Source organism: Streptomyces sp. NPDC026673 (genome assembly GCF_040638135.1).
Taxonomy (GTDB): Bacteria; Actinomycetota; Actinomycetes; order Streptomycetales; family Streptomycetaceae; genus Actinacidiphila.
This window is the reverse complement of record NZ_JBEZXR010000050.1, coordinates 1-55406: the sequence shown is the minus strand read 5'-3', so window position 1 is coordinate 55406 and position 55406 is coordinate 1. Positions and strand designations below refer to the sequence as shown.

58 protein-coding genes (1 of these 58 running past the window's edge) are annotated in these 55406 nt (G+C 72.9%); 38 read left to right on the top strand and 20 right to left on the bottom strand.

Going from position 1 to position 55406, the window contains the following annotated elements:
- On the bottom strand, nt 1-159 hold the beginning of the coding sequence (locus tag AB0F62_RS28605; protein WP_361805247.1) for a DUF3040 domain-containing protein. 180 nt of this gene lie to the left of the window's left edge; the window shows 159 of its 339 coding nt (coding positions 1-159); it begins with the start codon at nt 157-159; its stop codon lies beyond the left edge, outside the window.
- A gap of 119 nt (nt 160-278) precedes the next feature.
- On the opposite strand from AB0F62_RS28605, the gene AB0F62_RS28600 reads away from it, so the two are divergent.
- From AB0F62_RS28600 to AB0F62_RS28580, 5 genes are all read left to right on the top strand, one after another.
- Nucleotides 279-506, top strand: a complete 228-nt coding sequence (locus tag AB0F62_RS28600; RefSeq protein WP_361805244.1) for a DUF5133 domain-containing protein — start codon at nt 279-281, stop codon at nt 504-506.
- A gap of 478 nt (nt 507-984) precedes the next feature.
- Nucleotides 985-1467 (top strand): GNAT family N-acetyltransferase, encoded by a 483-nt coding sequence (locus AB0F62_RS28595; protein ID WP_361805241.1) that lies wholly within the window; start codon nt 985-987, stop codon nt 1465-1467.
- Between the two features lie 283 nt (nt 1468-1750).
- Entirely contained in the window at nt 1751-2950 is a 1200-nt protein-coding gene (locus tag AB0F62_RS28590) for a glycoside hydrolase family 64 protein (RefSeq protein WP_361805238.1), read from the top strand.
- Nucleotides 2951-3048: 98 nt separating this feature from the next.
- On the top strand, nt 3049-3615 hold the full coding sequence (locus AB0F62_RS28585; protein ID WP_361805235.1) for a cysteine hydrolase family protein: 567 nt from the start codon (nt 3049-3051) through the stop codon (nt 3613-3615).
- 138 nt (nt 3616-3753) lie between these two features.
- Nucleotides 3754-4047 carry a hypothetical protein gene (locus AB0F62_RS28580; protein ID WP_361805232.1) on the top strand — a complete coding sequence of 98 codons (294 nt, stop codon included), beginning with the start codon at nt 3754-3756 and terminating at the stop codon, nt 4045-4047.
- Nucleotides 4048-4392: 345 nt separating this feature from the next.
- Here the strand turns inward: AB0F62_RS28580 and AB0F62_RS28575 are convergent, their stop codons facing one another.
- The 3 genes from AB0F62_RS28575 to AB0F62_RS28565 all read right to left on the bottom strand — a co-directional run bounded on the left by AB0F62_RS28575 (nt 4393) and on the right by AB0F62_RS28565 (nt 7464).
- Nucleotides 4393-5511, bottom strand: coding sequence for an XdhC family protein (locus tag AB0F62_RS28575; protein WP_361805229.1), 1119 nt, complete (start codon nt 5509-5511; stop codon nt 4393-4395).
- Between the two features lie 10 nt (nt 5512-5521).
- Complete coding sequence (locus tag AB0F62_RS28570; protein ID WP_361805226.1) at nt 5522-6364, bottom strand: SRPBCC family protein; 843 nt, start codon at nt 6362-6364, stop codon at nt 5522-5524.
- A 140-nt stretch (nt 6365-6504) separates the two neighbouring features.
- On the bottom strand, nt 6505-7464 hold the full coding sequence (locus tag AB0F62_RS28565) for a LysR family transcriptional regulator (RefSeq protein WP_361805223.1): 960 nt from the start codon (nt 7462-7464) through the stop codon (nt 6505-6507).
- Between the two features lie 159 nt (nt 7465-7623).
- Between AB0F62_RS28565 and AB0F62_RS28560 the strand changes: the two genes are divergently transcribed.
- Genes AB0F62_RS28560 through AB0F62_RS28535 form a run of 6 tightly spaced genes read left to right on the top strand, consistent with a single transcriptional unit; the run spans nt 7624 to nt 14476 of the window.
- Nucleotides 7624-8514 carry a xanthine dehydrogenase family protein subunit M gene (locus AB0F62_RS28560; RefSeq protein ID WP_361805220.1) on the top strand — a complete coding sequence of 297 codons (891 nt, stop codon included), beginning with the start codon at nt 7624-7626 and terminating at the stop codon, nt 8512-8514.
- Between the two features lie 5 nt (nt 8515-8519).
- Nucleotides 8520-9011 carry a (2Fe-2S)-binding protein gene (locus tag AB0F62_RS28555; protein ID WP_361805217.1) on the top strand — a complete coding sequence of 164 codons (492 nt, stop codon included), beginning with the start codon at nt 8520-8522 and terminating at the stop codon, nt 9009-9011.
- Nucleotides 9008-11386, top strand: coding sequence for an aerobic carbon-monoxide dehydrogenase large subunit (locus AB0F62_RS28550; protein WP_361805214.1), 2379 nt, complete (start codon nt 9008-9010; stop codon nt 11384-11386). The genes AB0F62_RS28555 and AB0F62_RS28550 overlap by 4 nt, the downstream gene beginning before the upstream one ends.
- Complete coding sequence (locus tag AB0F62_RS28545) at nt 11383-12342, top strand: XdhC family protein (protein WP_361805211.1); 960 nt, start codon at nt 11383-11385, stop codon at nt 12340-12342. Before AB0F62_RS28550 ends, AB0F62_RS28545 begins: the two co-directional genes overlap by 4 nt.
- A complete protein-coding gene (locus AB0F62_RS28540) occupies nt 12339-13235 on the top strand; it encodes a MoxR family ATPase (protein WP_361805208.1) in 897 nt (298 codons plus the stop codon). The genes AB0F62_RS28545 and AB0F62_RS28540 overlap by 4 nt, the downstream gene beginning before the upstream one ends.
- Nucleotides 13232-14476 (top strand): VWA domain-containing protein, encoded by a 1245-nt coding sequence (locus tag AB0F62_RS28535; RefSeq protein WP_361805205.1) that lies wholly within the window; start codon nt 13232-13234, stop codon nt 14474-14476. Before AB0F62_RS28540 ends, AB0F62_RS28535 begins: the two co-directional genes overlap by 4 nt.
- A gap of 35 nt (nt 14477-14511) precedes the next feature.
- Here AB0F62_RS28535 and AB0F62_RS28530 read toward each other — a convergent pair whose 3' ends face one another.
- Both AB0F62_RS28530 and AB0F62_RS28525 read right to left on the bottom strand, forming a co-directional pair.
- On the bottom strand, nt 14512-15459 hold the full coding sequence (locus tag AB0F62_RS28530; RefSeq protein WP_361805202.1) for an MHYT domain-containing protein: 948 nt from the start codon (nt 15457-15459) through the stop codon (nt 14512-14514).
- A 366-nt stretch (nt 15460-15825) separates the two neighbouring features.
- Nucleotides 15826-16728, bottom strand: coding sequence for a squalene/phytoene synthase family protein (locus AB0F62_RS28525; RefSeq protein WP_361805199.1), 903 nt, complete (start codon nt 16726-16728; stop codon nt 15826-15828).
- Between the two features lie 268 nt (nt 16729-16996).
- On the opposite strand from AB0F62_RS28525, the gene AB0F62_RS28520 reads away from it, so the two are divergent.
- From AB0F62_RS28520 to AB0F62_RS28485, 8 genes are all read left to right on the top strand, one after another.
- Entirely contained in the window at nt 16997-17758 is a 762-nt protein-coding gene (locus AB0F62_RS28520; RefSeq protein ID WP_361805196.1) for a DeoR/GlpR family DNA-binding transcription regulator, read from the top strand.
- A gap of 117 nt (nt 17759-17875) precedes the next feature.
- Nucleotides 17876-19270: a sugar ABC transporter substrate-binding protein gene (locus AB0F62_RS28515; RefSeq protein WP_361805193.1), complete on the top strand. Its 1395-nt coding sequence runs from the start codon at nt 17876-17878 to the stop codon at nt 19268-19270.
- Nucleotides 19271-19277: 7 nt separating this feature from the next.
- Nucleotides 19278-20252 carry a sugar ABC transporter permease gene (locus tag AB0F62_RS28510; RefSeq protein ID WP_361805189.1) on the top strand — a complete coding sequence of 325 codons (975 nt, stop codon included), beginning with the start codon at nt 19278-19280 and terminating at the stop codon, nt 20250-20252.
- The gene (locus AB0F62_RS28505; RefSeq protein ID WP_361805186.1) at nt 20249-21100 is read left to right on the top strand and encodes a carbohydrate ABC transporter permease; all 852 of its coding nucleotides are present in this window, start codon (nt 20249-20251) and stop codon (nt 21098-21100) included. Before AB0F62_RS28510 ends, AB0F62_RS28505 begins: the two co-directional genes overlap by 4 nt.
- Nucleotides 21097-22086, top strand: coding sequence for a zinc-dependent alcohol dehydrogenase family protein (locus AB0F62_RS28500; RefSeq protein ID WP_361805183.1), 990 nt, complete (start codon nt 21097-21099; stop codon nt 22084-22086). Before AB0F62_RS28505 ends, AB0F62_RS28500 begins: the two co-directional genes overlap by 4 nt.
- Entirely contained in the window at nt 22083-23027 is a 945-nt protein-coding gene (locus AB0F62_RS28495; protein WP_361805181.1) for a carbohydrate kinase, read from the top strand. The genes AB0F62_RS28500 and AB0F62_RS28495 overlap by 4 nt, the downstream gene beginning before the upstream one ends.
- A 75-nt stretch (nt 23028-23102) precedes the next feature.
- Nucleotides 23103-23474, top strand: coding sequence for an ASCH domain-containing protein (locus AB0F62_RS28490; protein ID WP_361805178.1), 372 nt, complete (start codon nt 23103-23105; stop codon nt 23472-23474).
- 2 nt (nt 23475-23476) lie between these two features.
- A complete protein-coding gene (locus AB0F62_RS28485; protein ID WP_361805175.1) occupies nt 23477-23926 on the top strand; it encodes a DUF5990 family protein in 450 nt (149 codons plus the stop codon).
- Nucleotides 23927-24046: 120 nt separating this feature from the next.
- Here the strand turns inward: AB0F62_RS28485 and AB0F62_RS28480 are convergent, their stop codons facing one another.
- Entirely contained in the window at nt 24047-24205 is a 159-nt protein-coding gene (locus AB0F62_RS28480) for a hypothetical protein (protein WP_361805172.1), read from the bottom strand.
- Nucleotides 24206-24400: 195 nt separating this feature from the next.
- Nucleotides 24401-25603 (bottom strand): PP2C family protein-serine/threonine phosphatase, encoded by a 1203-nt coding sequence (locus AB0F62_RS28475; RefSeq protein ID WP_361805169.1) that lies wholly within the window; start codon nt 25601-25603, stop codon nt 24401-24403.
- 296 nt (nt 25604-25899) lie between these two features.
- Here AB0F62_RS28475 and AB0F62_RS28470 point away from each other — a divergent pair, with 296 nt between their 5' ends.
- Nucleotides 25900-26139 (top strand): hypothetical protein, encoded by a 240-nt coding sequence (locus AB0F62_RS28470; RefSeq protein WP_361805166.1) that lies wholly within the window; start codon nt 25900-25902, stop codon nt 26137-26139.
- An 88-nt stretch (nt 26140-26227) separates the two neighbouring features.
- Here AB0F62_RS28470 and AB0F62_RS28465 read toward each other — a convergent pair whose 3' ends face one another.
- Nucleotides 26228-27994, bottom strand: coding sequence for an ABC transporter ATP-binding protein (locus AB0F62_RS28465; RefSeq protein ID WP_361805163.1), 1767 nt, complete (start codon nt 27992-27994; stop codon nt 26228-26230).
- A gap of 252 nt (nt 27995-28246) precedes the next feature.
- Here AB0F62_RS28465 and AB0F62_RS28460 point away from each other — a divergent pair, with 252 nt between their 5' ends.
- Nucleotides 28247-28438 (top strand): hypothetical protein, encoded by a 192-nt coding sequence (locus tag AB0F62_RS28460; protein WP_361805160.1) that lies wholly within the window; start codon nt 28247-28249, stop codon nt 28436-28438.
- A 23-nt stretch (nt 28439-28461) separates the two neighbouring features.
- Entirely contained in the window at nt 28462-28872 is a 411-nt protein-coding gene (locus AB0F62_RS28455; RefSeq protein WP_361805157.1) for a hypothetical protein, read from the top strand.
- Here the strand turns inward: AB0F62_RS28455 and AB0F62_RS28450 are convergent.
- The gene (locus AB0F62_RS28450) at nt 28867-29385 is read right to left on the bottom strand and encodes a DUF1003 domain-containing protein (RefSeq protein ID WP_361805154.1); all 519 of its coding nucleotides are present in this window, start codon (nt 29383-29385) and stop codon (nt 28867-28869) included. The two genes, AB0F62_RS28455 and AB0F62_RS28450, sit on opposite strands and share 6 nt — an antisense overlap.
- A 179-nt stretch (nt 29386-29564) precedes the next feature.
- Here AB0F62_RS28450 and ykgO point away from each other — a divergent pair, with 179 nt between their 5' ends.
- Nucleotides 29565-29687, top strand: a complete 123-nt coding sequence (gene ykgO / locus AB0F62_RS28445) for a type B 50S ribosomal protein L36 (protein WP_361805151.1) — start codon at nt 29565-29567, stop codon at nt 29685-29687.
- A 35-nt stretch (nt 29688-29722) separates the two neighbouring features.
- Here ykgO and AB0F62_RS28440 read toward each other — a convergent pair whose 3' ends face one another.
- Entirely contained in the window at nt 29723-30142 is a 420-nt protein-coding gene (locus AB0F62_RS28440) for a nuclear transport factor 2 family protein (RefSeq protein WP_361805277.1), read from the bottom strand.
- Between the two features lie 89 nt (nt 30143-30231).
- Between AB0F62_RS28440 and AB0F62_RS28435 the strand changes: the two genes are divergently transcribed.
- Entirely contained in the window at nt 30232-30807 is a 576-nt protein-coding gene (locus tag AB0F62_RS28435; protein ID WP_361805148.1) for a TetR/AcrR family transcriptional regulator, read from the top strand.
- Here the strand turns inward: AB0F62_RS28435 and AB0F62_RS28430 are convergent.
- Nucleotides 30791-32851: a SpoIIE family protein phosphatase gene (locus tag AB0F62_RS28430; RefSeq protein WP_361805274.1), complete on the bottom strand. Its 2061-nt coding sequence runs from the start codon at nt 32849-32851 to the stop codon at nt 30791-30793. The two genes, AB0F62_RS28435 and AB0F62_RS28430, sit on opposite strands and share 17 nt — an antisense overlap.
- 419 nt (nt 32852-33270) lie before the next feature.
- Between AB0F62_RS28430 and AB0F62_RS28425 the strand changes: the two genes are divergently transcribed.
- Entirely contained in the window at nt 33271-34044 is a 774-nt protein-coding gene (locus AB0F62_RS28425; RefSeq protein WP_361805271.1) for a chitosanase, read from the top strand.
- A gap of 62 nt (nt 34045-34106) precedes the next feature.
- On the opposite strand, the gene AB0F62_RS28420 is transcribed toward AB0F62_RS28425, so the two are convergent.
- Nucleotides 34107-34952, bottom strand: coding sequence for a GNAT family N-acetyltransferase (locus AB0F62_RS28420; protein ID WP_361805145.1), 846 nt, complete (start codon nt 34950-34952; stop codon nt 34107-34109).
- Nucleotides 34953-35282: 330 nt separating this feature from the next.
- Nucleotides 35283-36722, bottom strand: a complete 1440-nt coding sequence (locus AB0F62_RS28415) for a GMC family oxidoreductase N-terminal domain-containing protein (protein ID WP_361805142.1) — start codon at nt 36720-36722, stop codon at nt 35283-35285.
- A 374-nt stretch (nt 36723-37096) separates the two neighbouring features.
- Here AB0F62_RS28415 and AB0F62_RS28410 point away from each other — a divergent pair, with 374 nt between their 5' ends.
- The 5 genes from AB0F62_RS28410 to AB0F62_RS28390 all read left to right on the top strand — a co-directional run bounded on the left by AB0F62_RS28410 (nt 37097) and on the right by AB0F62_RS28390 (nt 40727).
- The gene (locus AB0F62_RS28410; protein ID WP_361805139.1) at nt 37097-38488 is read left to right on the top strand and encodes an OFA family MFS transporter; all 1392 of its coding nucleotides are present in this window, start codon (nt 37097-37099) and stop codon (nt 38486-38488) included.
- Complete coding sequence (locus tag AB0F62_RS28405) at nt 38485-38655, top strand: hypothetical protein (protein ID WP_361805136.1); 171 nt, start codon at nt 38485-38487, stop codon at nt 38653-38655. Before AB0F62_RS28410 ends, AB0F62_RS28405 begins: the two co-directional genes overlap by 4 nt.
- 257 nt (nt 38656-38912) lie before the next feature.
- Nucleotides 38913-39179 (top strand): hypothetical protein, encoded by a 267-nt coding sequence (locus AB0F62_RS28400; protein WP_361805133.1) that lies wholly within the window; start codon nt 38913-38915, stop codon nt 39177-39179.
- Between the two features lie 97 nt (nt 39180-39276).
- Nucleotides 39277-40206: an endo alpha-1,4 polygalactosaminidase gene (locus AB0F62_RS28395; RefSeq protein WP_361805132.1), complete on the top strand. Its 930-nt coding sequence runs from the start codon at nt 39277-39279 to the stop codon at nt 40204-40206.
- Nucleotides 40203-40727 carry a GNAT family N-acetyltransferase gene (locus tag AB0F62_RS28390; RefSeq protein ID WP_361805130.1) on the top strand — a complete coding sequence of 175 codons (525 nt, stop codon included), beginning with the start codon at nt 40203-40205 and terminating at the stop codon, nt 40725-40727. Before AB0F62_RS28395 ends, AB0F62_RS28390 begins: the two co-directional genes overlap by 4 nt.
- Here AB0F62_RS28390 and AB0F62_RS28385 read toward each other — a convergent pair.
- A complete protein-coding gene (locus AB0F62_RS28385) occupies nt 40722-41183 on the bottom strand; it encodes a hypothetical protein (protein WP_361805127.1) in 462 nt (153 codons plus the stop codon). The genes AB0F62_RS28390 and AB0F62_RS28385 overlap by 6 nt on opposite strands.
- Nucleotides 41184-41343: 160 nt before the next feature.
- On the opposite strand from AB0F62_RS28385, the gene AB0F62_RS28380 reads away from it, so the two are divergent.
- The 3 genes from AB0F62_RS28380 (at nt 41344) to AB0F62_RS28370 (ending at nt 45046) form a co-directional block, all read left to right on the top strand.
- Nucleotides 41344-41700 (top strand): DUF427 domain-containing protein, encoded by a 357-nt coding sequence (locus tag AB0F62_RS28380; protein WP_361805124.1) that lies wholly within the window; start codon nt 41344-41346, stop codon nt 41698-41700.
- A 233-nt stretch (nt 41701-41933) separates the two neighbouring features.
- Nucleotides 41934-43592 (top strand): FAD-dependent oxidoreductase, encoded by a 1659-nt coding sequence (locus AB0F62_RS28375; protein ID WP_361805121.1) that lies wholly within the window; start codon nt 41934-41936, stop codon nt 43590-43592.
- Nucleotides 43589-45046 carry an ATP-binding protein gene (locus AB0F62_RS28370; protein WP_361805118.1) on the top strand — a complete coding sequence of 486 codons (1458 nt, stop codon included), beginning with the start codon at nt 43589-43591 and terminating at the stop codon, nt 45044-45046. Before AB0F62_RS28375 ends, AB0F62_RS28370 begins: the two co-directional genes overlap by 4 nt.
- Before the next feature lie 136 nt (nt 45047-45182).
- Here AB0F62_RS28370 and AB0F62_RS28365 read toward each other — a convergent pair whose 3' ends face one another.
- Nucleotides 45183-45524 (bottom strand): YkvA family protein, encoded by a 342-nt coding sequence (locus AB0F62_RS28365; protein WP_361805115.1) that lies wholly within the window; start codon nt 45522-45524, stop codon nt 45183-45185.
- Between the two features lie 82 nt (nt 45525-45606).
- Here AB0F62_RS28365 and AB0F62_RS28360 point away from each other — a divergent pair, with 82 nt between their 5' ends.
- Entirely contained in the window at nt 45607-47109 is a 1503-nt protein-coding gene (locus AB0F62_RS28360; protein ID WP_361805112.1) for a hypothetical protein, read from the top strand.
- Here the strand turns inward: AB0F62_RS28360 and AB0F62_RS28355 are convergent.
- Nucleotides 47057-47509, bottom strand: a complete 453-nt coding sequence (locus AB0F62_RS28355) for a hypothetical protein (protein WP_361805109.1) — start codon at nt 47507-47509, stop codon at nt 47057-47059. The two genes, AB0F62_RS28360 and AB0F62_RS28355, sit on opposite strands and share 53 nt — an antisense overlap.
- Before the next feature lie 574 nt (nt 47510-48083).
- On the opposite strand from AB0F62_RS28355, the gene AB0F62_RS28350 reads away from it, so the two are divergent.
- Entirely contained in the window at nt 48084-50255 is a 2172-nt protein-coding gene (locus AB0F62_RS28350; RefSeq protein ID WP_361805106.1) for a discoidin domain-containing protein, read from the top strand.
- 53 nt (nt 50256-50308) lie between these two features.
- On the opposite strand, the gene AB0F62_RS28345 is transcribed toward AB0F62_RS28350, so the two are convergent.
- Entirely contained in the window at nt 50309-51514 is a 1206-nt protein-coding gene (locus tag AB0F62_RS28345) for a low temperature requirement protein A (protein ID WP_361805103.1), read from the bottom strand.
- 76 nt (nt 51515-51590) lie between these two features.
- Nucleotides 51591-52460 carry a SigB/SigF/SigG family RNA polymerase sigma factor gene (locus tag AB0F62_RS28340; RefSeq protein WP_361805100.1) on the bottom strand — a complete coding sequence of 290 codons (870 nt, stop codon included), beginning with the start codon at nt 52458-52460 and terminating at the stop codon, nt 51591-51593.
- Between the two features lie 184 nt (nt 52461-52644).
- Between AB0F62_RS28340 and AB0F62_RS28335 the strand changes: the two genes are divergently transcribed.
- From AB0F62_RS28335 to AB0F62_RS28325, 3 genes are all read left to right on the top strand, one after another.
- Nucleotides 52645-53052 carry an ATP-binding protein gene (locus tag AB0F62_RS28335; RefSeq protein WP_361805097.1) on the top strand — a complete coding sequence of 136 codons (408 nt, stop codon included), beginning with the start codon at nt 52645-52647 and terminating at the stop codon, nt 53050-53052.
- Nucleotides 53053-53185: 133 nt separating this feature from the next.
- Complete coding sequence (locus tag AB0F62_RS28330; protein WP_361805094.1) at nt 53186-53824, top strand: hypothetical protein; 639 nt, start codon at nt 53186-53188, stop codon at nt 53822-53824.
- A complete protein-coding gene (locus AB0F62_RS28325; protein ID WP_361805091.1) occupies nt 53821-54450 on the top strand; it encodes a hypothetical protein in 630 nt (209 codons plus the stop codon). Before AB0F62_RS28330 ends, AB0F62_RS28325 begins: the two co-directional genes overlap by 4 nt.
- Before the next feature lie 99 nt (nt 54451-54549).
- On the opposite strand, the gene AB0F62_RS28320 is transcribed toward AB0F62_RS28325, so the two are convergent.
- Nucleotides 54550-55053 (bottom strand): DUF6328 family protein, encoded by a 504-nt coding sequence (locus AB0F62_RS28320; protein ID WP_361805088.1) that lies wholly within the window; start codon nt 55051-55053, stop codon nt 54550-54552.
- Nucleotides 55054-55406: the final 353 nt, after the last annotated feature.

Sequence of the window (55406 nt, the reverse complement as noted above, 5' to 3'; positions counted from 1 at the left end):
GGTGCGCGGCCGCCGCAGCAACTCTCCCGGGCCCGGGTCCGGCCTCGGTTCCAGCCGCATCGTACGCAACTGCCGATCGAGGGCCCCGTCGCAGCGCAACACATCCTCGATCTCCGCCAGCGCCCGCCGTTCGCGCTCGGAAAGTCCCGAACCGTCCATCACCGCCCCCTCCACCCACCGCCCATGCGTGTCCCTTACCCCGAATGGGCGAAGGGATGAGGGGTACCCGGTCGCAGAGTCGCAGAATGTGCCGGTGTCGTGACGGAGGGATCCCGATCATGTTGATGGCCCATCCCGTGGTTCTGCACATGCTGGTCGAGCGGTACGAGACACTGCGGGCGCTGAACGCCGAGAACGGCGGCCCCGAGGTGCGCCATCGGTTGGAGGACGTGGCGCACACCCTCTGCGTGGCGACGGGGACGCGGGACGTGGGGTCCGCGCTCGCCGCGGCGCGCCGCGGGATGCCGGGCGCGCGGCCGGACGAGCATCGCGTCCGCGGTTCCTGAGACCGGGAGGCGCTGAGAGCCGACGGGGTGGCGTGAGCGGCGGGCGGCCGGGTACGCGCCCCTCAGCGGAAAGGCCCGAACCGGGAGGATCGCATGTCGAGGAACGCCACGCCCCCCAACGATCCGGTGCCGCCGAACCCCACCCCCTCGCCCGGCCCGACAGGACCCGAGCCGGGCCCGGCGCCCGGCCCCGTACCGCCGCCGGTCAGCCCGGATCCGCTGCCGCCGACGCCCCCGCCGGCCGGCCCGGACCCCGTGCCCCCGAACCCCATGCCGCCGGGTCCCGGGCCGGAACCGGGTCCGCTTCCGCCTCCGGGACCCAGCCCGCAGCCCGCGAACTGAGGGACCGGGCCGGGCCCGGGGCGGACGCCCGGGCGGAGTACCGCCGCATGTGCGACTTCGTCCCGCTTCGGCGCTCGCACGGCCGTGACAGGATCCTGCCGACGATCCTGATCCGGCACGGGGACGCGGAGGAACGATGGAACTGCTGCGGGCCGACGGGCTCGACGCCGGCTACGCCCGTACGGTCGCGGGCTGGCCGGACTCCCCGACCGAGGTCGCCCTGTGGTGCGGGCGGAAGGACTTCCCCGTGCCGGTCGACGTCGTCGCGGGCTGGCGGCAGGCGTCCGACGTCGAGGCGTACGTGCTGCACGAGGACGCCGACCCCGTCGCCTACGGCGAACTCTGGGTCGACACCGAGGAGTCCGAGGTCGAGCTGGCCCGCGTGATCGTCGCTCCCGGGGCCCGCGGCCGGGGTGTCGGGCGGCATCTCGTCGCCGAACTGACCGTACGGGCCCGGCGGACCGGACTGCCCGACGTCTACATGCGCGTGCACCCCGACAACGCTCCCGCACTGCGGTGCTACCGGGCGGCGGGGTTCGAGCCGGTCGCCCCCGAGACGGCGGCGCAGTGGAACGTGCGGCAGCCGGTCGCGTACGTCTGGCTGCGGCACGCGGGGTGAGCGGGCGCGCGGCGCCGCCGTGGAGAGCGCTCTCATACCCTAAGAAGATGGCGCGGACACGTCAATAGGTACGGACCAATCCGCGCCGCGGTCAAGGTCGTGGCGACCCACCTCCGCCACCGACCCGACCTGCGGCGTCGCCGGCCCCACACGTCCCGGGCCGACGGAGGGTCACCAACCGCGCCGAGTCAACAAGTTCGGAACGACGGATTGACACCGTCCTCTCCCGGCCGGACTCTGAGAGCGCTCTCACACCTCCGCCCCCCACACCAGGAGGAAGCGCATGCACGCCCGACGAAAGCCCATCGCGGCCCTGTTCGCCGCGCTGCTGACGGCGGTCGGCCTCAGTGTCCTCGGCACCACGTCCCCCCGCGCCGAGGCCGCCGTCCCCTCGACCATCCCGCTGACGATCACCAACAACTCCGGCCGCGGCGAGCCCGTCTACATCTACGACCTCGGCACCGAGCTCTCCACCGGCCGCCAGGGCTGGGCCGACGCCAACGGCACCTTCCACCCCTGGCCGGCCGGCGGCAACCCGCCGACCCCGGCACCCGACGCGTCGATCACGGGCCCGGCCAACGGGAAGTCCGTCACGATCCGGATCCCCAAGTTCTCCGGCCGGGTCTACTTCTCGTACGGCCAGAAGCTGGTCTTCAAGCTGACCACCGGGGGTCTGGTGCAACCCGCGGTGCAGAACCCGTCCGACCCCAACCGGAACATCCTGTTCAACTGGTCCGAGTACACGCTCAACGACGCCGGCCTGTGGATCAACAGTACGCAGGTGGACATGTTCTCGGCCCCCTACGCCGTCGGCGTGAAGCGCTCCGACGGCACGACCAGCAGCACCGGGCGCCTCAAGCCGGGCGGCTACAACGGCTTCTTCAACGCCCTGCGCGGCCAGCCCGGCGGCTGGGCGAACCTGATCCAGACCCGCTCCGACGGCACCGTGCTGCGCGCGCTCGCCCCCGGCCACGGGATCGAGACCGGCGCCCTGCCGCGCACCGTCATGGACGACTACATCAACCGGGTCTGGCAGAAGTACTCCACCTCGACGCTCACCGTGACCCCCTTCGGCGACCAGCCCGGCACGAGGTACTTCGGCCGGGTCTCGGGCAACGTCATGAACTTCACCAACGCCTCCGGCGCCGTCGTCACCTCTTTCCAGAAGCCCGACGCCGACAGCGTCTTCGGCTGCTACAGACTGCTGGACGCGCCGAACGACCTCGTGCGCGGCCCGATCTCGCGCACCCTGTGCGCCGGCTTCAACCGCTCCACGCTGCTGACCAACCCCAACCAGCCGGACACGAGCGCGGCCGGCTTCTACCAGGACGCCGTGACCAACCACTACGCCCGCAAGATCCACGCGCAGATGGCCGACGGCAAGGCGTACGCCTTCGCCTTCGACGACGTCGGCCACCACGAGTCGCTGGTCAACGACGGCAATCCGCAGCAGGCGTACATCACGCTGGACCCGTTCGACTAGGGTCCGCGACCAGGGGCCGGGCCGCTCGGGCCCGATTGTCAGTGGCCCGGCCTACGGTGGGAACGACACAGGAACCGCGACGAGAGACTGGAAGTCCCATGACGACCCTCCCCGACCGTCCGAACACCGCGCTGCTGATCATCGACGTCCAGAACGGAGTGGTGAGCGGCTCCCACAACCGCGACGACGTCATCGCGAACATCAACACCCTGATCGGCAAGGCGCGCGCCGAGGACGTACCGGTGGTCTGGGTGCAGCACTCGGACGACGACCTGCCGAAGGGCAGCGAGAGTTGGCAGTATGTGCCGGAGCTCGTGCGCGAGGAGTCGGAGCCGCTGATCCACAAGCTGTACGGCGACTCGTTCGAGGACACCGAGCTGGAAGCCGTCCTCGCCGACCGCGGGGTGGGCCGGCTCGTCGTCACGGGCGCCCAGACGGACGCCTGCATCCGCTCGACCCTGCACGGGGGCATGGTGCGCGGTTACGACGTGACGCTCGTCGGCGACGCGCACACGACGGAGGACCTCAGCGCCTACGGGGCGCCCGGTCCGGACCTGGTGATCTCCCACACCAACCTCTACTGGAAGTGGCAGAGCGCCCCCGGGCGCCGCGGCGGCACCGTCGACACCGCCGATGTCTCCTTCGCGGCGGCCGAGGAGAGCTGAGCCGTCCGGAGTCACGGACCGATCCGCCCGGCGGTGGAGGCTGCCGCCGGGCGGGACGGCGCCGGCTCCGTGGCCGAGGCCGGCGGACGGCAGACGGCAGACGGCGGGACTCCACGTCGGTAGGCTGATCATCACCGGATGGTGGATCAAGGGCGGGTGGTCACGGTGATCGGCATGTACAGCGCCGCGCAGCAGAGCGGCAACCCTTCACCGGGGCATCTCCTCAATATCGCGGTCCCCTCCCTGCTGACCGGTCTCTTCCTACTCCGCCGACGTCGGCAACTCGCCCAGGAACCTCCCATCATCGGGCGCCCCCCGGAAGCTGTCGCGCGGCTGCGCCTCGGCTATCTGATCTCCGGATGGCTCTGCACGGGCTTCGGGGCGTTCGCCCTGCTGGTCTCCGCGATGGTCGCCCTGACCTCAGGGCGGTGAAGCAACCGCCTCCGGCCGCCGGATGAGCGGCACCCCCGGCTGATCCGGGATCGTGCGGCCGTACCGCGCGCGGCGTGGAACCCCTCCGCCACGGCGACCTGACGCGCCGCCTCCTCGGGTTCGGCGGCACCGTGGGGCAGGACGGCCCCCACCCACCAGGAGCGACCCGGAGCGTGGCGCAGCAGCGCTCCCCGGCGATCTCGACGTGCTCGCCCGGAAGGGCGCGGGCGCTCCGCTCCTCCGGGCCCCGCGGGGCTGCCGGATCGCCCATCACGGACCCGGGCAGAGCCGGCAGGCGCACCCTCCCGATCCGTCGGCCTTGGCGCTCCGGCAGGTGATGGCCCGTCAGATCTCGGTCCCGGGACCTGCCACGAGCGCGGCCGCAGCGTGGATGGGCCCCTCCGTGCCGCTGAGCGGGGTGCCGGTACCGCCGCGGCGTCCGGCGATGATCTCGGCGGCGATGGAGACGGCGGTCTCCTGCGGGGTGAGCGCGCCGATGTCGAGGCCGATCGGCGAGCTGAGCCGGGCGAGTTCGGCACCGGTCAGGCCCGCCCGCCGGAGGCGTTCGAGGCGGTCCTCGTGAGTGCGCCGGGAGCCCATCGCCCCGACGAACGCCAGGGACGGCAGGCGCAGGGCCACATCCAGCAGGGGCACGTCGAACTTCGGGTCGTGGGTGAGGACGGCCACCATCGTGCGGGCGTCGGTGCGGCCCGCGGCCGCCTCCGCGGCGAGGTAGCGGTGCGGCCATTCCACGACCACCTCGTGGGCGTCGGGGAACCGCGCCGCGGTGGTGAAGACGGGGCGCGCGTCGCAGACGGTGACCCGGTGGCCGAGCAGTGCGCCCTGGCGGGCGAGGGCGGCGGCGAAGTCGGTGGCCCCGAAGACCAGCAGGCGGGGCGGCGGGGCGTACGACCGGAGGAAGACGCGCCGTTCGCCGTAGCGGCGCTGTCCGCTCGTACCGCGGGCGAGCATGGCGCGGGCGTCCTCGGCTACGGCGTCGTCGAGTTCCGCGGAGCCGAGGCCGCCGGAGTTCCCTTCGGGGCGCACCACCAGCCGGGTCCCCGTGCCGGGGCCGGCGACCACCGTGGCCACGGCGACCGCCCGGCCCGCCGCCACGTCATCGAGGACACCCGGCAGTTGGGGGTACGTGGCCGGGGAGACGGGCTCGGCGAAGATGTCGATGGTGCCGCCGCAGGTGAGGCCCACGGCGAAGGCGTCGTCGTCGCTGATCCCGTACTGGTGCAGCTGCGGAGTCATCGTCCGGGCGACCTCTCGCGCCACCTCGTAGACGGCGGCCTCGACGCACCCGCCGGACACGCTCCCGGCGACCTCTCCCTCGGCGGACACGGCCATCACCGCGCCCGGGGGGCGGGGCGCACTGCGGTAGGCGGCCACCACGGTGGCGAGTCCGATGGTCCGGCCCGCCGCGTACCAGGTGCGGAGCGGTCCGACGAGGTCATGCATCACGGTGCCTTCAGACCAGCCACACGATGAGCAGGACCAGCACGACGACCGCGAGGGCGGCCGGGATCGCGCGCTTGAGCACGGCGCCCTTGGCGATGCCCATGAGGTCGATGGGCTCCGGTTCCGGAGCCGTGGCGGTCGCCGTCGGCGCGGGTGCGGACTCCTGTGCGGGTGCGGGCTCCTGTGCGGGCGCGGACTCCTGTGCCGGTGCGGACTCCTGTGCGGGCGCGGGTTCCTCTGTCCGCTCCGCGGCGGGCGGCTCACCACTCCCGGTCCGCGCTCCGTAGACGGCGGCATCCGGGGCCGCCCCCGTCCCGTTCACCGCGGGTGCGGGAACCGGCGCGGCGGACGCCCCCGTGCCCGCGCCCACCGCGGCGGGGGCCGGGGCCGCGACCGGGGCGGGGGCCCGCTCCTCGGCGAGCTGCCGCTCCAGGGCCTCCGCGAACTGGCCCAGCAGTTTCCTGCTGACCTCCTCGATCATGCCCTTGCCGAACTGCGCGATCTTGCCGGTGATCGTCAGCCTGGTCTCCACCGTCACGAGCGTCGCCTCGTCCTGGGGGACCAGGCGGGCGGTGATGCGCGCGTCGGCGTTCCCCTGTCCCCGGGCGTCGCGTCCGCGCGCCCGCAGTACTGCGGTCCGGCTCTCCTCGTCCCGTTCCTCGAAGGCGGCGGTGCCCTTGTACTGGACGGTCACGGGACCGACCCTCACCTTCACCACGCCGTTGTACGTGTCGCCGTCCCGGCCGGTGAGCTGGGCGCCCGGCATGCACGGCGCGATCCGCTCGACGTCGGTGAGCAGTGCCCAGGCCTGGTCCGGCGGCAGGCTCACTCGGAACTCGTTGGTGAAGTCCATCGAGGGCAGACCTCTCTTCCGGTGGTGGCGTCGTCGGCGGACCCGGACGGTGCCCACACCTTGGGCCTGCCGCCGCGGGCCGTCAACGCGCAGTTCAGCGTTCGCTTAAGAGACCTCGGCGCGGGGGCGGGTGCGCCCGGTCAGCTCCAGAGCGTGACGTGGACGGGCGGCCGGAACTCCGTCAGCGGCACGCCGTTGGAGCGGGCCAGCATGGCCTGTGTGGCGGCCGGGGTGGTGACGAAGCGGCACAGCGCGGCGGCGACGGCGGAGCGGCGTTCGTGGGCGAGGGTGCTCGCGTAGAGCATCCCGTTGATCGGCATGCCGAGGACGTCGAGCACGACGAGGTGCGACCGCCGCAACTCGTCGCGTACGACGTGGAGCAGGGCCAAGGTCACCCCGTCGCCGGCGGCGACGGCGTTGAGCGACGCGGTCACACTGGGGAAGGCGGTGGCCTTGGCGGGGTCGACGCCGATACGGGTGAGAAAGGCGCCGGCGAGGGTGTCGGGATCCATGCCCGCGGGGCCGAAGAGCCAGGGCTCGCGGCCCAGCCGGCCGGGGGCGATACGGGACTGCTGTCCCAGCGGGTGGCCGGGCGCGGCGACGACCACCAGTTGGAAGCGGAGGAAGGGGACGGACTCGATGGCGGGGTGGGCGGCGGGCGCGGGCCCGATCGTCACGTCGGCCCTGCGGTCCCTGAGCAGTTCACCGAAGACGCCGACGGGCACGGCCAGCGTGTCGGCGTCCAGGTCGGGCTGACGCCGTCCGAACGCCGCCAGCAGGGCGGGAAGCACCTGCTCGGCCCCGGTCTCGGTCGATGCGACCCGCAGTTGGGCGGTGCCGGCGGTGGCCTGCCGCACCCGGTGACGGGTCTCCTCCGCGAGGCCGACGATCTCGGCGGCTCCCGCGGCGAGGCGCTGTCCGCCCGGGGTGAGGCTGATGCCCCCGGCGGCCCGGATGAAGAGGACATCGCCCAGTTCGCGGCGGAGTGCCGCGACGGCCCCGGACACCGCGGGCTCGGTGACGCCGAGGGATTCGGCGGCGGCCTTGACCGATCCCAGGCGCGCCACGGCGACGAAGGCCCTCAGCTGAGTCAGCGTCATGAGCCTATTACATCTGTTCGAGCGTCAACTGTCGCAGTCCGTATTAACCATTCACTTCAGTTGGCGTTGACCGCCCCCGTCCGCGCCACGAGTGTTCCCCCCACATGCACCCCGCATCGACCCACACCGTCCACCGTCCGGGCAGGGAAGGAGGGTGCCGTGCAGGTACCCGCTTCGTTCGAGTACCAGCGGGCGCAGAGCGTGGAGGAGGCCCTGGAACTGCTGGGGCGCTTCGGTGAGGAGGCGAGGGTCCTCGCCGGAGGACACAGCCTGCTCCCGATGATGAAGCTGCGTCTGGCCGGGCCCGAGGTGCTCGTCGACATCAACGACCTCACCGAACTCGACCACATCGACGAGACCGGCGGCGAGCTGCGGGTCGGTGCCCTCACCCGGCACCGCACCCTGCTGGAGTCGCCGCTGGTCGGACGGCACTTCCCGATCATCCACGACGCCGAGCGGGTGATCGCCGACCCGCCCGTGCGCAATCGCGGCACGATCGGCGGCTCGCTCTGCCAGGCGGACCCGTCCGAGGACCTGTCGGCGGTCTGCGCCGCGCTGCACGCGGTCGCCGTGATCCGCGGCGCGGACGGCGAACGCACCGTCGCGATGGCCGACTTCCACCGCGGGCCGTACGAGACGGCGGTCGGCGCCGGGGAGATGCTCACCGAGGTGCGCTTCCCGATCCGTCCGAACTCCGGCAGCGCCTACGAGAAGCTGGAACGCAAGGCGGGCGACTGGGCGGTGGCGGCCGCCGGGGCGGCGCTCTCGCTCGACGGCGGGCGCATCGCGCACGTCGGGGTGGGCCTCGCGGCGGTCGGCGCCGGCGGGCTGCACGCGGACGCGGTGCAGGAGCTGCTGGAGGGCCGGGAGCCCTCTCCGGAGCTCTTCGAGGAGGCCGGCCGGGTGGCGTCGGCGAGCTGCTCGCCGGTCACCGACAGCCGTGGGACGGCCGAGTACAAGCGGCATCTGGCCGGAGAACTGACCAAGAGGGCCCTGCGGCGTGCCGTCGACCGGGCCGCCGCTCCGGCCGCGGCCGTGAGGGAGGGATGACGGACATGCGGATCACCGTGAACGTCAACGGCGAGGACCACACCCGGGAGGTGGAGGCCCGCCATCTGCTGGTGCGCTTCCTCCGTGACGACCTGGAGCTGACCGGTACGCACTGGGGCTGCGACACCAGCAACTGCGGCACCTGCGTGGTGCTGATGGACGGCGAGCCGGTCAAGAGCTGTACGGTCCTGGCCGCCATGGCCGAGGGCCACGAGATCCGTACGGTCGAGGGGCTGGCGGACGGCGACCGGCTCGACCCCGTGCAGCAGGGCTTCATCGAGGAGCACGGGCTGCAGTGCGGCTTCTGCACCCCGGGGATGATGCTGAGCGGGCGGGCGCTGCTCGACCGCAACCCCGACCCGTCCGAGGGCGAGATCCGCGAGGCGATCTCCGGCCAGCTGTGCCGCTGCACGGGCTACCTCAACATCGTCAAGGCCATCCGGTGGGCCGCCGCCAACGAGGCCGGCAGCCGTACGCAAGCGGGGAGCCAGGCATGACCACCGTCGAGGAACCCTCCGTCCCCGCCGCGGAGGAGCGGCCGATCGGCTTCGGCCGGATGAAGCGCAAGGAGGATCCGCGCTTCGTCCGCGGCAAGGGCCGCTACGTGGACGATGTGAAGCTGCCCGGCATGCTGCACGGCGCCGTGCTGCGCAGCCCCTTCGCGCACGCCCGGATCGTGTCCATCGACACCTCCGCCGCCGAGGCGCACCCCAAGGTCAAGGCCGTCATCACCGGGGAGACCCTGGCCGGGCTGGGCCTGGCGTGGATGCCGACGCTGTCGATGGACACCCAGGCGGTGCTCGCCACCGACAAGGTGCGCTTCCAGGGTCAGGAGGTGGCCTTCGTCGTCGCCGAGGACCACTACGCGGCCCGGGACGCGATCGAGCTGATCGACGTGGACTACGAGCCGCTGGATCCCGTCGTCGACGCCCGCCGCGCCCTCGACCCCGCCGCCCCGGTCATCCGCGACGACCTGGAGGGCCGCACCGACAACCACATCTTCGACTGGGAGGCCGGCGACCGCGCCGCCACGGACGCGGTGTTCTCCGACGCCGACGTCATCGTCGAGCAGACGATGCTCTACCCGCGTGTGCACCCCGCACCGCTGGAGACCTGCGGTGCGGTCGCCTCCATGGACCCGGTCGACGGCAAGCTGACGCTTTGGACGACCACTCAGGCACCGCACGCGCACCGCACCCTCTACGCGATGGTGGCTGGGCTGCCCGAGCACAAGATCCGGGTCATCTCCCCCGACATCGGCGGCGGCTTCGGCAACAAGGTCGGCATCTACCCGGGTTACGTGTGCGCGGTCGTCGGCTCGATCGTCACCGGAAAGCCCGTCAAATGGGTGGAGGACCGCTCGGAGAACCTGATGAGCACCTCCTTCGCCCGCGACTACCACATGACGGGGCAGATCGCGGCGACCCGCGAGGGCCGCATCCTCGGCGTGCGCGTCAAGGTCCTCGCCGACCACGGTGCCTTCAACTCCACGGCCCAGCCGACGAAGTACCCGGCGGGCTTCTTCCACATCTTCACCGGCTCGTACGACATCGAGGCCGCGCACTGCGAGGTCACCGGCGTCTACACCAACAAGGCGCCGGGCGGCGTCGCCTACGCCTGCTCCTTCCGCGTCACCGAGGCGGTGTACCTGATCGAGCGCATGGTGGACTGCCTGGCGGCCGAACTCGGCGCCGACCCGGCCGAGCTGCGGATGCTCAACCTGCTGCGGCCGGAGCAGTTCCCGTACCAGAACAAGACGGGCTGGGAGTACGACTCCGGCGACTACCCGGCCTGCCTGCGCAAGGCGATGGACCTCGCCGGGTACGAGGAGCTCCGCCGCGAGCAGGCGGAGAAGCGCGAACGCGGCGAACTCATGGGCATCGGCCTGTCGTTCTTCACCGAGACGGTCGGCGCCGGCCCGCGCAAGCACATGGACATCCTGGGCCTGGGCATGGCGGACGGCTGCGAGCTGCGCGTCCACCCCACCGGCAAGGCCGTCGTCCGGCTCAGCGTGCAGACGCAGGGACAGGGCCACGAGACGACGTTCGCGCAGATCGTCGCCGAGGAACTGGGCATCCCGCCCGAGGACATCGACGTCGTGCACGGCGACACCGACCAGACGCCCTTCGGCCTCGGCACCTACGGCTCCCGCTCCACCCCCGTGTCGGGCGCCGCCGCGGCGCTGGTGGCGCGGAAGGTGCGGGACAAGGCGCGGCTCATCGCCGGGGCGATGCTGGAGGTGTCGCCGGACGACCTGGAGTGGACCAAGGGGCGCTGGTCGGTCAAGGGCGACCCGGCGATGACCCGGACGATCCAGGAGATCGCGCTGGCCGCGCACGGCGCGCTGGAGCTGCCGGAGGGCGTCGAGGGCCATCTGGAGGCCACCACGGTCTACAACCCGCCCAACCTCACCTATCCGTTCGGCGCGTACATCTGCGTGGTGGACGTCGACCCGGGGACGGGCGCGGTGAAGGTGCGGCGCTTCATCGCCGTGGACGACTGCGGGACGCGCATCAACCCCATGATCATCGAGGGGCAGGTGCACGGCGGCCTGGCGGACGGGGTCGGCATGGCGCTGATGGAGTTCATCGGCTTCGACGAGGACGGCAACTGCCTGTCGGGCTCCTTCATGGACTATCTGCTGCCGACGGCCCTGGAGGTGCCGGCCTGGGAGCTGGGCCACACCGTCACCCCGTCACCGCACCACCCGATCGGCGCCAAGGGCATCGGGGAGTCGGCCACCGTGGGTTCGCCCCCGGCCGTGGTCAACGCCGTCCTGGACGCCATCGGCGTGCGCCACGCGGACATGCCGCTGACCCCCGGCCGGGTCTGGCAGGCGATGCGGCACGGCGAGGTGGAGGCGCCGCAATGAGCCCCGCCCCGGTGCTGGACGCTCGGATCGCCGAACTGACGGCACGGCACCTCCCGTTCGTCCGGGCCACGGTCGTGCGCGCCCGCCGCCCGGCGAGCGCGCGCCCCGGTGACACCGCCGTGGTGCTGGAGGACGGCCGGATCGAGGGGTTCGTCGGCGGTGTGTGCGCCGAGGCCACGGTCCGCGCGCAGGCGCTGCGGACCCTGGCCAGCGGCGAGGCGCTGCTGCTGAGGATTTCCCCGGAGGCGGAGGAGAAGGACGCCTCCGGGGAGCCGGAAGCCGAGGACGGGGCGCTGAACCTGCGCAATCCGTGCCTGTCGGGAGGCGAGCTGGAGATCTTCCTGGAGCCCCGGCGCCCCGTCCCGCGCGTCCTCGTCCTGGGCGACACGCCCATCGCGCGTGCGCTGACGGGCCTCGGTCCCGCCCTCGGCTACGAGGTGGCGGGACCGCCCGGCGGCGGGCTCACCGAGGAGTCCCTGACCGGGGCCCGCGCGGTCGTGGTGGCCTCGCACGGGCGTGGCGAGGAGGCGGCGCTGACGGCCGCGGTGCGCGCGGGTGTTCCGTACGTGGGGCTGGTGGCCAGTCCCGGGCGCGGCGCGGCGGTGGTCGGCGCGCTGGACCTCACGCCCGAGCAGCGGGACGGGATCCGGACGCCCGCGGGCCTGTGGATCGGAGCGCGCACCCCGGGGGAGATCGCGCTGTCCATCCTCGCCGAGGTGGTCGCCTCGGTGCGGGGCGGATCCGAGCCGGTGGACGCGGCACCGGAGCCCGTCACACGCGCGGCGCCCGCCGCACCCGCGGGGCCCGCCGCCCTCGACCCGGTCTGCGGGATGACCGTGGCCGCCGTCGCGGACACCCCGCACTCCGACGCGGGAGGGGAACGCCGCTGGTTCTGCTGCGAGGGCTGCCGCACGGCCTTCGAGGCCGACCCCGGCCGCTACGCGGAGGCGCGGTGAACGCTTTCGTCGAGGAGCGGGTCCCGGACCCCGCCGGTCTGCGCCGGGCGCTCGACGAGCGCGGCTACCTCGCGGACCCCGGGCTGGTCACGGCGCTGTTCCTGGCGCTGCGGCTGCCGCAGCCGCTGCTGCTGGAGGGAGAGGCCGGGGTCGGCAAGACGGAGGCGGCGAAGGCCCTGGCCGACGTGCTCGGCGGACCGCTGGTGCGGCTGCAGTGCTATGACGGCCTGGACGCGGCGGAGGCGCTCTACGAGTGGAACCACGCGCGCCAGCTGCTGGGCATCCGGCTCGCCGAGTCACGCGGTGAACGGCTCGCCGAGGCGGATCTGTTCACGGAGGAGTATCTGCTGCGGCGCCCGGTGCTGACCGCGCTCGCCCATCCGGGCCCGGAGCCGGCGGTGCTGCTGATCGACGAGATCGACCGGGCGGACGACGACTTCGAGGCCTTCCTGCTGGAGGTGCTGGCCGAGTCGGCCGTCACCGTCCCGGAGATCGGCACCATCCGGGCCGTGGTGCCGCCGGTCGTGGTGCTCACCTCCAACCGGACCCGGGATCTTCACGACGCCCTCAAGCGGCGCTGCCTGTACCACTGGATCGACTACCCCGAGGCGGAGCGGCTCGTGTGGATCGTCCGCCGCCGTGTCCCCGGCACCTCCGCGGAGCTCGCGGAGGCGATCTCGGGCGCGGTACGCCGGCTGCGCGCCCTGGAGGTCCAGAAGGCTCCGGGCATCGCCGAGAGCATCGACTGGCTCGCGGCGCTGGCGCTGCTCGGCGTACGGCGGCTGGACGCCGAGGCGGCCGGGGAGACGCTGGGCACGCTGCTGAAGTACCGGGAGGACCAGGAACTGGTGCGGGAGCGGGGCCTGGACTGGCTCGTGGGGCACCGGCCGTGACGCCTGGGCCGCCCTCCGGACCGCCGCTCCCCCTCTTCGACACCGCCGAGTTCGGCGGCCGGCTCGGCGAGGAGCTGCGGCACGCGGGGCTGCCCGTCACCCCGGAGCGGACGGTGTGCTTCCTGCGGGCGCTCCGGCTGGCGCCCCCGGTCGACCGCGAGGCCCTGTACTGGGCGGCGCGCCTGGCCTTCGTCACCGACCGGGACCTCGTCGCGCCCTTCGAGCGGGTCTTCGAGGGCGTGTTCGGCGGGCTCGGGGGTGTGGCCGCGGAACGCGGCGACCGTACCGCGTCACCGCCGCCGTCCGGTGGGGACGCCGTACGGGCACCGTCCCCCGGCGCCCGTACGGCACCGGGCGGGAGCCCGGTCGGGGCGGCGATGGTCCGCGTGGCGGCCGTACCCCGTCCCGGGGAGGCGGACGGCCCGCCGGGCACGGTGCCGACCGTGGGCAGCACGGCGGAGGTCGTCGCCCACAAGGATTTCGCCGCCCTCGAACCGGCGGAGCTGGCGGCCCTGGACCGGTTGATGGAACTGATCGTGCTGCGCACCCCGCTGCGCAGGACCCGGCGCCGCGACGCCGACCGGCACGGCCCCCGGGTGGATCCGCGCCGCACGCTGCGCTCGATCCGCGCGACGGGACTGGAACCCGTGCGGCTGGCACGGTCGAGCCCGCGGCTGCGGCGCCGGCCGCTGGTGCTGCTGTGCGACGTCTCGGGCTCGATGGAGCCGTACGCCCGCGCCTACCTCAGGCTCTTCCCCCGCGCGGCCGCGGTGGGCCTGGCCGCCGAGGTCTTCGTCTTCGCGACGCGCCTGACCCGGCTCACCCCGGTGCTGCGAACCTCAGGGCGACACGGGGTGGACGCGGCGCTGCGCCGGGCTGGGGTCGCCGCCTCGGACTGGTCGGGCGGCACCCGGATCGGGCACGCCCTGGCCGAGTTCAACAACCGCTTCGGTCGCCGGGGCATGGCGCGCGGCGCGATCGTCGTGATCTTCTCCGACGGCTGGGAGGGCGAGGACCCGCGTGCCGTGGGCCGCGAGGCCGCCCGGTTGCGGCGGCTGGCGCACCGCGTGGTCTGGGTCAACCCCCGCAAGGCGGCCCCGGGTTACCTTCCGCTCGCCGGCGGCATGGCCGCGGCTCTCCCCCATTGCGACGAGTTCGTCAGCGGCCACACATTCGCCGCGCTCGCGGAGGTGGCCGACGCGATCGGGGGAAGGGAAAGGGGGCGGCGCCCTTCGAAATGACTTTCCTTAGGGCGCCGCCCGCCGATCGCCGCGAGTCAGCCGCCGAATTCCCGCGGCGCCTGATACGGATCGTGCTGCCGCACATCACCGAATTCCCGCGGCGCCTGGTACGGGTCATGCTGTTGCGCGCCGCCGAACGCCTCGAATGCACGGGCGGCGGAATCGGGTGCGCGGCGCATTCCCGGGCCCTCCGGGGAAGCGGCGGGTTCGGCAATCCGCCGCGGGACGGAGAACTCCTCCCGCGGCGCCGCGAACTGTTCACGCTGCGGTTCCAGGGGACTCATCAGCACCGCGAAGGCGACGAGCAGGACCTCGATTCCGAGACCGATGATGAGAGGGGCGACGAGGGCGATACCGGTGACGCCGCCCGAACTGGCGACCCCCGACACGCTCCTCACCGTCACCGCCGTCATGGCCGTGTAGTGCATGCCGCTGATCGCGATCGCCATCACGAGGGATGCGCCGACGGTTGCGCGGGCCCCCTTCACCCGCAGCGTGAACCACAGCGCGGCGGTGGCGGCCACCACCGCGATGACGACGGAGAGCGCCACGAGCACCGTCGTGTACTCGACCTCGCCGGGGAAGAGCAGGGCCGCCATGCCCATGTAGTGCATGGCGGCGACGCCGATCCCCGCGCCGACGCCGCCGATGAGCAGCCCGGTCCAGGAGCGCATCACGCCGGCGATGTACATCCCGAAACCGACGATGACGATGGCGATGCCCAGGCTGGCGGCGGTCAGCGGCACGTCGTACCGCAGTTCCACGCCGTCGACGGCGAAGCCGAGCATGGCGATGAAGTGCATGCCCCAGATGCCCGATCCCAGGGTCAGCGCCCCGGCGGCCAGCCACGGCCATCCCTCGGACCGGCCCCGCGCGTGGAAACGGCCCGCGCAGGCGAGCCCCAGGCCGGAGCCCACGGCGGCCATGACATAGGCCAGCACGGGATAGACCGCGTGCGAATAGAGATGCTGCTGGTGCCCCACGAAAGAAACTCCCCACCTGGCACGGACGGCGTGCGGAACACATCGCGGACAACGATTGAATACATCGCCGGCAATGGAGGCGACTCCAGTGTCTACAAGCCTCACTGGCACACCGTCAAGACTTCGAAACCGAGTGGTCCGCATTAAGCAATTGCTTATCCGCGGGATTCGCCCGGCCGGGGGTCCGCCCGCCGTCCGCCACCCGGATCACGATGCTTGAACCTTATACCAACCACTTCGCCTTGTCGCGCCTTCCCCGGAGCCGGGGCGCCGCAATACGGGGCCGGATATTCACTGCTGAGGGAAATTCAGCGAACTCGGCTTCCAGTAGGGCGAGTTGGCCTCCGCGACCCGCCGCATACCCGGTCAGAGGCGTACGCGGCGGGCGCTCAGATAGGCGCGGGCGAGCGTGCCCAGTGCGGCGGCCACCGGCCGGGGCGCCGGGCCGCTCAGGAGTTCCCGCCCGGCATGCTCCACGGCGCGCAATCGGTGCCCCTGGAGAGCGATGAGGGCCTCGACCATGGGCCGGTTGGACTCCGGAACGAGGTCGGCGAGGCCACGCGCGCCGGTGAAGCCGTCCTTGACCGTCCCGGCCTGGTCGCGGACGAGGGCGGCCACGGCCTCGGGGTCGGGGGCCTGACCGAGGCCCGCACGGGTCAGGCCGTGGCGGGCGAGGGCGTCCTCGGGGACGCCGAGGCGCCCCTCCCGGAGGTCCTCGGCCATGTCCTCCAGGAAGTCGAGGCGCTGAGCGGCCTCGATGAACGTCCGGCACGCGGCACGGTAGGCGTCGAAGCCGGTGGACGGCGCGAGCAGGCCCGCGACCAGGAGGAAGGCGGGCAGGGAGTACGCGTCGACATAGGTCTGGAAGTCGGCCTCGGTGGCGAAGCCGCTCCACTCGGCGTCGGCCGGTGCGGCGACGAGGTAGTCCGCGACGATGCCGTGGAGCACGGGCCGCCGGGCGACGGTGTGGGCGAGGGCACGCAGCAGGGGTTCCCCCGCGTCGCCCGCGAGGGCCGCGCGCACCTGCCCGTCCCAGGCGGCGAAGGCGCGGCGGCCGTCGGGCCCGCGGTCCAGGAGGTTGTCGCTGTGGTGCATGAAGGCCGTGGCCGCGAGGGCGTCGGGGACGATCGACGCCGGCAGCAGCAGGCGTACGGCGGCGTACGAGGCGCGGTCGAAGCGGGCGACCACGCGGCGTTGCTCGGTGTACGCCGCGCGCAGCGCGGGGTCGGCGATGCCGGCCCGGTCGAGGGTGTGCCGCCAGGTGGTCATCGTTCCGCCGCTCCCAAATGTCCGCCGACCGGATGGCACCGATGATCACCCAAACGCAGAAAAACCCGCAAACTCACTGGCGTGATCCCCTCGCACCGGCTCCGACCTGCGCGACCACGGTTCCGGATACGGGCAGAAACGGGCGCACTCTTCCCTTGTACGGGCTGAACGGCCCGCTCCCCACGGCGGTATAAATCTCGGGCGGGCAGAAACGGGCGGACGGTGCCCGAACGGCCATCGACGGAACCGGGACCAGGGAGGTGCGGCCATGCGCGGCGACGAACGGCAGCACAGGATCCTGGCCCTGGTACGGCAGACCGGACGGGTGGAGGTCACCGTGCTCGCCGCGGACTTCAAGGTGGCCCCGGAGACGATCCGCCGGGACCTCAGCGAGCTGGAGCGGCGCGGGCTGGTCCGCCGGACCCATGGCGGGGCGTACCCGGTGGAGAGCGCGGGCTTCGAGACGGACCTGGCGCGCCGCGAGACCCACCAGGTGGAGGGCAAGCGCCGGATCGCCGCCGCGGGGGTCCGGCTGCTCGGCGAGGCGGAGACCGTCTTCGTCGACGAGGGCTACACCCAGCAGCTGCTGGCGGCCCTGCTGCCCACCGACCGGCCGCTGACGGTGGTGACCGCCTCGCTGCCGACCGCGGCGGCGGTCGCCCAGTCCTCCGAGACCACCGTGCTGCTGCTCGGGGGCCGGGTGCGGGGCCGGACCCTGGCCACCGTCGGTTCCTGGGCCACGCAGATGCTGTCCTCCTTCGTCATCGACCTGGCGATCATGGGAGCCAACGGCATCTCCCGCGACTTCGGACTCACCACCCCCGATCCCGTGGTCGCCGACGTCAAGGCGCAGGCGGTGCGCTCCGCGCGGCGCCGCGTGCTGGTCGGCATACACACCAAGTTCGGCGCCTCGAGCTTCTGCCGGTTCGCGGAGGTCGGCGACTTCGAGACGATCGTCACCGACACGGGCCTCCCGGCCGCCGAGGCCCACCGCTACTCGCTGCTCGGCCCCAACGTCATCCGCGTCTGACCCACCGCACCCCTTTCACCCTGCGCGCGAGCCGCCGCAGGTCGCCCCGGCACACCCTGACGCGCCCGCCCCGAGCCGCGGCGCGCCGCCGGAACCCCCTCATAGGAAGGCCTCCCCATGCCCGGAACCGACACCGACCGCCGCAGGGCACCTCGGCGCCGCACCACCGTCCGGCTGACCGCACTCGGGGCCTGCACGGCCCTGCTCGCCACCGGCTGCGCCGGCGCCGGCGGCAGCGGAGGGGACGGCGGGGGCGGCGGCGCCTCCGTCAACGTCCTCATGGTCAACAACCCGCAGATGCTGGACCTGCAGAAGCTGACCGCGTCGGACTTCACCAAGAGCACCGGCATCGAGGTCAACTTCACCGTGCTCCCGGAGAACGACGTCCGCGACAAGATCAGCCAGGAGTTCTCCAGCCAGGCCGGCACCTACGACGTCGCCTCCATCAGCAACTACGAGGCGCCGATCTACGGCAAGAACGGCTGGCTCGCGCCGCTGGACGACACCGTCGCCAAGGACCCCGACTTCGACCAGGCGGACATCCTGCCGTCGATGAAGGAGAGCCTGACCGGAGCCGACGGCAAGCTCTACGCCGAGCCCTTCTACGGCGAGTCGTCGTTCCTGATGTACCGCAAGGACGTGTTCGAGGCGAAGGGCCTCACCATGCCCGAGCGCCCCACCTGGCAGCAGGTCGCCGCCCTCGCGGCGAAGGCGGACGGGGCGCAGCCCGGGATGAAGGGCATCTGCCTGCGCGGACTGCCCGGTTGGGGTGAGGTGATGGCGCCGCTGACCACGGTGGTCAACACCTTCGGCGGCACCTGGTTCACCGAGGACTGGCAGGCCCAGGTGAACGCGCCCGCGTTCAAGGAGGCGACGAAGTTCTACGTCGACCTGGTCCGCGAGCACGGCGAGGCGGGCGCGCCGCAGGCCGGCTTCGCCGAGTGCCTGGGCGCCTTCCAGCAGGGCAAGACCGCCATGTGGTACGACGCCACCTCGGCGGCCGGGATCCTCGACAGCGCCGACTCCCCCGTCGCAGGCAAGGTCGGCTACGCCCCGGCGCCCGTGGTGAAGACCGCGAACTCCGGCTGGCTCTACACGTGGGCCTGGGGCATCCAGAAGGCGAGCAAGCGCCAGGGGGACGCGGCGAAGTTCGTGGCCTGGGCCTCCGGCAAGGGGTACGAGGAACTCGTCGGCGAGAAGCTCGGCTGGGCCCGCGTCCCGGCCGGCAAGCGCGCCTCGACCTACGAGAACGCGCGGTACCTGAAGGTGGCCGGGCCCTTCGCCAAGGCCACCGAGGAGGCCATCGCCGGCGCCGACCCCCGCGACCCCGGGGTCCAGCCGCGGCCGACCCTCGGCATCCAGTTCGTCGACATCCCCGAGTTCCCGGACCTGGGCACCAAGGTCTCCCAGGAGATCGCCTCCGCGATCGCCGGGCGCACCTCGGTGGACGCGGCGCTGGACAAGTCCCAACAGCTGGCGGAGAAGGTCGCCGCCCAGTACCGGAACGGGTGATTCGGCCATGACCGGTACGCCCGGTACCTTCACCGGGAAAGTGCGCGGCCGGGCCCCGGTCCGGGCGGTGCCCGTCCGCACCGGCGGCCTCGGCCGGACCGCCGCCCGGGCCCGGCGGGGACCCCTCATGCCGGCCCTGGTGTTCATGGTGGTGGTCACCCAACTGCCCTTCGTGGCCACGCTGGTGATCTCCTTCATGGACTGGAACGCCCTGTACCCCGACCGCCGCGGTTTCACCGGACTGACCAACTACGCGGACGTGTTCGGCGACGCCGACCTGCGCGCGTCCGTCCTGACCACCGTCTGGCTGACGGCCGGTGTCGTCCTGGTCAGCCTCGTGCTCGGGCTGGGCCTGGCGCTCCTGCTGGACCGGCGCTTCCGGGGGCGCGGGGTGGTGCGCACCTTGCTGATCGCCCCCTTCCTGCTGGTCCCGGTCGCCTCGGCGCTGCTGTGGAAGCACGCGCTCTACAACCCCGAGTACGGGCTGTTCAACGGCGCGCTGACCTGGCTGTGGAGCCTCCTCGGCAGCGACCGCCCGCCGCAGCCGGACTGGATCACCTCGATGCCGCTCGGCGCGATCGCGGCCTCGCTGGTGTGGCAGTGGACGCCGTTCATGATGCTGATCCTGCTCGCCGGGCTGCAGAGCCGCTCCACGGAGGCGGTCGAGGCGGCCCGGGTGGACGGCGCGAACGCCTGGCAGGTCTTCCGCTTCCTGACCCTCCCCCACCTGCGCCGCTACCTGGAACTGGCCGCGCTGCTCGGCTCGATCTACGTCGTGCAGAACTTCGACGCCGTCTTCACCCTCACCTCGGGCGGTCTCGGCACGGCCAACCTGCCGTACACGATCTACGAGTCCTTCTACAAGGCCCACGACTACGGACGGGCCTCCGCGGCCGGCGTGGTCGTGGTCGCGGGGACCATCGTCGTCGCCACCCTCGCCCTGCGCCTGGTGTCGACCCTGCTGAGGGAGGAGACCTCATGAGCGCCGTCACCGCGGCCCCGGCCCGCCGCCGGCGCGCGGGCTCCGTCTGGGGGCTGGTCGCCTGGGCCGCCGGACTGCTCTTCGTCCTGCCCATCGCCTGGATGGTGCTGACCTCGCTGCACAGCGAGACGGACGCCGCCACCAACCCGCCCTCGCTCGGCGCCGGCCTCACCCTGGACGGCTACCGCGAGTTCTTCGGCGCCTCCACCGGCGCCGGCCCGTGGCCCGCGCTGGTCAACTCGCTGACGGCGAGCGTGGTCTCGACCCTCCTGGTGCTGGCGCTGGCGATCCCGGCCGCGTACGCGCTGTCGATCCGGCCCGTCCGGAAGTGGTCGGACGTGCTGTTCTTCTTCCTGTCGACGAAGATGCTGCCCGCGGTCGCCGGACTGCTGCCGGTCTACCTCGTCGCGCAGAACCTCGGCCTGCTGGACAACATCTGGCTGATGGTCCTGCTCTACACCTCCATGAACCTGCCGATCGCGGTGTGGATGATGCGGTCGTTCCTGGCCGAGATACCGGTGGCGATCCTGGAGGCCGCCGCGATCGACGGCGCCGGGCTGCCGACCGTCTTCCGCCGCATCGTCATCCCCGTCTCCGCGCCCGGCATCGCCGCCACCTCGCTGATCTGCTTCATCTTCAGCTGGAACGAGATGCTCTTCGCCCGGGTGCTGACCGGCGTCCGCTCGGTGACCGCGCCGGTCTTCCTGACCTCCTTCGTCACCAGTCAGGGACTCTTCCTCGCCAAGGTCTGCGCCGCGGCCGTCGTGGTGTCCCTGCCCGTCCTCGTCGCCGGATTCGCCGCCCAGGACCGCCTGGTCCAGGGCCTGTCACTGGGAGCCGTCAAGTGAAGGCAGTCGTCATCGCCGAGCCCGGGACGATCGAGCTCGCCACTGTCGAGGACCCGGCCCCCGGGCCCCGCGACGTGGTGGTCGCGGTCGCGGCCTGCGGGCTGTGCGGGACCGATCTGCACATCCTGCAGGGCGAGTTCGCACCGACACTGCCCATCGTGCCCGGTCACGAGTTCGCCGGCGAGGTCGTCGCCGTCGGGACGGCCGTCACCGAGGTGGCGGTCGGCGCCCGGGTCGCCGTCGACCCCTCGCTGCACTGCGGGGAGTGCCACTACTGCCGCCAGGGCCGCGGCAACCTGTGCGAGCGGTGGGCCGCCATCGGGGTCACCGAGCCGGGCGGCGCGGCCGAGTTCGCCGTCGCGCCCGTCGCCAACTGCGTGGTCCTGCCCGACCACGTGGCGACCGCCGACGCCGCGCTGATCGAGCCCCTGTCGTGCGCCGTGCGCGGCTACGACGTGCTGCGCAGCCGGCTCGGTGCCCATGTGCTGATCTACGGCTCCGGCACGATGGGCCTGATGATGCTGGAACTCGCCAAGCGCACCGGTGCCGCGAGCGTCGACGTCGTCGACGTCAACCCCGAACGGCTCGCCACGGCACGGCTGCTGGGGTGCGACAACGCGGCGGGGGCGGCGGACGAGATCTCCCGGCCGCGCGGCTGGGACGTCGTCGTGGACGCCACCGGCAACGCCGCCGCCATCCAGGACGGGCTGGACCGGGTCGGCAGGGGCGGCACCTTCCTGCAGTTCGGTGTCGCCGACTACGCGGCCCGCGCGGTCATCGAGCCGTACCGGATCTACAACCGGGAGATCACCATCACCGGCTCCATGGCGGTCCTGCACAGCTACGAGCGGGCCGCCGAGCTCTTCGCCGCCGGAGTGCTGGATCCCGGAGTGTTCATCAGCGACCGCTTCCCGCTCACCGACTACCCCGACGCCATCGAGCGCTTCAAGGCGGGCATCGGCCGCAAGATCCTGGTGCGGCCGTGACCACGCCCGCCACGCTGGTCGCCGGGGAGGCGCTGGCCGACGTGGTCGTCGGGCCGGACGGGACGCGGCGCGCCCACCCGGGCGGCAGCCCCGCCAACACCGCCCTCGGCCTGGCGCGCCTCGGCCATCCGGTCACCCTGGCCACGCGCATCGGCCGGGACGCGTACGGCGACCTGCTGCGCGCACGGCTGGCGGAGGGGAGGGTCCTGCTGCACCCGGGGTCGGTCGTCGACGCCCCCACGTCGACGGCGCGGGCCGAACTCGACGGGACCGGCAGCGCCGCCTACCGGTTCGACATCATGTGGGACCTCCCCCCGGTCGGGCCGCTGTCCGTGCCGGCGCACTTCCACACCGGTTCGATCGCGACCGCGCTGGAGCCGGGCGCGCGGCGGCTCCTGGCCCTGGCCGCGGCCGTCCGGCGCCGGGGCCACACCGTCTCGTACGACCCCAACCTCAGACCCGCGCTGCTCGGTCCGCCCGAGGCGGAACGGCCGCGCGTCGAGCGGCTGGTGGCCCTCGCCGACGTCGTGAAGGCCAGCGAGGAGGACCTCGGGTGGCTCTACCCCGGGCGGGATCCGGACGAGGTCGCCGCCGGCTGGGCGCAGGGCGGTCGGCTGGTCGTCCTCACCCGGGGCGCGGAGGGCGCCGTGGCCCACTGGGCCCCGGGCGGGCGGCACCTTGTTCCCGCGCCCCCGGTGCGCGTCGCCGACACCATCGGTGCCGGTGACGCCTTCATGGCGGGCCTGCTCGCGGGCCTCCTCTCCGCCGGGCTGCTCGGCGGGGCGGCGGCCCGGGAGCGGCTGCGCGCGATCGTCGCCGGCGGCCGCGTCGCACCCCCGGTGGCCGGCGCCCTGGACTTCGCCGCGCGGGTCGCGGCTCTGACCTGCGGGCGGGCGGGAGCGGACCCGCCGTTCCTGGCGGAGGTGGCGCCCGTCGTGTGATGATCCGGCGGAAGGGACACCCACGCACCGAGGGGCGATACGACGATGTGGCCGCGGGTCGACGGAATGCGCTCCATGGAGCTCGGCACCCCCGACGCGCTGCGGGACGAGCTGAACTCCCTGGTCCTGGCGGGAAAGAAGACCACGACGACCGGACTGCTGTCCGAGTACGTCGAGGAGAGCGAGGGTCTGGAGTTCGTCGGTGAGCGGCTGGCCCTGCTGGACCGGGAGAGCCGCCGCGTCGGCGTCATCGAGATCACGGGCGTGGAGGTGGCGGCCTTCGCGGACGTGACGTGGGAGCACGCCGCCGCCGAGGGCGAGGGGGACGCCTCCCTCGACGACTGGCGGGCCGGTCACCGCGGTTTCTGGGAACGCGCGGGCACCCCGGTCGACGACGGAACGCCCGTGGTGTGCCTCGCCTTCCGCCTCCTGCCGCCGGGAGCCTGACCGTGCGGCTGCGCATCGAGGCGCGCGACCTGCCCGGCCGCGTCTTCGGCGAGACCACCGGCGTCCACGTGGCCGTACAGCGCCGGGCCCGCCCCTCGGAACTGCTGGGCCTCCGGCCCGGCGACGCCGACGCGGTCGCGTGGGACCTCGACTGCGGGATCCGCGAGACCGCGGCGGGCCTCGACGTCACGGGCCCCCACATCCAGGGCGGTCCGGGCGCCCGCTTCGTCTACCTGTGCTGGGGTGCCGTGGACGCGTCCGGCGCCTTCGCGATGTTCCGCCGCGCCAAGCTCATGCTGGACGCCGTCGACCCCGCGACGCTGGACGCCGCCGCGCGTTCGGGCCTCCTGGTCGGGCGCCTCGGCCTCACCGACGCCCGCGGAGGGCCGCTGTGCGCCGCAGTGCGGCCGCCGCTCGTCACATGGTCGGCGGAGCGGCCCGACGGGCCCTGAACATCGCCGGACAGGACGGGACCACCGCCTCGCTGGTGGGCGCGCCCGCGGCCCGCACGACCGCTTCCGCTGCTCCACCGGGCTCCGGCGGTGGTCCCGGCAGCCGGGGTCCCGGCTCCCTCAGTCGTCCCCCCTGACGATGTTCCATTCGTTGCCGCTGTCCGGCTCCCGTTGCGGCGGATTGCCCCGGCCCTCCTTCACGACGGCGGGTCGGCACGTCCGTATCTGCTGGTCGCGGGGGATCCGGGTACTGGTCGGGTGGCCGTTGCGTGTGTCCACGGCTGGGCGCCTCCTCAGGTCTTCTCGAAACCGGATACCCATTCGAACGTGATTTACACGACATAACATTCCGGATCGGGACATGTTTCGGCGGCCGCTCGCGGCGGGCGGGCACCGCGCATGACGCGCGGCATGCGTCGGGGTACCGCTGCCCGGGACCGGGAACGGGAAACCGGATCGGGCGGCGCGCGGCGGTCAGCGCGCGGGATGCCATTCGGCGAGCAGGATCGTGGCGTCGTCGTCGAGACGGCCGTGCCGTTGGGCGAGGATGGCGTTGACGAGCCGGCGCAGGACCTCCGGGGCGGGGTCCCCGAGCGCGGTGGCGTGCACCACGTACTCGGTGAGCCGCCGCTCGCCGAACTCGTCACCGCCCTCCGCGCGCGACTCGGTGACCCCGTCGGTGTGGATGAGGATCCGGTCCCCCGGTTCCAGGCGCGCGGAGTGGACGGAGCGCGGCTCGCCGCTGTATTCGGCGCCCAGGCCGAGCGGGAGGTCCGCACCGCGGTCCAGGGCCCCGGGCACGACGTGCCGGGCACGGATCAGCCGAGGCGGTGGGTGGCCGCAGTTCGCCCAGTCCAACTGCCCGTTGCGGACGTCGAGGTCGGCGAAGACGGCGGTCGCGAGCCGGTCCGGGATCCACTCGGCCAGGGCCTCGTCCACGGTCCTGACCACCTCGGCCAGGTCGGCTCCGCCCCGCCGGGCGGCCCGGCAGGCGGCCAGCACGACGGCGGCCGCGAGCCCGGAGGCGAGGTCGTGGCCCATCGCGTCGACCACGGCGAGGTGAAGACAGCCGTCCTGCAGGCTGTGGTCGAAGGCGTCGCCGCCGATCTCGTAGGCCGGCTCCAGCACGGCGCTCGAGGTCACCTCGGCGGTGCCGAGGGTGCGCGGCGGGAGGAAGGCCCAAACGAGTTCCGCGGCGGCGCTCATCGGGCGGCTGCGGACGAGTCGCAGCATGTCGTCGCTGAACCCCGTCTTGGACACGATCGTCAGGGTGGTGACGTCGGCGAGCGCGCGGCAGCGCGACAGCAACTCCGGGTCGATCCGGTGGGCGGTGACCTCCAGGACGCCGACGCGCTCCACCCCGTCGACGAGCGGCAGCCACATCGTGATCCGGTTGTCCCGTTCGCTCAGGCGCAGCGAGACCGTACGGTAGGCGGCCCCAGCGGGCGTGCCGTCGATGGCGACGGGACGGCGCGGCGCCCCGGACGCCGGATCGCCGGGCAGCGGGACGAGCCTGGACTGCTGGACGTCGGCGAGGAGGACGGCGATGTCGTCGAGGCCCAGCTCGTGCGCCGCACGCGCGAGCGTGCCGCCCCAGTCCTCGGGGGCGACCTCGTGCGAGCGCTGCAGGAGTCCGCTCAGCAGGGTGCCGAAGCCGGTGTCGTCCACCGCCACCATCGCCTGTCGGTGCCTCGTCCCGGTCGCGGAGCCGGAACGTGTGACACCTGCCCGAGGCGCCCGGGGCGAAACATCGCACCCCCGCCGAGCCGCGGCTCCGTACGGCTGCCCAAGGCTGCCCGCGGTACGGGAGCGCCCGGATCGCCCACACGCGCCGGTTCCAGGATTTCCCATATTCCAGCAAATCGTGTGCCAATACGGGCGTGCCATTCCTTATCGGGCATTCCGAGGTCCGAGGCTTCTCGTGTCCCACCCGTCCAGGTGCCCTCGGCACCCGCGGAGACAGGAGTTCCCTCATGCGCGTTCCCCGTTTCGTGGCCGCGGTCGGTGTGGCCGTGGCCGTCGTCCTGGGCGGTGCGGCGAGTGCCGGTGCCGTCACGCCCGGGGCCGTCGGCGCCCACGGCACGCACGCCACGCACGGCGACCACGGCCGCGGTCACCACGGCCACCACGGCAAGCGCCACCACCACCGCTGGCACGGTCACCGTCACCACCGCCACCACCACCTCCTCGACCACCACAACCGCCGCCGCTGATCCGGCGGCCCGGCCCCTACGGAAAGCCCCCGGGGGCGCCGCTCCGCGCAAGCGGAGGGCGCCCCCGGGCGCGTGGGTACCGGTGGGTTCAGGCGGTCTGGGCGCTGCGCAGCGCCGCGTACGGGCCCCCGGCGCGCAGCAGTTGTCCGTGGGAGCCGACCTCCATGATCCTTCCGCCGTCCATGACGACGATGCGGTCGGCGTTGCGGATGGTGGACAGCCGATGGGCCACCACGAAGACGGTCCGGTTGCGCACCAGGCGCTCCAGCGCCTCCTGGACGAGCGCCTCGGAGCGGGAGTCCAGGGCTGAGGTCGCCTCGTCCAGGACGAGCACCCGGGGGTCCCGGATCAGCGCGCGGGCGATGGCCAGGCGCTGCTTCTGCCCGCCGGACAGCCGAGCGCCGCGCTCGCCGACGACCGTGCCGAGCCCGGCCGGCAGCCGTTCGACGAACTCCAGGGCGTTGGCGGCCCGCAGCGCCTCACGCACGGCCTCCTCGGGAACGCCCGGCATGCCGTAGGCGACGTTCTCCCGGATCGTGCCCTCGAAGAGGATGGACTCCTGGGGCACGACCGAGACGAAGCGGCGGTAGCTGCGCAGATCGAGGGACTCCATGTCCGCCCCGTCGAGGAGGATCCTGCCCTCGGTCGGGCGCAGGAAGCCGATGACGAGGTTGAGGACGGTGGACTTGCCGGCCCCCGAGGTCCCCACCAGCGCGATGGTCTCACCCGGGCGCACGGAGAGGGTGAAGTCGCGCACCGAGTGCTCCGCGGCGTCGTCGTAGGTGAAGCCGACGCTCTGGAAGTCCACCTGCCCGCGGACCGCGGCCACCTCGGTCTTGCCCGCGTTCTGCTCGAGGTCGGGCGCCTGCAGCACCTCGCCGACCGAGCGGACCGACTCCAGCCCCTTGCTGACCACCGGGGTGAGGCTGAGCAGCGTGGTCACGGCGGCGGTGAGCGCCGAGAAGTACGTGGTCAGCAGAACGACGTCACCGGGAGTGACGCCGAGCCAGCCGTAGTAGGCGGCGAGGGCGGAGCCGAGCAGGCAGCCCGCGCCCAGCACGTTGAGGACGATCCAGGCCAGGGATCCGAAGCGGCCGTTGAGGCGGTCCAGGCGCAGTCCGGCGGTGAGGACCTGGCTGAGCGTCCCGTCGACACGGCGCAGTGCGGTGGACTCCAGGCCGTGGGCGCGGGTGATGGGGATGAGGGTCGTCATCTCGGTGACGCGGGTGGAGAGTTGCTCGACCTCCTGGCGGAACGATTCGTTGGACTCGCGCAGCCGCCCGCGCAACCACATCACCAGCGCGGACGTCGCGGGAACGACGACCAGGAAGACCGGCAGGAAGGAGGGCGCCTGCACGGCGATCACCGCCAGCGCGCCGATCAGCGTGGCGAGCGCGGACAGGCCCATGTCGCCGGTCTGCTGGACCGCCTGCTCGATGGCCTCGACGTCCCGGATGACCTTGGTCTGCAGGACCGCGGAGTTGACCTTCGCGTGGTAGCCGATGGAGAGCTGCTGCATCCGCTGGCACAGCGCGGAGCGCAGCCGGGTGCCGGTGCGGCGGGCGCTGCCGTACCAGCAGCGCACGTACAGCAGGTGGAAGGGGTAGTTGAGGACGAGCATCAGCAGCAGCACACCGGTGCCCAGGAGCATGCCAGAGAGCGGGCGGTGCTGCACGATGACGTCGATGACCTGGGCGGTGACCAGCGGCGTCAGCCAGATCGGGGTGTGCTTGACCATGAACGCCAGGACGGCCAGGGCCAGGCGGCCGCGATCGTGGCGGAAGAGGTAGGCGAGGGTGCGGATGGGGTGCTCACCGCGGTAGCGGTGGTCGAGCGGGCCGTGCGGCGACGCCATGCGGGAACTCCGGGTGCACGAGGGCGCGGGGTGATGAGACGGCACTGGCTCATCGTCCGGTCATCGCGGAATCCTAGGCTGTGAGCGCTCCCACGGACACCGGCCGGGTCGCCTTGCCGGTGCCGCCCGGGCGGATCCGGGCCGGCCGATCCGGGCCGATCCGGGCCGATCCGGGCCGTCTCAAGGACCGGTCCGGGGGCAGACGGTGGGCATACGGGCGCGACGGCGCGCCCCGGACCACTGGGAGGGCCGATGCTGGCCATCGTCGCGGCCGTCGTCTTCGCGATCGCGTTCGTCGTCAACGCCACCGGGACGGCGACCGAGGCCGTCTTCACGCCGACGAGCCTGCTGCTGGTCGGGCTCGCGCTGCTGGCCGCGCACCTCGGCGGGGTCGGCTCGGGCGCGGGCGCGCGCTGGTCGGGGTACCGCCGGCGCCGGCGCTGAGCCCTCCGGGGAGGGGAAGGACCATGACCTACCGTCGACGCAGCGCGCCCGGGAGCGTGCCGAAGCACCGCCCGGGCTTCACCAGTCCGGGGTTCTCCACGTCCGCCGACGGGCCCGGCCCGGACACCGGGGACGGCGCGGCGGTACCGCCGCCCCCGCGGATCCCCGAGTACGAGGTCCCCGAGCCGGAGGTCGCGGGCGCCTCGGAGCCGGGTTTCGAATCGCCCGGTTTCCCATCGCCCGGTTTCCCATCGCCCGGTTTCGAGTCACCAGGCTTCGAGTCGCCCGGTTTCGGATCACCGGGCTTCGGATCACCGGGCTTCGAGTCGCCCGGTTCCGGCGGGCCCGGGTACTCCAGCCCGGGCTTCACCAGCCCCGGCACACTGGGCGGCGCCGACACCGCCGGCGCGGACCGGGACGACGTCGGGTCATGACCGCGGCGGCTCCGCGGCCGGCGTCACCGCCGGGGGCGTGACCCCCATGCGGGCGCGGCTCTCGGCGACGAGCTGCCGGACGTTCCTCTCGACCTCCTCGGGGTCGAGGCCGAGGGCCCGGCCTATGTGGGCCGACCAGACCTCGGAGCGCACGTTCGTCTCGAACGCGAGGTCGGCGCGGATGTTGTCCCGGGTGGCCTGACGGTTCTGGCTCACCATGACGAATGTGGAGAGGAAGATCGCCTCCAGGCTGACGATCATGGTGAGCAGTCCGAAGGGGAACGGGTCGAAGACCGCGCCCCGCCCTGCCAGTCCCTCGTTCAGCAGGATCCAGACCGCGAACCAGACGATGTGCACATAGACGAAGGCCATCGAGCCGGCGAAGGCGGTGATCGCGTCGGCGACCCGGTCCTGGGCACCCCGGCCGCGGGCGAAGACGGCCCGCTCGTGCGGGGAGCGGACGACGGGGGGCGGCGGCGAGGGGACGGCGGTGCCGTCGCAGTGGCAAGTCATGGCCTTATCCTGCCCGCGCCCACCGGCCCGGCCGCGGCCGGGCCGCGCTCCGGGCGGGCGCCGAGCCGGAATGCGGTCGTGGAGCGGCGCCGGAACGGCCCTGGAACAGCCGGGAAGAAACCGCCCCCTCGTGGCGTTGGCATGGGCGGAACAAGAAACGCCCCGAAAGGAGGCAACCGGTGAAGGTACGCGCCTCGCTGCGTTCCCTCAAGGACACGCCCGGCTCTCAGATCGTCCGCCGCCGCGGCCGTGTCTACGTGATCAACAAGAGGGACCCCCGCTTCAAGGCCCGCCAGGGCTGACCCGCCGACCGGCACGAGCGCCGCGTCGCCCGTCCTCAGACGGCGATGCGGCGCTCGTCCGCGCTGATGGCGAGGTCGTTGATGCTGGCGTACCGCCTGCGCATCAGGCCGTTCTCGTCGAACTCCCAGTTCTCGTTGCCGTACGCGCGGAACCAGTCGCCCTCCGCGGTGCGGTACTCGTACTCGAAGCGCACGGCGATCCGGTCGCCCGTGTACGCCCACAGCTCCTTGCGCAGCCGGTAGTCCAGCTCGCGCTCCCACTTCCCGGTGAGGAAGGCGACGATCTCGTCGCGGCCGTTGACGAACACGTCGCGATTGCGCCACTCCGAGTCCTCGGTATACGCGAGCGCGACCCGCCGGGGATCGCGGGTGTTCCACGCGTCCTCGGCCAGCTGCACCTTCCGGTGCGCGGTCTCCTCGGTGAACGGCGGGACGGGCTGCCTGATCTCGGCCATCTCGGTCTCCTCCTCCGGCGGAGAACGTGCGTTCTCCACGGCGCCGCTATCGTAGGAGAACGATGGTTCTCACGCAAGGACGGTCCACCATGGAGCAGGAGACGGCACGGGAGCGGGTGCTCGACGCCGCGGAGGGGCTCTTCTACGGACGCGGTATCCAGACGGTCGGCATGGATGCCGTCCGCACCTCCTCCGGTGTCTCCCTCAAGCGGCTCTACCAGCTCTTCCCCTCCAAGGAAGACCTGGTCGAGGCCTATCTGCGGCGTCGCGACGGCGCCTGGCTGCACCGGCTGGCCGCCCACGTCGAAGCGGTGCCCGCGCCCCGGGAACGGGTACTCGCCGTCTTCGACTGGCTCCACGACTGGTTCGCCGAGGACGGCTACCGCGGGTGCGCCTTCGTCAACTCCTTCGGTGAGCTCGGTGCCACCTCGCCCGCCGTCGCACGGGCCGCCCGCGACCACAAGGAGGCCTTCCTGCAGTATCTGGAGGACCTCGTGACGGCCGCCGGTCTGCCCCGCCGGCTCGGCGCCGCCGTCGGCCTGCTCGCGGAGGGGGCCATCACCACCTCGGCCATCTCCGGTTCCCCCGAACCCGCCCTGCGGGCGCGCGAGGCCGCCGCGACGCTGATGGCGGCCGCCGCCCCGCGGGTCACCGGGGCGGCGTGAGGGAGGAACGCAGCAGGAGCAGCGCGATGTCGTCGGTGCGCCGCCCGCGTTCTCCGCTGAGGGCGAGCACGTCGTCCGCGACCCGGTCCAGCGGCAGGTCGCCGGCCACGGACAAGTGGTCCGCGAGGCCGGCCAGCTCGGCGTCGATGTCCGTACCCGGGCATTCGACCAGCCCGTCGGTGTAGAGCATGAGCACCGAGCCCGGCGGGAACGGGAACTCGACGGTGCCGTAGACCGCGTCCGCGTCGATGCCCAGCAGCGGGCCCTGGGCGAGGTCGAGCGTCCTGACACGGCCGCCCGGCTCCCGCAGCAGGGGGTGCGGATGGCCGGCCCCGGCCGCCAGTGCCCGCCGCCCGTCCCGGTCGAGGTGCAGGTAGATGCAGCTGGCGAGCAACTCGACGTCGAGACCGATCAGCAGCCGGTTGGTGCACTCCATGACCTGCCCGGGGGACTGCCCGACGGCCGTGTACGCGCGTACCGCCGTACGCACCTGGCCCATCAGCCCGGCCGCGGTGACGTTGTGCCCCTGCACGTCGCCGATCACGGCGGCGGCGCGGTCCCCCACGCGCAGCAGGTCGTAGAAGTCGCCGCCGATGTCCATCCCCTCGGTGCCCGCCAGGTACCGCGCCGCCGCCTCCAGCCCCGGCAGCGCCGGCAGGGTCCGCGGCAGCAGCGCCGACTGCAGGCCGTGGGCCAGCCGGTGCTTGGCGTCGTAGAGCCGCGCCCGTTCCAGCGCCTGGGCGATCAGACCGCCGAGGCTGGTCAGCAGGGCCCGCTCGTCGGTTCCGAAGGAATGCGGTTCGGGAAATCCCAGTACGCAGGTGCCGACGGGACGGCCGGATGCGATCAGCGGCAGGTAGGCCCACGCCGCCATGCCGTCGGGGATCGGTGGGCGGTCCGGGAAGAGCCGGCGCATCTGCTGCTCGGACTCGAAGAAGGCCGGCACACCGCTGGCGAGCACCTGCGCGGTGGGCCAGGGGACGGACATCGACAGGCCGTCGTAGCGGTCGACGACCGACGGATCGCGATAGCCGCGGTGGCCGAGGACACGCAGTCTTCCGGCCTCCGGGGCGACCATGGCCACCACCCGGCTGCCGACGGCGGGCATGATCTCGTCCGCGACGAGGTCGATCACGTCCTGCACGCCGACGGCCTCCGTGAGCGCCCCGGCCAGATGCACGATGTGCGAGATCGTCACCAGCCCGACGGCGGGCTCCCCGGCGCCGCAGGCCCCGACCTGCCGCGGCGCCTCGGCCACGGGGCCGCGGGCCGGGGTGACGCGGACGCTGACGCCGTTGCTGCTCGGGTGGAGCTGGAAGGTGAGCCAGTCACCGGGCGGGCGGAGCGCCGTGAACGACGTGGGCTGCCGGCTGATCAGCGCGGCGCGGTAGCGCTCCTGGAGCACGGGGTCGTCGAGCCAAGGAAGCGTCCGCCACAGCGGATGTCCGAGGAGTTTGCGCACGGGCACGCCGAGCCGCCGGGACGCCGCCCCATTGGCGTAGATGACCCGGCCGTGGAGATCGAGGGAGCACATCCCGTCCGGCAGCCGTCCCACCATGCGCACCGCCTCGACCGCGGAGGAGACGCCGGCCACCGGGGCCCCGACCGCCACCTGCGGCCCGCGCCGGACCGGCCGGCCCGCGGCGGCCTCGCGCTCCAGCCGGAGCGCGAGCCCGTCGCAGGCGGAGACCAGGCGTTCGCGCTCCCAGTCGGCCAGCTCCGGCGGATGGGCGCCCGGCCAGGTGACGAACACCGCGCCGTAGACGGTGCCCGCGCAGGTGACCGGCAGCGCGGCAAGGGTGAACGGGTACGGCAGGACGAGCGCGATCCGCGGATAGTGGCGCGCCATGTCCTCCTCGCCGCCGACCCAGACCAGGCGGCGTTCGCGCACCGCCTCCGCCACGGGGATCGGCGCGCCCAGCCCCACCCGTTCCCACGGCGCGGCGAAGGCGCGGGGCAGTCCGGCCATCACGGCCATCTCCAGCACCGGCTCGGCGGGCGCGAGCAGGTAGATCCCGCCCGCGTGCGCCCGCACGCCCTCCATCAGCGCGAACAGGGCGGGCGCCAGCAGGCCTTCACCCGCCCCCGCCCCGTCGTCCGGGTGGGGCGGCCCGGGAGGGGACCCGTCCGGCACGGGTATCACCTCCTCCGCCTCTTCCCGTCCAGCCTGCATCCGGGCCGCGCACGGCGCATGCGGGGGACGTACGGTCCCGGCCGGCCCGATCCGTCCGGCCCGCCCGGGCCGTCAACTCCCCTGAATTCCCGGACAGATGACATACGGCGTTTTTGTTCGAACCCCTTGGCGTTCGACGGGGGTGGTGCTTCAATGTGGCGCTGTTAGGAAGGTTTCCTAACTTCTGACCCACGGAGTCACCCGTGCAGATCCCCCCACACCGTCATGCACGCACCCTCCCCCGCCGGCGCCTCGTCCTCTACGCGACCGCCGCACTGACCGCGGGCGCCCTGGCCGCCGGCGTCGGCTCGCTGGCCTCGGCCGCGCCGGGGCGGCCCGCGGCGGCGGCCGGCGTCGGACTCGACGACCCGCACAAGAAGGACATCGCCATGCAGCTGGTGTCCAGCGCCGAGAACTCCTCACTGGACTGGAAGGCCCAGTACAAGTACATCGAGGACATCGGCGACGGCCGCGGCTACACCGCCGGCATCATCGGCTTCTGCTCCGGCACCGGCGACATGCTCGAGCTCGTGGAGCTCTACACCGACCGCAAGCCCGGCAACCCGCTCGCCCGCTACCTGCCCGCGCTGCGCCAGGTGAACGGGACCGACTCGCACAGCGGCCTCGGCTCCGGCTTCGAGAACGCCTGGCGGAGCGCGGCCGCCGACCCGGCGTTCCAGCAGGCGCAGAACGACGAGCGCGACCGCGTCTACTTCAACCCCTCGGTCAAGCAGGCCAAGGCCGACGGGCTGCGCGCGCTCGGCCAGTTCGCGTACTACGACGCGATCGTGATGCACGGCCCCGGCGACGACAAGGTCAGCTTCGGCGGCATCCGCAAGACCGCCCTGTCCAAGGCCAAGAGCCCCGCGCAGGGCGGCGACGAGAAGGCGTACATCAACGCCTTCCTCGACGCGCGCAAGGCGGCGATGAAGACCGAGGAGGCGCACAGCGACACCAGCCGGGTCGACACCGAACAGCGCGTCTTCCTCAACAACGGCAACCTCGACCTCAATCCCCCGCTGAAGTGGAAGGTCTACGGGGACAGTTACACGATCAACCAGTGACGTCCCCCACCCACGCCCCGGACGGCCTCCCCTCCAGGGGCCGCCCGGGGCGGCGGCGGTCCCTATCCGAGTTCGAGACTGGTGACGCCGTACATCCCCGCGAGGTCGACATCGGGAGCCGGGCCCGTGTACATGCGCGCGGCCTCGAACGACGGCGTCAGGCCCAGCTGTTCCACCAGTCGCACGGCTGGCCGGTTGGGCTCGGGGACGTCGATCGCGAGCGGCGCCCCCGGCGAGGTCCGCGACAGCCCCATGAGGAGGGCGAGGGCGACCTTCTCGGACGAGGCGTACAGCGGCCCCACGCGGGAGGGCCCGCGCGCGGCGCGCAGGACGCCGAGTCCCTGCAGCCGGCCGTCGCCGACGGCCGCGAGGGCGGTACGGTCCGGGAGGCCGATCCAGGAGGCGAGGAACGCGTCGCGCGCTGCGGGGAAGAACCTGCGGTCGTAGCGCGACAGTTCGGCGAATCTCACGCTCCTGGCATCGACCAGCGCGACACCGCCGGGCATCACACCGCTCGAGGGCGTCCCCTCGTACCGGATGTTCCGCCAGGCCGCCGTGAAGCCCGATCTCCGGTAGTTGGCCTGCTGCTCCACCACCCCGTCCAGGCCGACGAGGCGACCGGAGAGACGCTCCAGTCCGGCGTTCCACACCTGGATTCCGTAGCCCTTGCCGCGGAAGGGCGGCCGGGCGATGTAGAGGCCCACGAAGCCGAAGTCCGCGCCGTAGCGCACCGCCGAGACCGAGGCGACGGGCTCGCCGTCCAGCCGGCCAAACAGGAAACCGGCCGGATCGGTGGGGAAGAAGACCTGCCCGTCGGACGAGCCGGGATTCCATCCCTCCTCGTCCGCCCAGTCGGCGAGACGGCGGATGTCCTCCACCCCGGCGGAAGTGACCTGGAAATCAGTCATGGTGGACCTGCCTCGGGAATCGGATGCCGGGGGACGCGCGGTGCGTGCGGGCGGGAAGGGGAGTGACGTCGTCGGACGCTGCCGGGCCCGGCAGGCCGCCGATCACGACCGACCAGAGGTCCTCCGGGAGGAACCCGGGCCGGTCCGGGCCGGTGCGCACGCGCTCCGGCCGGCTCGATCGGTACGGGTGTCGCCGCGGGTGGCGCCATGGGCGACGACCCTTCGGCTCGGCTGCGGGGCAGGGCGCGCCCCGGCGGGAACCGGGTCCCGTCCGGCGGAGATCCCCGGCGCCGGGCTCCGAAGCCCCCGCACTCGCCGCGTGGTCGCCGGTCACCGACGCCCGGCATCGAGTCGGAGGAGGTGCGCCGCACGTTCGGCGACGGCGTAGACGGTGGCCGCGGTGTCGCCCGAGGGGATGGACGGCATGACGGAGCCGTCGGCGACGCGGAGGCCGTCGATACCGTGCACGCGCAGTTCCGTGTCGACGACGGCCAGGTGGTCGTCGCCGATCCGGCAGGTGCCGACGGGGTGCGGGTACGAGGCGACGGCCCCGCGCGCGTAGACGCGCAGGCCGGAGTCGTCCTTCACGTCGGGACCCGGCAGCACCTCATGTCCGCGCCATCCGTCGAGGGCGCGCGCCTGCCCGATCTCCCGGGCCAGGAACAGCGCTTCGACCATCGTGGCCAGATCGCGGTCGTCACCGAAGCGGTCGGGGTCCACGAGGGCCGGCGCTCCGGGATCCGCGTTCGCGAGGCGGACGGTGCCGCGGCCGTACGGGCACATCGGGGAGACCGCGATGGTGTATCCCTGCCCGTGCCCCTGCCCGTACTCCGGTCCGGCGGCCGCGGGCAGGCGGCACGGGGCGCCGGCGAAGAGCACCTGCACGTCGGGGTCGCGGATCCCGAGGCGGCTGCGCACCAGGCCGAGGGCCTCGCCGTGGTGGCCGGCCCCCGGTGGGACGGGCCGGGACGCGCGGTAGACGACATGGGTCAGGGGGTGGTCGTGCAGGTTCGTCCCGACGCCCGGCAGGTCGAGTGCCACGGCGATGCCGGTCTCCCTCAGGTGCGCCTGCGGGCCGACGCCGGAGAGCATCAGCAGGTGCGCCGATCCGATGGTGCCCGCGGTGAGCACGACCTCGCCGGAACAGCCCACGGCGAGGGTGCCGTCGCCGCCGTCGTGCGCGTACTCCACGCCCGCGCACCGGCCGTTCCTGATCAGCAGGCGGTGGACCGGCGCGTCGTTCAGCACCGTCAGATTCGGGCGGCGCCGTGCCGGGGTCAGATAGGCGTCGGCGGCGCTCTGCCGCCGCCCGCGGACGATGTTCAGGTCGCTCCGGCCGAACCCCTCCTCCAGGCCGCCGCCGATGTCAGCCGCGCGGCGGTACCCGCTCTGCGTCGCCGCGGTGAGCAGGGCCGCCACGACCGGGTGCGGCGGGCCTGCCGGCCCCACCGTCAGGGGGCCGCCGACGCCCCGGAGCCCGGGATCCCGTCCCGGGGCGTTCTCCGTGCGCTTGAAGTACGGGAGCAGGTCGTCGAAGCCCCAGCCCTTGGCGCCGCCGGCCGCCCACGCCTCGTAGCCGGAGTGGTGACCGCGCCCGAAGGTCCTGGCGTCGGCGGCGGATCCCCCACCGAGGACCCGGCCCCGGCCGCTCCCCGCTTCCAGGAGGAGCACGCGCGCGCTGCCCATCTCGGACAGCCGGGCGGCGACGACGCATCCCGCGGTCCCGCCGCCGACGACCAGGAAGTCGTAGCAGTCCGTTATCACATCCATGACATGGGTCACCTCTGACTGCCCCACTCGGCGTTTCCACCGCCAGGCCATATCGACTGACAACGGACACAGTAACCCCTATCCGCTAATGCCGGTATGAAGTATCTGTTATCAGCGCTATAGCCGATGGATATGACCGGGCCGTCCACACCGTGCGGGAGACCGCCGAACGCATATCGGGCCCACCGGGACGGACCACTCGGCGGCGGCCGGCGGGCCGGGTGCCGGTCCGGCGGACATCCGGACCGCACGTCCGGGGCGGCGGGGCCGAACACGCCGGGCCCCGCGGCAAGTTCGTCCGGCCGCGCCCTATCCATGGATGAATGAAAGTTGTACGGTCCCCGGGGTCATGTCACCTCAGGGAGGTACCCGCCATGGCGTCAATGGGCGTACCCGACGTCCTCACCCGTGCCCGCACCGTCGCACCGCCGGGCTGGAGCCGCTGGCTGGTACCGCCCGCCGCGCTCTCCATCCACCTCGCCATCGGACAGGCGTACGCCTGGAGCGTGTTCAAGCCCCCGCTGGAGTCCTCGCTCGGGCTGAGCGGCACCCAGTCGGCGCTGCCGTTCCAGCTGGCGATCGTCATGCTCGGGCTGTCGGCGGCGTTCGGCGGCACGCTGGTCGAGCGCAATGGACCGCGGTGGGCCATGTGCGTGTCGGCCCTCTGCTTCTCCTCCGGCTTCCTGATATCCGCCCTCGGCGCCGCGACGCGCCAGTACTGGCTGATCGTCCTCGGCTACGGCCTCGTCGGCGGCATAGGCCTCGGCATCGGCTACATCTCGCCGGTCTCCACCCTGATCAAGTGGTTCCCCGACCGGCCGGGACTCGCCACCGGCATCGCCATCATGGGCTTCGGCGGGGGTGCGCTCATCGCCTCGCCCTGGTCCACCGAGATGCTCTCCTCCTTCGGCGCCGACTCCTCGGGCATCGCACAGACCTTCCTGGTGATGGGCCTGGTCTACGCGGTCTTCATGACCTTCGGGGTGCTGCTGGTCCGGGTCCCCGCGGACGACTGGCGGCCCGCCGGGTGGAATCCCGCCGCCGACGTCGCCCGCCCGCTGGTCACCACCGGCCAGGTGTCGGCACGCAACGCCCTGCGCACCCCGCAGTTCTGGTGCCTGTGGGTGGTCCTCTGCATGAACGTGACTGCGGGCATCGGCATCCTGGAGAAGGCGGCGCCGATGATCACCGACTTCTTCGCGAACACCTCGACCCCGGTCACGGCCACGGCGGCCGCCGGCTTCGTCGGCCTGCTGTCGCTGGGCAACATGCTGGGCCGGATCACCTGGTCGTCCACCTCCGACCTGGTCGGGCGGAAGAACATCTACCGCCTCTACCTGGGTGCGGGAGCGCTGCTCTACCTGCTCATCGCCCTGCTCGGCGACGACTCCAAGCCGCTGTTCATCATCGCCGCCGCCGTCATCCTGTCGTTCTACGGCGGCGGGTTCGCCACCGTGCCGGCCTACCTCAAGGACCTCTTCGGCACCTACCAGGTGGGCGCCATCCACGGGCGGCTGCTCACCGCCTGGTCCACGGCCGGAGTGCTCGGGCCGCTGATCGTGAACGCGATCGCCGACCACGAGAAGTCGGCGGGACGGACGGGTCCGGACCTCTACAGCACGTCCTTCGTCATCATGATGGTGCTGCTGGTCGTCGGCTTCATCGCCAACGAGCTGGTGCGGCCGGTCGATCCGCGGCACCATGACGGGCCGTCCGCGGAGCGCAAGGTCACGACCGGAACCGAGTCGGAAGGAGCCGTCCGATGACCGCACCGCCCCCCGCATCGACCCCCGCGCCCACCGCCGCCGCCCCCGCCCCCGCCGAACGCGGACGGCTGCCGCTGATGGCGATCGCCTGGCTGTGGGTCGGCGCGCCCTTCGCCTACGGCGTGTACGAACTCACCATGAAGCTCAAGCAGTTGTTCACCGGCTGACCGCGCGACACGGCTCCCGCCGCCGGCCGCCCGGTCCACGACGGACCGGGCGGCCCCGTGCTGCGGTCACCCCGCCACCGCGTAGGGGCGTCGAAGGCGGATCGCGGCGCGCCGGGCGCGTGTCCGCCGGCGTCGAGGCCGCCGGCCGTCCCGCGGACCGACGGGTGATGAGCCCGCCGAACGGGGGTATCCGGATCGCGCAGGGACCGCTCCCTTCCGCCCCGCGGAACGGACGCCCACCCACGGAGGAAGGAACCATGCCCCACAACAGCCGTACACGTACCGGCGCGAGCCCCGAGACCCTGGGCATCGTCGGCCTGATCTGCGCGGTCGCCGGATTCTTCGTTCTCGGCATCGTCCTCGGCCCGGCCGCGATCGTCTGCGGCCGGCTCGCCATGGGCCGCACCTTCCGGGGCGGCAGGCCGCTGGTGCCCCTGATCGCCGTCGTCCTCGGCGCGATCGACACGCTCATCGCCCTCCTCTGGCTGACCGGCACACACTGGTCCGGCAGCGGTCTCCTGTGACCGGTCGCGACCGGCGGCGCGGACCCGGCGGCGGACCGCGGGCGGCCGGACGGGAGGATGGTGATCCACCGTCCGGTCCCGCCGCCCAGGAGTTCGTGTGCCCCCGACCCGCCTGCCCGCAGCGGCGCGCGCCGTCCTCGCGGTCCTGACGACCCTGGCCCTCGGCGCGGGCTGCGCGGCTGCCGACGGCCCGGGCGGCGCGGACGGTTCAGGGGGTTCGGGCGGCTCGGGCGATCCGCGGGTGCGGCCGCCCGAGGCCGGGGCAGCCTTCGACTACCAGATCGGCGGCGCCTATCCACCGCCCCCGGGCGTCCGCGTGGTCTCCCGCGACCGCGCGGACCGGCCCGCCCCGGGCCTGTACTCCGTCTGCTACGTCAACGCGTTCCAGGCCCAGCCCGGCGAACTGCGCTGGTGGCGGGAGAGGCATCCCGCGTTGCTGCTGCGCGGTGAGGACGGCCGCCTCGTCATGGACGACGCGTGGGACGAGGCGCTGCTGGACACCTCCACCGCCGGGAAGCGGGCCGCGCTCGCGAGGATCGTCGGCGCGTGGGTCGACGACTGCGCGCGGCGCGGCTTCCAGGCGGTCGAACCGGACAACCTCGATTCCTTCGAGCGCTCCGGCGGCCTGCTCACGCCCGCCGACAACGCCGCCTTCGCGCGGCTGCTCGCGGCGCGCGCCCATGCGGCGGGCCTGGCGATCGGGCAGAAGAACACCGCCGAACTCCTCCCCCGCCGAGCCGCCGTCGGCTTCGACTTCGCCCTCACCGAGGAGTGCGGGGAGTACGACGAGTGCGGGGAGTACGCCTCCGCCTACGACGGCCGTGTCCTCGTCGTGGCCTATGACGAGGCCGACTTCGCGGCGACCTGCCGTCGCTGGGGCGCCCGGATCGCGGTCGTGCTCCGCGACCGCGAGGTCGCGCCCGCCGGAGAGCCCGGCCATCTCTCGCGCACCTGCCGACCGGCGACGACCGCGAGCCCGCAGGCACGTACGCGAGCGCCCGCGCGTGCTGCGAGACTCGTCCGATGACCGGCCGTCCGGAGATCACCGTCGTCGCCGCCCCGGGCGGCGACGCCGCCGCCCCCGAAGGCCTGGCGCGACTGCTCGCCGACTACCACCTGCGGACCGAGGCCGAGAAGGGCGCCGCCGTGCCCGGCGTGGCGGACCTCCCGGAGCGGTATCGGGCCGAAGTCCTCGACACGGCGGCCGCGTTCGCCGGGCACACGGTGCTGGTGGCCCGTTCGGCCGGTGCGGCCGTGGGCTGCCTGGTGCTCACCGCGCCGCACGCCGGAGGGTCGGAGATCAAGCGGCTCTGGGTCGACCCCGCCGGCCGCGGCCGCGGTGTCGCCTCCGCGCTGGTCGGCGCGGCCCTCGCGCGGGCGGCCGCGGCCGGGACCGGCACGGTGCGGCTGTCGGTGTGGGCGTGGCGGACGACGGCGATCGGTCTCTACCGGCGCCTGGGGTTCACCGTCGTCGGCTCCTGGGACGACCGCGACGGGCTGGTCTGCATGGAACGCGTCGCCGGCCGGCCGCCACGCCCGGGGTCATGAGGTCGTCACGGCATACCAGCGGCCGTCGCGCTGGTGGACCAGGTGGTGGGCGGCGAGGCTGTCGATGTGCCGGGCGATGGTCGTGGGCTGGTAGCCGACGCTGGCGCTCAGGGCGTCGATGGTCGTCCCGTCGCTTCCGGCGGCGCGGAGCTGCTGGAGGGTCTTGAGCGCCGTGCGGGCGAGACCGGCTGCCTCCTCGGGGCGCGGCCCGGCGGGAGGCGGCACCGTGGCCGCGGCCGGAGCCGGTACGGGTGACGGGGTGGGAGCGGGGGCAGGGGCGGGAACGGGCAGCGGGGCCGGAGTGGGAACCGGGGCGGGGGCGGGCGCGGGCGCGGGAGGGGGAGCGGGAGTGACGGCCGGGGTGGCCGCCTCGGCCGCGCTCACGGGGGCGACGGGCCTCGGAGTGCGATTGACCGTGCGGTGCCTGCGGCCCTTCTGGTGACGGCGGGTGCTCATCGGGCGGTCCTCCTTCACTGTGATCTTGAAGGGCCAACGGGGGACGGCCGCCGGAGTCACGCAGATGCGTGCATGCGGGGGACTCCGGGGCGTCCGGGGAATGTGAGGCGGCGCCGACGCCGTTGCAGCGGGAACGGACGGACCCGAGGAAGGGAATCCCATGCCCTCTACGGACGGCGGTCGCGGTCACCGCGTCGACGCGGTACCCGGTACGCAGCACATCACCGTCACGATCGACGGCACGGTCGTGGCCGAGACCCGGCACCCGGTGCTGGTCCACGAGACCGGTCTGCCGGTGCGCTACTACATCCCGCCGGAAGACGTGGACCTGGCGGTCTTCCAGGCCAGCGACACGCACACCACCTGCCCGTTCAAGGGCGTCGCCTCCTACTGGTCGTACGGCGACCACAGCGACGTCGCCTGGGTCTACGAGGAGCCGCTCCCGTCGGTACCGGAGATCACGGGCCACCTCTCGTTCTACGACACCGTCGCCGACGTCGTGATCAAGGAAGCCTGACAGGGCGTCCGGCGCAGCCGGCGGGGCCGGGCCCGGGGAGACCCGAGGCGCGTCCCCCGCCGCCGGCGCCGGCCCGCGTACGCCGACGGTGCACGCCCGCGCACCGTCGGCCACCGCGCGCAGGACGAGTTCCGCGCAGTGCCGCCGGCATGTGCCGGGGTCCCGTGCGCGACCGGAAGCACGACTGTTCGGTTTACTGCGCATGTCGGCCGATGGGGAGCAATGATGGTCACATGGCGAATCCGACGATCCTGACCGTCGACGACGATCCCGCAGTCTCCCGTGCCGTGGCCAGGGACATTCGCCGCAGGTACGGGGACCGCTACCGGGTGGTCCGGGCCACCTCCGGGGACGAGGCCCTGAGCGCGCTGCGGGAGATCAAACTCCGGGGCGAGCAGCTCGCGGTGATGCTCGCCGACTACCGCATGCCGAAGATGAACGGGGTGGAGTTCCTCGAGGCGGCGATGGACCTCTTCCCGCTCGCCCGCCGCGTACTGCTCACGGCGTACGCCGACACCAGCGCGGCCATCGACGCCATCAACATCATCGACCTCGACCACTATCTCCTCAAGCCGTGGAGCCCACCGGAGGAGAACCTCTATCCGGTGATCGACACGCTGCTGGACGCGTGGATCGCCACCCCGGATCCGACGACCTCCGAGACCCGTGTGGTCGGCCACCGCTGGTCGGCGCCGTCGTTCAAGGTGCGCGACTTCCTCACCCGCAATCTGGTGCCCTACCGATGGCTGCAGGCGGAGGAGCCGGAGGCCGGACAGCTGCTGGCCGCGGCCGGGCTGACCCCGGCCGACGTGCCGGTCGTGATCACCGACGACGGCACCACGCTGGTACAGCCCACCGAGGGCGAACTCGCCGCGCACGTGGGACTGAGCACCGTCCCGGCCTCGGACTTCTACGACCTGGTCGTGGTCGGCGGCGGCCCCGCGGGGCTCGGCGCGGCGGTGTACGGCGCGTCCGAGGGCCTGCGCACGGTGCTGGTGGAGCGCCGCGCGACCGGTGGCCAGGCGGGCCAGAGCAGCCGCATCGAGAACTACCTGGGATTCCCGGACGGCGTCTCCGGCGCCCAGCTGACCGACCGGGCCCGCCGCCAGGCGACCAAGTTCGGGGCGGAGATCCTCAGCACCCGGGAAGTGGTGGCGCTCGAGGCGGCGGGCAGCGGCCGGGTGCTGTCCTTCGGGGACGGCACGTCCATCGCGGCGCACACGGTGGTGCTGGCGACGGGCGTGGCCTACCGGCGGCTCGAAGCGCCGGGCCTGGCCGAGTTCACCGGTACCGGGGTCTTCTACGGCTCCGCGATGACCGAGGCCATGAACTGCGCGGGCCAGGAGGTCTACATCGTCGGCGGGGCCAACTCGGCCGGGCAGGCGGCCGTCTACTTCTCCCGCAACGCGTGCAGGGTGCATCTGCTGATCCGCGGGGCGGACCTGGGCCGCTCGATGTCGCAGTACCTCATCGACCAGATCGCGGCCATCGACACCATCGAGGTCCGCCCCTGCACGGAGGTGGTCGGCGGCAAGGGCGGGGACCACCTGGAGCAGCTGATGCTCCGCGACGCGAAGACCGGCACGGTGACCACCGTGGACGCGTCGTACCTGTTCGTCTTCATCGGCGCCGAGCCCCGCACGGACTGGCTGGAGGGCGTCGTGGAGCGGGACCGGCGCGGCTTCGTGATCACCGGTCCGGATCTGATCGCCGCCGGCCGGAAGCCCGCGGGATGGCCGCTGCCCCGCGATCCGTACCACTTGGAGGCGAGCGTGCCCGGCGTCTTCGCCGCGGGGGACGTGCGGGCGGAGTCGGTCAAGCGGGTGGCCTCCGCGGTCGGCGAGGGCGCGATGGCCGTTTCCCTGGTGCACCGCTATCTGGAGGCGCAGTGACCACGACGGACCGGCTCGGGCCGGAGGAGTTGCGGACCCTGTTCCTGTTCGAGGCACTCGGCGAGAAGGAACTGGCCTGGCTGAGCGAGCAGGGCCGGAGGGAACGGGTCCCGGCGAACGCCCCCGTCTACGCCGAGGGCGCCCCCGCGACCTGCTTCTACGTGCTGCTCGGCGGCACGGTGTCGCTGGGCCGTCTGGTCCACGGCGACGTGGTCGAGGTCAACCGCACCGACCAGCGGGGCGTGTACGCCGGATCGACGCAGGCGTACCTCGGGGACCGGGTGGAACAGACCTACCCCAACTCGCTGAAGGCGGTCACCGACTGCGAGTTCTTCGTGCTCCCGTCCGACGAGTTCGCCGGCGCGATGCGCCGCTGGTTCCCGATGGCGGTGCATCTGCTGGAGGGTCTGTTCTTCGGCTACCGCAAGCAGAACACGATCGTCGGGGAGCGCGAACGGCTGCTGGCGCTGGGCTCGCTCTCGGCCGGGCTGACCCATGAGCTGAACAACCCCGCCGCCGCGGCGGTACGGGCCACCTCGGCCCTGCGCGACCGGGTGGCCGGCATGCGGCACAAGCTGGCGATGATCGCGGACGGACGGCTCGACACCCGGCAGTTGCACGAACTGGTCGAACTGCAGGACGCCGCCATCAAGCGCATGGCGTCCGCACCGGAACTGTCGGCGCTGGACGCCTCGGACGCCGAGGACGAGCTGACGGACTGGCTCGACGACCACGGGGTCAACGGCTCCTGGGAGCTGGCCCCCACCCTGGTCGCCGGCGGTGTGGACGTCGAGTGGCTCGGCACGGTGGCGGACACGGTCGGCGAGGACCGGCTGGAGGCCGCGGTGCGCTGGCTGTCGTACACCCTCGACACCGAGCTGCTCATGGGCGAGATCGACGACTCCGTCACGCGCATCTCCGGTCTGGTGGGAGCCGCGAAGCAGTACTCGCAGCTCGACCGGGCACCGCAGCAGACGGTCGACGTCCACGCGCTGCTCGACGCGACGCTCACGATGCTCCAGGCGAAGATCCCCGGCGGGGTTCGGGTGGTCAAGGAGTACGACCGCAGCCTGCCGCAGATCCAGGCGTACGGGGCCGAACTCAACCAGGTGTGGACCAATCTCATCGTCAACGCCCTGGACGCGATGAACGGTTCGGGCACGCTGACGCTGCGCAGCACATGGGACGGAACGGATCGGCTGCTGGTGGAGATCGGCGACACCGGGCCGGGAGTGGCCCCGGAGATCCGGCCGCGGATCTTCGAGCCGTTCTTCACCACCAAGCCGGTCGGCGAGGGCACCGGGCTCGGGCTGGACATCTCCTACCGCATCGTGGTCAACAAGCACCACGGCGACATCCGGGTGGAGTCCAGCCCCGGCGACACGCGTTTCACCGTGTGCCTGCCCGTCGCCCAGCCCGAGGCGCAGGTGCACGACGCGGAAAGGGCGGGCTGAGGCCCGCTCCCCCGGCTCGTGCGCCGGCTCGGCCGCGGTCGCCGGGCCGGCTCGGACCGGCGGGGCGGACCTGCCGACGCGGGCCGGCCAACGCGGACCCGCAGACGCGGGCCCGGCACGGACCGGCGCGCTCGGCTCAGGACACCGGGCTCCTGGCGATGCCCTCGGCCCGGTCGCGACCACGACTGCGGCCGAGCGTCAGCTGCTGATCGGCGGCACCCTTCAGGGACCGCAGGGCCAGCAGCAGCACGCCGATGTCGTCGAGGAGGACCGGATCGGGCAGCAGGTCCACCGGGCAGACCAGGTAGACCACCGCGGCCCAGAACGCCAGCTTGCCCGAGCGCGGCACGTCGGCGCTGCGCAGCAGGGCGCGGATCCGCGCCATCTTCACCACGAGCACCACGGCCACCACGAGCATCACCACGACCGCCACCCCGGCGATCACCAGAGCCGCGGTCGACCAGTCACCCAGGTCCATGTCAGCCTCCCTCGCTCCCGAGTACCCGTCCACCGTGCGCGGAAACGGTACCGGAACCCGGCGGAAAGGAAGCACACAGCGCATGATCACACCCGAAGGAATCCGGGAGGCCGCCGCCCTGCCCGAGCGCCGGCTCGCCGGCCTGGCGCTCAATCCCTCGGCGCCCGAGGACGTCCTTCTGCGGCTGCTCGCCGACGGTCCGGCCGCGGCACGGATGGTCCTGTGCCGGGACCGGGCACTGCCGGACGCCGTGGTCGACGCCGCGGTCGCCCATCCCGACCGGTACACGCGCAGCTTCTTCGCCCGCAACCCGCACGCGGAGCCGTCCCAACGGGCACGGCTGGTGGACGACCCCGAATGGTTCGTACGGGCGCATCTGGCCGACGGGCCCCGTCTGCCGTGGGCCGTTCGCCCCAGGCCGCTTCCGGACCGGGCCGTCGTCCACATGATCCGCACGTACGAGAACGAGCTCCTGGGCGGCACCTTCCACCGACAGATCTCCGCCGGCCTGATGCGGTCGATGCACGCCCATCCGGATGCGAAGGTGCGGCGCATGGGCGTCAGCTGGAGCGGTGTGCCGGACGAGGCCCTCGACGCCCTTCTGGCCGACCCGGACGACGAGGTAAGGGAGATGGTGCTGCTCCGCCTGCGGCACAAGGACCCGGAGTGGGTGGAGCGGGAACTGCCCGACCGGCCGTGCCACGCACGGACGGGCATGCTGACGAACGACGCGCTGAGCCGGGGCGTCGTGGAGCGCGTCCTCGCCTCGCCGGACACCCCCGACGACCGGTTCATGATCGCGGGCAATCCCACCCTCCCCGCCGATGCGGTACGGCGTCTGGCCGTCGACGCCGACCCGGAAGTGCGGGAGCAGATCGCGTTCCGTTCCGACCTCGGGGCCGAGGAGCGCCGGGTGCTCGCCGGGGACACCGATCCGCGGGTGCGGCTCGCGGTCTCCGTGCATCCCGCGCTGAGCGAGGCCGAGCGGGCGGCGATCGACTACGAGGTGCCGGTGGACGGCACCTTCGGGGCGTGGCCGCGGTCGCTCGTGGCCCGCGACCACGGTGAGGTGCGGCGCGATGCCGTGTCCGGTCACCCGATGCTGCGCCGTCGCGCCGCCCGGGAGCCCTCCCTGCCCGCCGACCTGGTGGAGCGGCTGGCCGCCGACGACGACCTCGGCGTCCGCGTGCTGCTCGCCCAGAACCACCCCGACGCGCCCCCGGCCCTGCTGCTGCGGAGCTTTCTGGAGTACACCGGTCCCGAGCGCGAACATCTGCTCACCCGGCCGCGGTTCCCCACCGCCGGGCTGGCCCGCCACGCCGGGGACACCGACCCGGCGGTCCGCGCGCTGGCCGCCCGCGATCCGGCCGCCGCGGCGGAGACGGTGGAACGGCTGACCCGCGACCCCGATCCCGGCGTACGGGCGGCCGGGGCAGGCCACCCGAACCTCCCCCGGGCCCGGCTCGCGGAGTTGCTCGAGGACGGGGAGCTGGCCCACCGGGCCGCGGCGAACCCGGCGCTGGATCCCGCGGTCATGCGCAGACTGGTGGCGCCCCTTCCGCTCCGGGACGATGCCGCCGGATGACCGCGGTCAACCGTTCGTAGGCGGCGCGCAGTTCACGACGTGCGAAGTCCTCGCGGACGTCGATCAGGGCGCCGTGGGAGGCGGAGTGGTCGACCGTGAAGCGGTCGTGCCACCCGCCGCCCGAGGCGATGATCACGGGCGTGTCGACGCCGTCGAACTGGTCGGCGGTGATGTCGACGCGCAGGCCGTTCTTCTCGATCCAGGCGTGGGAGGCACGGTTCTCCCAGCCGCTGACGTACGTCCAGACACCCTGCCCGCTCTCGTACAGGTACTGGCCGAGGAGGATCGAGGCGTCGCCGCAGGAGCCGTGCGGGAAACGCCCCAGGGAGACCAGGCCGGAATCGGGGCAGTCGAGGATCGCCCGCCGGAATCCGAGGGCCAGTGTGCGGAGTTCGGACACCTGCGGAGTCTAACCCGTGAAGATCATCTGCGGGACCCGTGGAGACGGTCCTTCCGCTCGACTCGGACCGCACCATCCGGGTGCCGGCGTCGCCGTCGGCCCCGCGCGCGGGAGCACGGGCGCGGGGCGCGGCGGTCCGGCCGGCGCCGGGCGCGAGGGCCGGCGACGAGCCGGCGGGCCGCACCGGCGATCGCACGCACATCGGCACACCTCCGGTGGGGGGAACGGGGGTTCGCGGCGGGGCGGACGGCGGAGCCTCGTGGTGGCCGCGACCGGGAACGGTGCCGAGACCGGTCGGGGTGTCGCCGGCGCAGTCAACCGAGCACGCTCCCCGCCGTCAAGACTTCACGCCGGGATTGGTGCCGTGAGTTTCCGGTGCCGCAGATCGGCCGCCTCGCGTTCAAGAACCGAAGGGGCGGGACTCGCCGCAGGTCACGCCGGACTCGCCCGTCCCACAGTGCCGTCCGCGCGTTGACCCGTCAGAAACACTTTCTGCGAGGGCTCTTGACCGCGACTTCCGTCACGTCTTAACTCACGCCCTGAATTAAGTCGTGAGGCTGACACAGGAGTTCCTATGAGACCCGAAGTCAACGCGGCCCACCACAGACCCCTCGGACTGATCGCCCTGCTGGCGGTCCTGCTCGCCCTGATCGCCGTGCCGGCCGGACCGCTCACCCCGGCCCACGCCGCCGCCTGCGGCACCGGCAACGCCGCACAGGGCCGGCCCGCCACCGCCTCCTCCGCCGAGAACGGCTCCTTCACCGCCCCCAACGCCGTCGACGGCAACGCCGGCACCCGCTGGTCCAGCGCCTTCAGCGACCCCCAGTGGATCCAGGTCGACCTCGGCAGCTCGCAGACCGTCTGCGAGGTCGTCCTCAGCTGGGAGGCCGCCTACGCCAAGGCGTACCAGATCCAGCTCTCCGCCAACGGCACCGACTGGACCACCGTCGCCTCCACCACCACGGGCGCCGGCGGCACCGAGACCCGTGCCGTCAGCGGCACCGGCCGCTATGTGCGCGTCCACGGCACCGCCCGCGCCACCGGCTACGGCTACTCGCTCTGGGAGCTCGCCGTGCACACCGCCACCGACGGCCCCGTGATCCCCGGCGGCGGCGACCTCGGCCCGAACGTCCTGGTCTTCGACCCCTCGACCCCGGGCATCCAGGCCACACTGGACCAGGTCTTCCAGCAGCAGGAGTCCGCGCAGTTCGGCACCGGCCGCTACGCGCTGCTGTTCAAACCGGGCACGTACAACAACATCAACGCCAACATCGGCTTCTACACCTCGATCGCCGGGCTCGGCCTCTCCCCCGACGACACGACCTTCAACGGCGACGTGACCGTGGACGCGGGCTGGTTCAACGGCAACGCCACGCAGAACTTCTGGCGCTCCGCCGAGAACCTGGCCCTCAACCCCGTCTCCGGCACCGACCGCTGGGCCGTCGCCCAGGCCGCCCCCTTCCGTCGGATGCACGTCAAGGGCGGCCTCAACCTCGCGCCCAACGGCTACGGCTGGGCCAGCGGCGGCTACATCGCCGACAGCAAGATCGACGGCACCGTGGGCCCCTACTCGCAGCAGCAGTGGTACACCCGCGACAGCTCGGTCGGCGGCTGGACCAACGGCGTGTGGAACATGGTCTTCTCCGGCGTGCAGGGCGCTCCCGCGCAGAGCTTCCCCAACCCGCCGTACACCACGCTCGACACCACCCCCGTCTCCCGCGAGAAGCCCTTCCTCTACCTCGACGGCAACGACTACAAGGTCTTCGTCCCCGCCAAGCGCACCAACGCCCGCGGCACCAGCTGGGGCAACGGCGCGCCGCAGGGCTCCTCGATCCCGTTGAACCGGTTCTACGTGGTCAAGCCGGGCGCGACGGCCGCCACCATCAACGCCGCGCTCGCCCAGGGCCTCAACCTGCTCTTCACCCCGGGCGTCTACCACGTCGACCAGACCATCGACGTCACCCGCGCCGACACCGTCGTGCTGGGCCTCGGCCTGGCGACGATCATCCCCGACAACGGCGTCACGGCCATGAAGGTCGCCGACGTCGACGGGGTGAGACTGGCCGGCTTCCTGATCGACGCCGGGCCGGTCAACTCCTCCGTCCTGCTGCAGGTCGGCCCGCAGGGCGCGGCCGCCGACCACTCCGCCAACCCGACCACCGTGCAGGACGTCTTCATCCGGATCGGCGGGGCGGGGCCGGGCAGGGCGACCACCAGCATGGAGGTCAACAGCGACGACACGATCATCGACCACACCTGGGTGTGGCGCGCCGACCACGGCACAGGCGTGGGCTGGGACACCAACCCGGCCGACTACGGCGTCCGCGTGAACGGCGACGACGTGCTGGCCACCGGCCTGTTCGTCGAGCACTTCAAGAAGTACGACGTCCAGTGGAGCGGCGAGAACGGCCGGACGATCTTCTTCCAGAACGAGATCGCCTACGACGCCCCGAACCAGGCCGCCATCCAGAACGGCGCCACGAAGGGCTGGGCCGCCTACAAGGTCGACGACTCCGTCACCACCCATGAGGGCTGGGGGCTGGGCAGTTACTGCTACTTCAACGTCGACCCGACGATCCGCATGGACCACGGCTTCGAGGTCCCGGTGAAGCCCGGGGTCAGGTTGCACAACGTCCTGGTGGTCTCGCTGGGCGGCAACGGCCAGTTCGACCATGTCGTCAACAGCACCGGTGCCGCGACTTCCGGCACCTCGACCACGCCGTCGACGGTGGTCTCGTTCCCCTGACGGCTCAGGGCAGGGGTGCCCGTCCTCCGGGCGTGGCACCCCGTCCGCCGGCCTCAGGCGGCCGCGGGCCGGTGCCGGTGCCGGGAGTGCAGCACCTCGCCCACCGCGACCGAGGCCGCCATGGCCAGCCCCGCCACCGGAACCGTCGCGCTTCCGCAGAAGGTGCTCGCCAGCACCACCAGGGCGCAGGCGGGCAGCACCGCGTGCTCGGCGAATCCGCGCTTGGCGCTGCGGGAGTGGATCAGCCAGACCGTCAGCAGGAAGAGCGCGGTCGGCAGCGTGACGGCGGCCGCGGCTGCCGTCTGCGAGATGTGCGCCTTGTGCACGGCCTGCTCGACCACCACCTCCAGCCCCGCGCCGATGGCGGCGGCCGAGCCGAAGACCAGGTAGTGCCCGTAGCCCCACAGGAACGCCCGGGCGCTGCTGGTGAGGTGCTGGTGGATGGGGATGGCGAAGTAGATCCAGTAGGCGGAGAACACGATGAGCAGTCCCCCGAAGGCGACGGGCAGCAGCTCGCCGAGCGCGGAGAACTCGTCGACGGCGGACTGCACGGCCACCGTCGCGGCGGCCACCGACTCACCGAGCACGATGATGGTGAAGAGACCGTAGCGCTCGGAGATGTGGTGCGGGTGCCAGGAGGTGGTTTGCGACCGCTCGGCCCAGGCGGGCACCGCCAGTTCCGCGACGGCCAGGATCAGAAAGCCCCAGTACCAGAGCCCGCCGAAGGGCACGAGCAGCAGGATGACCCATCCCACCTGGACGATGACCAGACCGGCGGCGTAGCTCAGCGCCGTGGTCCGGGCCGATCCGGCGGCGTTGCGTGCCGCGCGCAGCCACTGGAAGGCGAGTGCGACGCGCATGATGACGTAGCCGGCCACGGCGATCGAGAAGTCGTTGGCGTCGAAGGCGCGGGGAACCCCGGCCGCCAGTACCAGGACGCCGGTGATCTGGACGAAGGTGGCGATGCGGTAGGGCACGTCGTCGGTGTCGAAGGCCGAGGCGAACCAGGTGAAGTTCATCCAGGCCAGCCAGATCGCGAAGAAGACCAGGCAGTAGCCGAGGACGCCGCGCCCGGCGTGGCCCTCGGCGACCGCGTGCACCAGCCGGGCTCCGGCCTGGGCCACCGCCACCACGAAGCAGAGGTCGAAGAGCAGTTCCAGCGGGGTGGCGACCCGGTGCGGCTCGTGCGGGTCGCGGGCCGTCATCCGGACCAGCGGGCGGAAGCGGCGGTCCGGCGGCGCGTGATCGTGATCGGTCATCCGCGCATCGTAGGCGCTGCACGCGTGCCCGCGCCCGAAGGGACCGGGCGCGGGCACGTGGCGGGGGACGGGGACGTCAGCCGGTGCAGCCGTCCTGGAGCATTCCGGCCCGCAGCCGGGCCAGGGTGCGCGAGAGCAGCCGCGAGACGTGCATCTGGGTGCAGCCCATGATCTCGCCGATCTGGGCCTGCGTCAGTTCCTCCACGTAGCGCAGATGCAGCAGTTTCCGGTCCCGTTCGTCGAGCTCGACCACGAGCGGCGCCAGCGAGCCGAGGTCCTCCACGAGTTCCATGGCGGGATCCACCGCGCCGATGAAGTCGGCGAGCACCGTCTCGCCGTCGTCGCCGTCGTCGCCGTTCATGGCCGCGTCGAGGGAGGAGGCGGTGTAGCCGTTGGAGGCGACCTGCGCCTCGACGACCTCCGCCTCGGAGATGTCCATGAGCGCGGAGAGCTCGCTCACCTTGGGGGCGCGCCCCAGCCGGGAGGACAGCTCGTCCCGCGCCCGGGCCAGTTCCACGCGGCGCTCCTGCAGCCGCCGCGGTACGTGCACCGCCCACGTCGTGTCGCGGAAGAACCGCTTGATCTCGCCGACGATGTACGGCACCGCGAAGGTCGTGAACTCCACCTCGCGCGAGATGTCGAACCGGTCGATGGCCTTGATCAGCCCGATCGTCCCGACCTGGACGATGTCCTCCATCTCGTCGCTGCGCTCGCGGAACCGCCTGGCGGCGAACCGCACGAGCGACATGTTCATCTCGATGAGGGTGTTCCGGGCGTACTGGTATTCGTGGGTGCCCTCCTCGAGCACCGTCAGGCGCCCGAGGAAGAGCTTCGACAGCTGGCGCGCGCTCGCGGGCGCCACGCTGCTCGGGTCGGTGATCTGCGGCAGTACGTCCTGCTCGGGGCTCTCGACCCCGGCGCTCGTCCCGCTCACGTGGGCGATCACAGCTCCTCCTCGCACCTCTGCACCTCTACGTCATGTTCCCGTACGTTGCCCCTCGGGTACCCCGTCGGTCGAGAAGCATTCCCGCCGAATGCGGAAGGCCCGTGATTCGCCTCCGGGGCAGCGTAGGACCGGCCAGTCCGGGCAGACCAGAGAGGGACCACTGATGCCTACGGGGTGATCGTGCGTGTACAGCATTGACCTAGACGCGGAGGGCGCGGGACTCCTGCGCTCCGCCACCGCGGACCGGCCGCTGCCCACCACCATCGGCGAGGCTCGCGACTTCGCCCGCGCCCGGCTCAGAGACGTCGAGCCGGAACGGGTCGAGGACTGCCTGCTGGTCGTCTCGGAACTGGTCACCAACGCGTTCCGCTACGGCGGCGGGCTGGCGGCCCTCGACGTGGTGGCGGCCCCGGACGCCATACGCGTGTCCGTGCAGGACCACAGCGACCGGCTGCCGGTCGAGCCGCAGTCCTCCGACCGCTTCCTGCCCGGCGGCTACGGCCTGCGTCTGGTGCGCCGGCTGGCCCGGGACATCCGCGTGACGCTGCTGAGGGCGGGCGGAAAGATCGTCCACGTGCACCTGCCGCGCTGACCCTCCGTCACCTTCGAGACCCGTACGTGTGGGCGAACGGATCGCGGAAACACGCACCGTTGGTACGACAAGGGCCCGCACCAAGGCCGGTTCGAATGTCGGGGCCGCACGGCGGCCCCCCAGGAGGCGCATCATGACCACGGGCATCATCATCGCGGCGGTCGTCGTCCTGATCGCCCTCGCCGCGGTCGCCGTGACGCGGCGCGGCGGCGGCAGGGGACGGCTCAGGCACCGCTTCGGTCCGGAGTACGAACGCACGGTCGCCCGGCACGACGGCGACGAGGAGGCCGCGGAACGGGAGTTGCGGGAGCGCGTCGAACGGCACGGCGGCCTGTCCCCGGATCCCCTGAGCGCACGTCAGGCCGAGGAGTACCGCGTCGAGTGGGCGGGACTGCAGGAGCGGTTCGTCGACTCCCCCGCACAGGCGGTGCGGGACGCGTCCGGGCTGCTGGACCGGCTGGCCCGCGACCGGGGTTTCCCGGAGGGGGCGTCGGGCGAGCAGATCGACGCCCTGTCGGTCCACCGGCCGCGCCACCTCCAGGCCTACCGCGACCTGCGCGGGGCCGCACACCCCGAACACGACGGTGACCGCGCCGCGCCGGACACCGAGGAACTGCGCGCCCGCCTGCTGAACGCCCGGGCGCTGTTCGACGACCTCATCGCGGTGGACGAGGAGCCCCGCACCACCGCGCGCCAAGACGGCGCCGGTGACAAGGGCTCCGGCCGAAGCGGCTCCCACCGCCTCCGCATGCCGACCTGGAGCAGCCGATGAATCCCACACACGAGCACCACGACACCGACGGAACCGACACGACCGACGGCACCGGCACCGCCACCGGCACCGGACGCGAGGTGCGCACCGGCCCGGCCGAGGCCCCCGATGGGCGGACCCCCGACGAGCGGACCTCCCCCGCGGCCGGCACCGGCCGCGAACCGCGGTCCCCCCAGGCACCGGAGACCACGGGGAAGGGGAGGAACGGCGAGCCGCCCGCCGCGCGCAGGCCCGCCGGATGGTCGCGGCCCGAGGAACCGGCCGAGCCCGCGACAGCGGAGGAACCCCGCGACGCGGAGCGGCCCGCGGCGGCCCGGCTGCCGGCGCGGGACGGCCGGGTGCCCGCCCCTGGCGCGCCGCCGCGCGTGGACGGCGCGGTGGACAAGCTGCAGCAGCGCCTTCAGCACGCGGTCGGCGGCTTCGTCGACGAGCCGCGCCACGCCGTCGAGGAGGCCGACGAGGTCCTCGGCGAAGCCACCGATCGGCTGGTCGAGGAACTGCGCGGCCGGCGCGACGAACTGCGCTCGGGCTGGCGGGCCGGCGGGCACGACGACACCGACACCGAGCGGCTCCGCGTGGCCCTGCGGGGCTACCGCGACCTCGTCGACCGCGTCCTGCAGGTCTGAGGACCGTACGACGCGGGCCCCGACCGCGACACACGAACGCCGTGGCCCGGAAACCTCAGGGTTTCCGGGCCACGGCGTTCGCCTGTCCCGCGTCCCGGCTCAGTCGCCCGTGTGCCGGTACCGGGCCCAGAACGGCAGCCCGTACCAGCAGACCAGGTACCAGAGCAGGACCCCGGCGACGAGCCAGGGCACATAGGCGTCGTGCGTGGCGACCCGCAGCACCAGGAGCAGGGCCGAGGTCATCGTGGCCAGCAGCAGCACGAGTCCGACGAAGGTGAGGCGCGAGGCCCAGCGCACGGCCTGCGGCTTGATGCGGCGGCCGGAGACGATCCGGTGGAAGGAGACCGGGCCGATCAGCGCCCCGGTCGCGCAGGCACCGAGGACGACGGTGACGATGTAGATCGTGTGGTCGGTCGACCCGAGCCGCTGATAGTGCGGTGTGAAGACGACCGTCAGCAGGAACCCGAAGAGGATCTGCACGCCCGTCTGGGCGACCCGCACCTCCTGGATGAGCTCGCCCCACTTGCGGTCCGCGCGCTCGTCCTCGGTCTCGTCGCGCCCGTCGTCCGATCCGCCGCGGCCTGCTGAATGCTCGCCGGACATGGCATCCTCCCTCCACTCGGTCCCACGCGTCCTCCATGTCATACGTGACGCGCCATCAGAGCCGGATGACGCGCCGCACGCCACGGCGTCCGGCATCTGATCGGATCAGGGAGCCGGACGGCGGCGTTCCCGGCCGCGCACATCGCGGGGGCGCGACCGCGCGATCGGCCACCGCGGGATCGACACCCGCGGGAACCACGGCGGCCGCGATGACGCCCGCGGGCACGCCGAGGACGGCGGCCCAGCCCCCCCCCGGGGGCGCGCCGGCGGGGGCCCGGGCCCCCACCCGGCCGCCCCCCCCCCCCCCCGGCGGGCCGCCCCCCCCGCCGCCCCCCCCCCCCACGGCCCCCCCC

Bases quoted from the DNA above. Each gene is read 5' to 3' on its own strand.
- AB0F62_RS28600 (WP_361805244.1), top strand. From the start codon at position 279: ATGTTGATGGCCCATCCCGTGGTTCTGCACATGCTGGTCGAGCGGTAC.
- AB0F62_RS28595 (WP_361805241.1), top strand. From the start codon at position 985: ATGGAACTGCTGCGGGCCGACGGGCTCGACGCCGGCTACGCCCGTACG.
- AB0F62_RS28590 (WP_361805238.1), top strand. From the start codon at position 1,751: ATGCACGCCCGACGAAAGCCCATCGCGGCCCTGTTCGCCGCGCTGCTG.
- AB0F62_RS28585 (WP_361805235.1), top strand. From the start codon at position 3,049: ATGACGACCCTCCCCGACCGTCCGAACACCGCGCTGCTGATCATCGAC.
- AB0F62_RS28580 (WP_361805232.1), top strand. From the start codon at position 3,754: ATGGTGGATCAAGGGCGGGTGGTCACGGTGATCGGCATGTACAGCGCC.
- AB0F62_RS28575 (WP_361805229.1), bottom strand. From the start codon at position 5,511: ATGCATGACCTCGTCGGACCGCTCCGCACCTGGTACGCGGCGGGCCGG.
- AB0F62_RS28570 (WP_361805226.1), bottom strand. From the start codon at position 6,364: ATGGACTTCACCAACGAGTTCCGAGTGAGCCTGCCGCCGGACCAGGCC.
- AB0F62_RS28565 (WP_361805223.1), bottom strand. From the start codon at position 7,464: ATGACGCTGACTCAGCTGAGGGCCTTCGTCGCCGTGGCGCGCCTGGGA.
- AB0F62_RS28555 (WP_361805217.1), top strand. From the start codon at position 8,520: ATGCGGATCACCGTGAACGTCAACGGCGAGGACCACACCCGGGAGGTG.
- AB0F62_RS28550 (WP_361805214.1), top strand. From the start codon at position 9,008: ATGACCACCGTCGAGGAACCCTCCGTCCCCGCCGCGGAGGAGCGGCCG.
- AB0F62_RS28545 (WP_361805211.1), top strand. From the start codon at position 11,383: ATGAGCCCCGCCCCGGTGCTGGACGCTCGGATCGCCGAACTGACGGCA.
- AB0F62_RS28525 (WP_361805199.1), bottom strand. From the start codon at position 16,728: ATGACCACCTGGCGGCACACCCTCGACCGGGCCGGCATCGCCGACCCC.
- AB0F62_RS28520 (WP_361805196.1), top strand. From the start codon at position 16,997: ATGCGCGGCGACGAACGGCAGCACAGGATCCTGGCCCTGGTACGGCAG.
- AB0F62_RS28515 (WP_361805193.1), top strand. From the start codon at position 17,876: ATGCCCGGAACCGACACCGACCGCCGCAGGGCACCTCGGCGCCGCACC.
- AB0F62_RS28510 (WP_361805189.1), top strand. From the start codon at position 19,278: ATGACCGGTACGCCCGGTACCTTCACCGGGAAAGTGCGCGGCCGGGCC.
- AB0F62_RS28505 (WP_361805186.1), top strand. From the start codon at position 20,249: ATGAGCGCCGTCACCGCGGCCCCGGCCCGCCGCCGGCGCGCGGGCTCC.
- AB0F62_RS28490 (WP_361805178.1), top strand. From the start codon at position 23,103: ATGGAGCTCGGCACCCCCGACGCGCTGCGGGACGAGCTGAACTCCCTG.
- AB0F62_RS28475 (WP_361805169.1), bottom strand. From the start codon at position 25,603: ATGGTGGCGGTGGACGACACCGGCTTCGGCACCCTGCTGAGCGGACTC.
- AB0F62_RS28470 (WP_361805166.1), top strand. From the start codon at position 25,900: ATGCGCGTTCCCCGTTTCGTGGCCGCGGTCGGTGTGGCCGTGGCCGTC.
- AB0F62_RS28465 (WP_361805163.1), bottom strand. From the start codon at position 27,994: ATGGCGTCGCCGCACGGCCCGCTCGACCACCGCTACCGCGGTGAGCAC.
- AB0F62_RS28460 (WP_361805160.1), top strand. From the start codon at position 28,247: ATGCTGGCCATCGTCGCGGCCGTCGTCTTCGCGATCGCGTTCGTCGTC.
- AB0F62_RS28455 (WP_361805157.1), top strand. From the start codon at position 28,462: ATGACCTACCGTCGACGCAGCGCGCCCGGGAGCGTGCCGAAGCACCGC.
- AB0F62_RS28450 (WP_361805154.1), bottom strand. From the start codon at position 29,385: ATGACTTGCCACTGCGACGGCACCGCCGTCCCCTCGCCGCCGCCCCCC.
- AB0F62_RS28440 (WP_361805277.1), bottom strand. From the start codon at position 30,142: ATGGCCGAGATCAGGCAGCCCGTCCCGCCGTTCACCGAGGAGACCGCG.
- AB0F62_RS28435 (WP_361805148.1), top strand. From the start codon at position 30,232: ATGGAGCAGGAGACGGCACGGGAGCGGGTGCTCGACGCCGCGGAGGGG.
- AB0F62_RS28430 (WP_361805274.1), bottom strand. From the start codon at position 32,851: ATGGAGGGCGTGCGGGCGCACGCGGGCGGGATCTACCTGCTCGCGCCC.
- AB0F62_RS28420 (WP_361805145.1), bottom strand. From the start codon at position 34,952: ATGACTGATTTCCAGGTCACTTCCGCCGGGGTGGAGGACATCCGCCGT.
- AB0F62_RS28415 (WP_361805142.1), bottom strand. From the start codon at position 36,722: ATGGATGTGATAACGGACTGCTACGACTTCCTGGTCGTCGGCGGCGGG.
- AB0F62_RS28410 (WP_361805139.1), top strand. From the start codon at position 37,097: ATGGCGTCAATGGGCGTACCCGACGTCCTCACCCGTGCCCGCACCGTC.
- AB0F62_RS28405 (WP_361805136.1), top strand. From the start codon at position 38,485: ATGACCGCACCGCCCCCCGCATCGACCCCCGCGCCCACCGCCGCCGCC.
- AB0F62_RS28400 (WP_361805133.1), top strand. From the start codon at position 38,913: ATGCCCCACAACAGCCGTACACGTACCGGCGCGAGCCCCGAGACCCTG.
- AB0F62_RS28390 (WP_361805130.1), top strand. From the start codon at position 40,203: ATGACCGGCCGTCCGGAGATCACCGTCGTCGCCGCCCCGGGCGGCGAC.
- AB0F62_RS28385 (WP_361805127.1), bottom strand. From the start codon at position 41,183: ATGAGCACCCGCCGTCACCAGAAGGGCCGCAGGCACCGCACGGTCAAT.
- AB0F62_RS28380 (WP_361805124.1), top strand. From the start codon at position 41,344: ATGCCCTCTACGGACGGCGGTCGCGGTCACCGCGTCGACGCGGTACCC.
- AB0F62_RS28375 (WP_361805121.1), top strand. From the start codon at position 41,934: ATGGCGAATCCGACGATCCTGACCGTCGACGACGATCCCGCAGTCTCC.
- AB0F62_RS28365 (WP_361805115.1), bottom strand. From the start codon at position 45,524: ATGGACCTGGGTGACTGGTCGACCGCGGCTCTGGTGATCGCCGGGGTG.
- AB0F62_RS28360 (WP_361805112.1), top strand. From the start codon at position 45,607: ATGATCACACCCGAAGGAATCCGGGAGGCCGCCGCCCTGCCCGAGCGC.
- AB0F62_RS28350 (WP_361805106.1), top strand. From the start codon at position 48,084: ATGAGACCCGAAGTCAACGCGGCCCACCACAGACCCCTCGGACTGATC.
- AB0F62_RS28345 (WP_361805103.1), bottom strand. From the start codon at position 51,514: ATGACCGATCACGATCACGCGCCGCCGGACCGCCGCTTCCGCCCGCTG.
- AB0F62_RS28330 (WP_361805094.1), top strand. From the start codon at position 53,186: ATGACCACGGGCATCATCATCGCGGCGGTCGTCGTCCTGATCGCCCTC.
- AB0F62_RS28325 (WP_361805091.1), top strand. From the start codon at position 53,821: ATGAATCCCACACACGAGCACCACGACACCGACGGAACCGACACGACC.
- AB0F62_RS28320 (WP_361805088.1), bottom strand. From the start codon at position 55,053: ATGTCCGGCGAGCATTCAGCAGGCCGCGGCGGATCGGACGACGGGCGC.